This is a genomic window from Corynebacterium sp. HMSC05H05, assembly GCF_001807265.1.
GTDB lineage: Bacteria > Actinomycetota > Actinomycetes > Mycobacteriales > Mycobacteriaceae > Corynebacterium.
The window spans coordinates 56,483-102,257 of sequence record NZ_KV788396.1; the positions used below are offsets into that span (position 1 = coordinate 56,483).

Below are 45,775 nucleotides of genomic sequence, written 5' to 3' on the forward strand. Positions count from 1 at the left end.
ACGCTGATCGCCGCGATCTTTGCGGCCACGAGGCTGCCGGTGCCGCGGGTGGAGGTGAGCATGGTCAGCCAGTTGTGTCCTCGGTGCTCCACGCGCCAGGCGTACGCGGCCAGCACTGCGATGCCGGCGGTGCAAAACAGCAAGCCGTAGAAGAGCATGATCTGGGAGAAGTAGCTGTCCCATCCTGCGGTCAGTGTTTCGGAATTGGCGGAGTAGTTGCCGGCGCCGATGCCGACGGCGATGAGCGGCACGAGGACCACCACCGCCCACATATGGGAGCGCTTGAACTTCAGCAGGTCGTTTGTGATCAGGTGCATGGTTTAGATTTCCTTCCGGTCCAGTGCCTTCGAACCTGCGGTGAACACTGCGGCGGCGAGCACGAGGTATGCGGCCCACAGCCACCAGCTGGGCTGGGTCGGCGCGACGCCCGACTCGGTGAAGCTGAACGGCAGCAGCACGGCGTAGTAGCCGAAGGGGTTGAGCGCCGCGAGCCAAGACGGGGAGAGCAGCGCGGCGACGCCTAAGAACCCGCCGACGATGCCGACGCCCAACACGACGATCTGGGAATCGACCACCGCCGCCAGCAGCAGCATCACGGCCAGCAGCGCAATGCTGGTGCCCACAGCGCCGAGCCCGAAGCGCAGCCACGTGGAACACATCGCCGCGTCAGGGGCGGGTGCGCCCATCGCGACGGGCAGCGCGAGGGTTGCGGCGAATTCGAGCGCGGTGAACACGACCACGATCAGGCTGGCAACGCCGAACTTCCGGGAAAGCAGCGTCCCCGGCCTCGTGCCGGCAATCGCGTTGAGCCGCCACCCGCCGCTCGCGTGCTCCGCGTCGACGATGCGGCTGGCCACCAGCGCCAGCTGCAGGGGAGTGAGAAACGCCAGGGCCATGCCCAGCCCGACGAGGTGGCTGGCCCATTGAGTGTGCGGGTCGGCCTGGAAGTCGGCGATGGGATCGCCCGCGAACAGATTCATGTTGGCAAACAGCACGATGCCGGCGCACATGAGCAGGCACAGCAACACAATCTTGGTGCGCTTGAGCTTTGCAAACTCGACCATCATGCGCCCATCGCCTCCTTGCCCGTCAGGCCGATGAAGACGTCTTCCAGGCTGCGCCGCTTGCGCACCACCTGGTGCAGCGCCACGCCGTGGGAGACGAGGTGGGCGCAGGTCTCGGCGACCTGGGCGTCGCTAAGCCCGGAAAGCTCCAGGCCACCCTCGACGTAGGTGGGGCCAAGCGCTCGCAGTACCTCGGCGGCGGCATCGGGGTGAGGGGTTTGGATGAACACGTCCGGCAGCTGCGCGCTGTAGAGCTCGTCCTGCGAGCCCTGAAAGACCAGTTCGCCGTGGTTGATGATGGTCAAATCCGAGGCCATCTTCTCAATCTCGGACAACAGGTGGCTGGACACCAGCACGGTGCGGCCGTGGTCGCGGGCGAGGCTGATGATTAGCTCGCGGATCTCCTCGATGCCGGCGGGGTCGAGGCCGTTGGTGGGCTCGTCCAGGATCAGCAGCTGCGGGTCGCGCACCAGCGCCATCGCGATGCCGAGGCGCTGCTTCATGCCCAGCGAGTAGTTCTTCACCAGCTTGTCCATGTGGTTCTCCAGGCGCACAAGCTTCACTGCGCGGCGCGCCTGCTCCTTGTCGGCGCCGAGCAGGCGGGTGACTATGCGCATGTTCTCCCCGCCGGTTAAGTGCGGGTAGGCGGCAGGTGCCTCGATGAGCGAACCGACGCCGGAGAGCACCTTCGCTCGGTTGGCGCGGGAGATCGGCTGGCCCAGCATCGTGATCTCGCCGCCGGTCGGCGCGATCAGCCCGAGCAGCATCTTCATGGTGGTGGACTTGCCGGAGCCGTTCGGCCCGAGCAGCCCGTGCACCACGCCCGGCTGGACTTCGAGGTTGAGGTCGTGGACAACGTCTGTGCTTCCGTAGGTCTTGGTCAGACCCCGGGTGTGAATAATCGGTGTTTCCATGCGTTCAAGGTTCGCGCATGGCAGGGGCCTTCCGCGTCGGCGCGGGGCACGATTTTGGGCGTGATACCCAGGTATGACGCGGCTTAGGAATCCAGCAGGTCCGCCCGCGAGACCAACCCGGTGCGGTAGGCGAAAAGCGCCGCGTGCACCCGGTCGCGCGACTGCGTCTTCGCCAGCACCCGGCCCACGTGCGTCTTCACCGTGGGCATGGAGATGAACATCCGCTCCGCAATCTCGCCGTTGCTCCAGCCCCGGGCAATCGCGACGAGCACCTCGCGCTCGCGCTCGGTGAGCTCGCCCAGCGCGAGGCGGTCGGCGGGGGATAAGGCCACCGCATCTTCAGTCGGGGCAGCAAGCTTTGCGACGATCCGGTTCGTCGCCCTCGGCGAAATCACCGCGTCACCGCCTGCAACCGTGCGGATCGCGTCCAGCAGCGCCTCCGGTTCGGCGTCTTTGAGCAAGAACCCGCTCGCGCCCGCGCCAATCCCGCCGAGCACGTAGTCCTCGTCGTCGAACGTGGTCAGCACGATCACCTTCGTGTCCGGGTGGTGCTGGGTGATACGCCGGGTGGCGGCGATGCCGTCGAGGACGGGCATCTGCACGTCCATAAGCACAATGCCCACCGGATCGCTATTGCATGCCTGCACTGCCTCCTCTCCGTTTGCGGCGAGCCAGCGGACCTCCATGTCCGGCTGGGAGTCCAGCACGTTGCGGATGCCGTGGAGAAACAGCGCTTGGTCGTCTGCGAGTCCGAGAGTGATCATGAGTTCAGCGGGATCCTTGCCGTTGTGGTCCAGGTGCCGGTGGGGTTGGCCGATGCGGACACCGTGCCGCCGGAAAGCGCTGCGCGTTGCCGCATCCCCTCCACGCCGTGGCCCGGACGCGTGGCCGCGCCGGGAGCGACCGGATTTGTTGTTTCCACCACGACGTTATCTGCGCCCCAGCGGACCGCGAGCTCGGCGCGGCCGGTGCCGTGCTTCATGGCGTTGGTCAGGGATTCTTGCACGATGCGCTGCACGGTCAACGCGGTTGCCGGGGCCAGGTCCTCGGGAGGGGCGCCCTGGGCGGTGTAATCAACGTCGAGACCGCCTGCGCGGCTGGTGGCGACCAGGCCGTCGATGTCTAGTTCTGTCGCTGGTTCCAGGGGGCGCTGCTCGGCGCTTCGCAACAGCTCCACCACGCCGCGCATCTGGCGCAGCGAGTCGCGGCCGACGCCGCCGATGGTGCGCAGCGCCTCGTCCTTCGCCTCCGGGGTGGCGGCGAAGCGCGCGCCGTCGGCCTGCGCAACAATGACGGTCAGCGAGTGGGTGACAATGTCGTGGATCTCGCGCGCGAGGTGGGCGCGCTGTGCTTGGGCGTCGCGCTCGAACTGCTCGCGCTGTCGGGCCAGGTCCTTCTCCGCGGTCTCCTCGGCCCGGCGGCGTAGCTCGCCGAACAGCAGCGCCACGGTCAGCAGAATGATGCTCCAGAAGACGTAGGGGAGCCGGTCGACAGGCTCGAGCGCGGTGAGCGCGGGAATGATGAACGCGGTGGCTGCGGCGTCGCCAAGCAACAGTGCAGCCGTGGCGAAGTCGCGGTGCGGGGCAGGCAGGTGGCGCCTGGCGACGTACGCGGCGAACGGCGCCACGGCGATTGTGCCGACGGGGAGCGAGTTGCAGAACGCCGCGGGAATGAGCACCGTAAGGATCGCAGCGAACGTTTCCAGGGGCCAGCGCCAGCGGGTAAACGGGGCCACAACGGCGCAGGCGAGAAGCGCGAGTCCGACGACCAACTGCCGCGAATCCGGCAGCAGCCCAACTAGGCAGGGGACCAGCATGAACGCTGCCATGCTCGCATTGCGGATCCGCACTGCGCGGGTAGTGGAAAAGTTCATGGCCGTCCACGCTACTTGCCGGCGCGGGCAGCCGCGTCGTACTGCGGTATGACGCTTAGGACTTCACCAGCCGCGCGATAGCGGCAGACGCCTCTTCGATCTTGGCGTCGGCTTCCTGCCCGTCGCTGATCGCATTGGCAACACAGTGCTTCAAGTGATCGTCCAGCAAGCCCAGTGCTACGCCCTTCAGTGCTGCGTTGACGGCGCTGATCTGGGTGAGGATGTCAATGCAGTAGGCGTTTTCGTCGATCATGCGGTGGATACCGCGGGTTTGCCCCTCGATTCGTTTGAGCCGGGCGAGGTAGCGGTCTTTATCGCTGATGTAGCCGTGGTCGTTCATCATGGGCCTCCTGAGTGGTGTGGACGGTGCCGGGTCACTTGGACCGGTTAAGCATCCGGTCGGTGCTGCTCTGCGGGGTGAGGTCGAGGCGGCGGAGCAGCTGCGCATTGAGGGCGACGACGACGGTCGAGGCCGACATCAGAATTGCGCCGACGCTCATCGGCATCACGAACCCGATTGGGGCGAGGATACCGGCAGCCAGCGGAACGGACAGCAGGTTGTAGCCGGCCGCCCACCACAGGTTCTGCTTCATCTTCCGGTAGGTCGCACGGGAGAGCTCGATGACCGAAAGCACCGATCGCGGGTCGGAGCTTGCCAGGACGACGCCCGCCGAGCCGATCGCCACGTCTGTGCCGGCACCGATCGCGATGCCGACATCGGCCTGGGCCAGCGCGGGGGCGTCGTTGACGCCGTCGCCTACCATGGCGACTCTGTGGCCCTCGCCTTGCAGTTCCTTGACTTTCGCGGCCTTGTGCTCGGGACGCACACCCGCGAAGACCCGGTCAATGCCCAGATCCTTGGCTACGGTGTCCGCGACGGCCTGCGCGTCGCCGGTGATCATGACGACCTGGGCGCCCGCAGAGTGCAATGCGTCGACGGCGTCGCGGGACTCGGGGCGGATCTCGTCGGCAAGCCGGAGTGCTCCGATCACTTCGCCGTCGGCGAGGACGTGGAGAATGATCGCGCCCTCCTTTCGCCACTCGTCTGCGATGGGGAGCTCTTCGGCGGAATGCTTCTCAAGCAGGTAGGGGCCGCCGACCTCGATTACCTCACCGTCAACAGTTGCCTTCACGCCCACGGCTGGCGACGAGGAGATGTCGCTGGCACTCGGCACAGCCACGTCACGGGTCTCCGCCGCACCGGTGATGGCGCGAGCGAGTGGGTGCTCACTGTCCGCCTCGGCGGCCGCTGCCAGCGCGAGCACGTCTGCTTCCTCATATCCGCTGATGGTGTCGATCGCGGTGACGGTGGGTTCGCCTTTGGTGAGGGTGCCGGTCTTGTCGAACAACACGGCGTCGACGGTGCGCATGGATTCGAGAGCGAGCCGATCCTTGATCAGTACCCCACCGCGGGCGGCGCGCTCAGTCGCAATCGAGACGACCAGCGGGATTGCGAGACCTAGGGCGTGAGGGCAGGCGATGACGAGCACCGTAATGGTGCGCACTACGGCGTCGTTTGGCATGCCGACGACGGTCCAGACCACGGCGGTCAGAATGGCGGCGCCGAGGGTGAACCAGAACAACCACGCGGCGGCCTTGTCTGCGAGGCGCTGCGCCCGCGATGACGATTCTTGCGCATCGGTGACGAGCTTTTGAATGCCGGCCAACGCGGTGTCGCCACCCGTGGCTGTGACCTCGATGCGCAGACCCGAGTCTGTCGCGATGGTGCCAGCGACCACGTGCTCGCCTTCACCGCGGCGCACCGTTTTCGACTCACCGGTGACCATCGACTCGTCCATGCTGGCGCTGCCGTCGACGATTATGCCGTCGGCAGGCACGGACGCGCCGGGCCGCACGATCACGACATCGCCGACCTCAAGATCCGCCGGGGTGACCTTCACTACTTCGTCGCCGTCGATCTTCTCGGCCTCGTCGGGCAGAAGTGCGGCGAGCGAATCCAGGGCCGAGGTGGTCTGGGCGAGGGAGCGCATCTCGATCCAGTGCCCCAGCAGCATGATGACCACCAGCAGCGCCAGTTCCCACCAGAAATTCAGCCCACGGTCCAGCAAGTTCAGGCTCGCACCCCAGGAGGAGACGAAAGCGACCGTGATCGCCAGGGCCATCAGCAGCATCATGCCGGGTTTTCGTGAGCGGATCTCGGAGACAGCACCCGTCAAGAACGGGCGACCTCCCCAGAAGTAAATGACCGTGCCCAAGAGCGGCGAGATCCAGCGGGTCCATTCCGCGTCAGGCAGCTGGTAGCCGATGAGGTGGGTGAAGGTTTCGTTAAATCCGACGACCGGGATCGCGAGAACCAGCATGATCCAGAAGAGCCTGCGGAACTGGGCTACGTGATCGCCGTGGCCTGCGTGGCCCGCGTGGCCATGGCCTCCATGTTCTCCGTGGCCCGCGTGCTCTGTGTGGTTGTGGCCGGCATGGCCTCCGTGGTTGCTGTGTTCGTGATGGCTGGCGTGCCCACCGGGTTCGGTGCCGGAGTGGGCGTGTCTGTCGTTCATGGTTCGGTCCTCTCGGTGCAGTTCATCGTTGTGGTCGGTTCGGCCGTGCCGGGCGGCCTAGCACGACGGCCGTCTTCCACCTTAATACCCCAGGGGGGTATATGTCGAGGGGGTGTTTCCACGTGACCAGCCGGACGTTTCACCTTTCGCCTTCACGGGACTACACTGCGCCGACATGCGAGTATTGGCGGCCATGAGCGGGGGAGTCGACTCCTCTGTCGCTGCTGCGCGCCTTGTGGAGGCGGGCCACGACGTCGTCGGTGTGCACCTGGCGCTGAGCAAGGACGCGCAACAGACCCGCGAGTCCGCCCGCGGCTGCTGTTCCCTGGAGGACTCCGCCGACGCGCGCCGCGTGTGCGACCACCTGGGCATCCCGTTTTACGTGTGGGACTTCTCTGACCGCTTCAAAGAAGAGGTCATCGACAACTTCGTGTGGTCCTACGAGCACGGTGAGACCCCCAACCCGTGCCTGCGCTGCAACGAGAAGATCAAGTTCGCGGCACTGTTGGACCGCGCGGTGACCTTGGGCTTCGACGCGATCGCCACCGGGCACTACGCAATTATCGACGACCAGGGCAACCTCCGCCGATCCACCGACCCGAAGAAAGACCAGTCCTACGTGCTCGGCGTGCTCACCCGCGACGATCTGGACCGCTGCATCTTCCCGGTCGGCGACACCGAGAAGCCGCAGATCCGCGAGGAGGCGGCCCGCCACGGGTTCGCCACCGCGTCCAAGCCGGATTCCTACGACATCTGCTTCATCCCGGACGGCAACACCCAGGCGTTTCTGGGCCGATCCATCGGCATGCGCCCAGGCATGATCAAGGACACCGAGGGCCGCGAGCTGAAGGAACACGACGGGGCGTTCCAGTACACGATCGGCCAGCGCAAGGGGCTGAACATCCGCGTGCCTGCCGAAGACGGCAAGCCGCGCTACGTCACCGACGTGGACACCTCCACTGGCACGGTCACCGTCGGCCCGCGGGAGGCGCTGAAGGTCAACGAGATCACCGCCGACCGCCTGAAGGTGCTGCACCCAGCTATGGAGGGCGAGTTCGAGGCCAACGTGCAGATCCGCGCCCACGGCGGAGTCGTGCCCTGCACCGCGCGCGTTGAGGGCGATGCGATGACGCTCACGCTGCACGAGCCGCTTGAAGGCGTGGCGCGCGGCCAGGCGGCGGTGCTCTACCTGCCGGACCCGGACGGTTTGGGGGACATCGTGCTCGGCTCCGGAACCATCTGCGCCACTGCGTAACATCGGCTCCGTGACAACACTTCCTCCCACCGCGTTCGGCCTCGGGCCTCTGCCCGGCACCGACCTCGCGCAAGCCGCGGACGTGGTGCTCTCCGAGACCCCGCTGCCGCACATCCCTCAGTTGCCGGACCGCGGCGTCGGCTCGGACCTGATCGGCCGCACCGCCGCGATGCTGGAAATCCCTGTGGCGCGCGGGCCCCGCGGCTGGCGCGTGGCGGCCCGGGCAAGCAAGGACGCCGACCGCATGGAGCGCGACCTCGACCACCTCGAGGAGCTCTGGCACGGCAAGGCGCACACCGTGAAGGTGCAGCTGGCCGGCCCGTTCACGCTCGCCGCCGAGATCGAGATGGCCAACGGCCACCGCATGATCACCGACCCCGGCGCGCTTCGCGACCTCACGGACGCGCTGTTGGAGGTGTGCGTGGGGCACCGGAGGGACGTCGAGAGGCGATTCGGCGCAAGCGTGCTGCAGCTGGACGAGCCGCGACTGCCCGAGGTCGTCGCCGGCACGCTGCAGGGCACCACCGACTTCGAGACCATCCGCGCGATCCCCGAGCCGGAGGAGACGCTCGCGCGTTTCGGCGGGCACCTGCTGCATTCGCCCAAGCTTCTCGACGTTCCGTGGCTGACCTGCGACCCGCGCCGCGCCGACAAAGACGCGCTGGCCCGGCTGTTGGACGCCGGCACACGCATCGCGATCCCGGTAATGGCCCCACGCGAGCTGTACAACCTCTTCGACGAGCTGCAGATCGACCCGGCCGCCACGACCGTGGACGTTTACGCTGAGCCGGCCGCCACACTGGTGGGCACGGCGGCGAACTACCGGGCGGCCCGGGAGATGGCCGAGGCACTTACAGTGGAAGTATGAGTACGTCGCTGCATTGGGATAAGAAGAAAGCCGATTTCTCGATGGGAATCGTCTTCGGCGTGATGTTCTTCGTCGTCTTCGGCCTCGTGATGGACGACATGTTGTTAGGCACCGGGATCGGCATCGCGTTCTTCGCCGCGTTTGGGCTTTTGTCGGGCAAGCGCGAAGCGGATTTCGACGGGCAGACGCTGCGCCTGGTGGAGAAGAAAGAGACCACAGAGCTCGACGCCGCCAGCATCGCCGACGTGATCATCAGCGAGTCGGGCGCAATGGTGGTGAAGACCAAATCGGGGGAGACGTACTCGGTCGAATCCGAGGGCGACAACCGGGGTCTGCACGACTTCGCCGAGAAGCTGCGCGCGGAGCTTGCTATTAGCTAACCCAGCATCGGCCAACCGGGCAGCACGTTCGAGGCGTCGCGGCCCTGGGACTCGAAGTAGCGCTTCCGGTCCTCCTGCAGGGTGAAGTACTCCACTGCCTGGTACTCCATGAGCTCGCCGGCATCCATCTGGGCAAGATCCGGGTAGAGCTTGCGCACCTGCATCCACGCCACACGCGCGGCGGCGAATGCGTCGGCGGTGGCCTCGTGCGCGTTGTCCAGCCGCACGCCGTAGTGCTCGCACATGGACGTCAGGTTGCGCGGGCCTTTGCGGTAGCGGTCTTTGGCGCGGTCGATGAGCAGGGGGTCGAACACCGGGCCGGTGACCGTGAAGTCCCCGGTGAGCTGGCGCAGCACCGTCAGGTCGTAGGGGGCGTTGAACACCACTAGGGTCAGGCCGTCCTCCCAGCCCTTCTTGATCGCCTCGACGGTCTCGCGCACCACCTCGTCGTGGTCGCGTCCTTCCGCGCGGGCCTTCTCGGTGGTAATGCCGTGCACCTTCGCGGCCTCCTCCGGAATCTCCACCCCGGGGTCCGCGAGGGTTTCGTTGGCGTCGACCTCGGAGCCGTCGATACGCACGAGCGCAGAGGTGACCACACGGGCCTCGCGCGGGTTGGCGGAGGTGGTCTCCAGGTCGAAGGAGAGCATGCGGGAGGCGTCGAAAGTGGCCATGAGCGACATTGTAATGAGCGCGCCGACACGGGCAGCGCGGACGCTAGACTCGGGTGCCGTGAGTGAAATTTCCGCTGATCTGCACCGTGAATGGGACGAACTGGCCGCTGAGGTCCGCAAGCACCGGGACCTGTACTACAACGGCCAGCCGGTGATCACCGACGGCGAGTTCGACGAGCTGTTCCGCCGCCTTCAGAAGCTGGAGGAGGACCACCCGGAGCTGGCCGTGCCGGACTCGCCCACGAAGGAGGTCGGCGCACCCGCCACCGACACCGCGTTCGCGGACGTCACCCACCCCGAACGCATGATGAGCCTGGACAACGTCTTCAACGAAGACGAAATGCGCGAGTGGCTTGCCAAGGCACCCGGACCGTACTTGACGGAGCTGAAGATCGACGGGCTGTCCATCGACCTCGTCTATGAAAACGGCGAGCTGACGCGTGCGGCAACCCGCGGCGACGGCACCACCGGTGAGGACATCACCGCCAACGCCCGGGTGATCGAGGACATCCCGCAGAAGCTCACTGGCGGCGCCCCGGCGTTCCTGGAGGTCCGCGGCGAGGTGTTCATCCGCCCCGAGGACTTCCCGGAGCTCAACGAGCTGCGCCAGAAGGAAGGCGGCAAGCCGTTTGCCAACCCGCGCAACACCGCGGCTGGTGGGCTGAGGCAGAAGAACCCGGAGGACGTCAAGAAGCGAAAGCTCCGCATGATCTGCCACGGCATCGGCGCGCGCGAGGGCTTCACCCCGGAAAGCCAACACGAGGCCTACGAGAAGCTCGCCGAGTGGGGCCTGCCGGTCAGCGAGTACACGCGCCGGGCCGAGACCGCCGATGAGGTCATCGAGGCGGTCAACTACTGGGGCGAGCACCGCAACGACGCCATCCACGAGATGGACGGCCTGGTGGTCAAGGTGGATTCCGTGGCCGAGCAGCGCGCCCTGGGAGCGACCTCGCGCGCGCCGCGGTGGGCGATCGCGTACAAGTACCCGCCACAGGAGGTGACCACGAAGCTGCTTGACATCGAGGTCTCCGTCGGCCGCACGGGACGTGCGACCCCGTTCGCGGTGCTGGAGCCGGTGTTCGTCTCCGGCTCGACTGTGTCCATGGCCACGCTGCACAACCAGCACGAGGTCAAGCGCAAGGGTGTCATGATCGGCGACACGGTGGTGGTGCGCAAGGCCGGCGAGATCATCCCGGAGGTGCTCGGCCCCGTGGCGGATCTTCGCGACGGCACCGAGCGCGAATTCGTCTACCCCGAAAACTGCCCCGCCTGCGGCACGAAGCTCGCCCCCGCGAAGGAGGGCGACGCGGACTGGCGCTGCCCGAACACCCGCTCCTGCCCAGCGCAGCTGTCCACCCGCTTGGAGTACATCGCCTCGCGCGGCGCGTTCGACATCGAGGCGCTGGGGGAGAAGGGCGCGGTCGACCTCATCGCCTCCGGCGTGTTGGAGGACGAGGCGAAACTGTTCGATCTCACCGAGGACGACCTGAAAAAGTCCAGCGTGTACACCCGCAAGGACGGCGAGGTCAACGCGTCGGGCAAAAAGCTGCTTGCCAATCTGGAGACCGCCAAGGGCGCCGACCTCTGGCGCGTCATCGTCGCGCTATCCATCCGCCACGTCGGCCCCACCGCGGCCCGCGCGCTCGCGTCGCGCTTCCACTCGATGCAATCGCTTATCGACGCCCCCGTGGCCGACCTCGCCGAAACCGACGGTGTGGGCGACGTGATCGCCGAGAGCTTCAAAGAGTGGTTCACCGTGGACTGGCACCAAAACATCGTGGACAGCTGGGCCGCGGCCGGCGTGACTATGGAATCCGCCGAGGAGGACCGCGCCCCGCAGACCCTGGAGGGGCTGACCATCGTCGCCACCGGCACGCTGGAGGGCTTCACCCGCGATGAAATCAAGGAAGCCATCTTGTCGCGCGGCGGCAAGGCGGCCGGCTCGGTGTCGAAGAAGACCGACTACGTGGTCGTGGGCGAAAACGCCGGATCGAAGGCCGCGAAGGCGGAGGAGCTGGGCCGGCCGATCCTCACCGAGGCGCAGTTTGTGCAGCTGCTCGAGGGCGGCCCCGACGCGCTTGCGTAAGGCGCGCGGCGCTCAGGCCGATCAGTGCAGCCGCCCAGACGGCGAGGGCCCACCACAGCCAGATGGGGAACTGGCCGTTCCAGTTCACGCCGAATGAGAGCAACCACACCACCGCTGCGGAGATCACAGCGTTGACGAGGGCGTAAGTGGGGCCCTTGGCGTTCCGCACGGCGCTGAACGTCGCGGACGCAAGGAGCAGCAGGATCATGACGAGTGCGATCATCGGGTCTCCTTCATAAGGTCGATGCCGAGCGCGTCCACCCAGGCTTCGGTGTCGCCCGCGACAAACGCGGCGCGGCTGTGGTCGGTGCGCTCGGGGTCCCAGACCAACATGGTGCGGAAGCCGCCGGTGCCGCCGTTGTGGAACGTGATCTCCTGTCCGTCTTCGTCGAGGCTTGCCCAGCCATAGTCGGGCACACCGTGCGAGGACACCCATTCCACGTATTTCGCCATGTCGGCAGCAGTGGAGCGGATCGCGCCGGCCGGGGCCCAGCCGTCCATGTCCCACGGGCCGGCGGGGTGCCCGTTGGCGGCCAGGCCTGTGGGTGCTTCGTCGACGGTGCCCGGTAGCGCCACGTAGGTCGACGTCATGCCGGCGGGCTCGAAGATGCGGGTGCGCAGCAACTCGTCGTAGGGCACGCCGGCATGCTTGGCAAGCAGTTGGCCGAGCAGCGCGTGGCCGTAGTTCGAGTACTGCTCCTCGCCGCGGTTGTTCAGCTCGGCGGAACCGGCGGCGTCGAGAATGTCTTGCGGTGTGTCGCGCCGGTAGGGGTTACCGCCATCGCGGATGTTGGCCGCGAACATGTCCGCGAGGCTGAGGCTTTCGGTGGTGGCGAGCCCGGAGGTGTGGTTGAGCAGCTCCTCGATGGTGACATCGGCAACGGGGGCGGAGGGGACGTCGATAAGCTCCTGCACCTGAGTGTCCAGGCGGAGCTCGCCGGCCTCGATGAACTGGCGGACCAGCTCCGCATTGAATGTCTTGGTGATCGAGCCGATTTCGAACTCGCTGTGCTCGTCGGCGCCGAGGCCGCCGAAGCAGACCTCGCCGTCGTCGTAGGTGAAGGCGGCGAGGTTGTGGTGGCCGTTTTCCGCGAGGTGTTCGAGTGCGGAGGAGATTTCAGTATCGCCGGTGTGTTCAGAGGCCACGGAAATGTCGCGGGGGCCGGTGGAGAGCATCAACGCGGCGGCGAGGACAGCGGAGATTCCTCCGGTGGCAATGTTGGTAGCGCGCATCAGTGGTCCTCCCCGGCGATTACGATCGTCATGAGCGGGATGACGCGGGCCGGGGGAATCTCAAACATCCCGCCCTGCTTGCGCACCCAGCCGGCTGCCTGCAGCTCCTTCAGGTGGTGGTAGGCCGTGCCGGTGGAGGAAACCAGGTCAGATTCGACCAGCTCCGTCACGCTCGCCGGTGCAGTTAAAAGGTGGCGCAGGATGGCGCCGCGGACGGGGTGCGCGAGAGCGGCGATGCGGTCCATCGCGTCGTCCCACGGTTGGTCCGAGATCCACGCCGTTGGGCGGATCCATTCGTAGGAGTAGGTGCCGGTCGGAAGCTCCACGTCGCCTTTGAAGGTGACTGTGCCTTGGTCCGCCTCGTTGCTGGAACTGGGGCGTGAGGTGGACTCGGGCGATGGGGCCTGTTCGAGCGCGGCGACGCGCGCTTCGAGGTCAGAGAGGCGTGCTTCAATCGGTTGCATGCTTTCTAGAATTACAGAAATCTAGAAAACGTGCAACGGTTGAGGCTTTGGCTAGCGCAGCATCGCGCCTGTGATGCAGCCGAGGTCGCCGATCTCGCGGACCTCGGACGCCAGGAAATCCGGCCCGCCCACGCGGCCGACCACCAGCACCATGTCGGTGCCGTGCAGGGGAGTGATGGTGAGCGATGTGCCGAGCTGGAACCAGGACTCCGGTGCCCAGTCGTCGAAGTCGGGCTGGAGGATGCGCGCGGCCTCGACGGGCGGCATCTGCGGGGTAGATCCGTCGTCCTCCGGCGCGGCGGGGGAGGCGGCGGCACGTGTGAGCCCGTCGTCGGAGGAATGCAGCACCACGGCCCAAGAAGAGGTCACAGCACTCGGCATGACGTCGACCAGCTCGCTGAGGCGGTCCTCGACGCTGCCAGACTGCGCCGCAATCTGGGCGAGCATCTGAATCTGCCCGCGGCGGTCCACGCGTCCGGTGAACGGGCGGATGGAATCCACCTCGGCGCCGTCGACGGAGGCCACGGCGGTGATCAGGGTGTCCACCATCACGCCGGTGGGCAGGGTGACCACGATGTCGTCGGTCACGGTGCCGTCGGTGGAGGATTCCACGATGTCAACGGAGTTGATGTCGGCGTCGACCATGCCGAACGCCTCGGCGAGCTGTCCAAGGCTGCCAGGGACGTCCGGGAGGGAAACGCGGATGAGGTACGACATGGCCTTATTTATAGCAATTCGGCATTCCGGCAGCGGGTGTACGGTCGAAATCGCAGCAGTCTTCTAACTAAGGAGGAGCACAATGAGCCGCACCGAAATCACGCAGACCACACTCGCCGGCGCCGAGCCCCGCGCGGTCGGGGACGCGTTGCTTCGCGACGGCGCGAAGTTGGCTCGCGGCGGCAAGGAGGTCGTCGTCACGGGCAACGCTCTCGCCCGCGAAGTGGCGGAGAACCCGGAACAGTTCTCGTCGGGTGTGTCGCGATTTTTGCAGTTGCCCAACGGCCTTGACGGCGAAAAGCACACCGAGATGCGTGCGTTGATCGACCGTTACCTCGCGGCGGAGGAGGTCGATCAGCTCGCTCCGATGTTCCGCAAGATCGCGCGCCAGTTGGCTGAAGAAGCGCTGTCGAACGGCGAGGTCGACGCGGTCGGCGACTTGGGCGCCCAGTATGCGGTCCGCGCGATGACCGCCTGGCTCGGATGGCCAAGTGAGCTCGACGACACCCTCATTGCGTGGGTGGCCGACAACAATGCGGCAACGCGGTCCGGCGAGCTCGAGCGCACAGCGGCGGTCGCCGAGCGTTTCGACGACATCATTCGCTCCGTCGTGCAGCCCCTCCAGAACAGCCCCGACGATTCGGTCACCTCGCGTCTTGTCCACGACGACAGTCTCGGTCGGCGTCTGGAATTCGAGGAAGTGGTCTCCGTGCTACGCAACTGGACTGCGGGAGATCTGAGCTCGATGGCCTACTGCATCGGGGTTGTGCTCGAAGCACTGATCGAACGCCCCGAGCTCCAAGACCGCCTCGCAGGCGGCGTTTCGCAAAAGGAGTTCACTGCGATCGCCGACGAAATCCTGCGCGCCGACTCGCCGTTTGTGAGCAACCGGCGAGTGACCACGTGCCCGGTGTCGCTCGACGGGCACGATCTGCCCGAAGGCCAAAGGGTGCGCATCCACTGGACAGCGGCAAACCGCGACCCGGAAACGTTTGCAGACCCGGACGGCTTCGAACCGGAGACTAACGCCGACGAGAACCTGGTCTGGGGCGCAGGGCCGCACGCTTGCCCTGGCAAGACGTTGTCGATCGTTGAGCTGCAAGCGTTCACCGAAGAACTCCTCGCAGTGGCGGAGCTATCCAGCGCCGGACAAGGCGAGCGGGAGGTTCACCCTGTTGGTGGTTGGGCTTCGCTGCCAGTGCGCCTTACCGCTCGCGGGTGAGCGAATTGCGTTGACGTAAGATAAGGCGCGTCATACGCAACCCACGCGATGTGGAAGGGATTGGACTGTGGCTGAGATTTCACGCGACGAGGTGTCGCGCATCGCACGCCTGGCGCGAATCGCGCTGAAGGACGAGGAGCTGGACGACATCGCCCAGCAGCTGGACACGATCGTGGACGCGGTCTCGAAGGTGCAGAGCGTCGACACGGAGGGTGTCACGCCGATGAGCCACCCGCACTCCATCGACGCTGGTATGCGCGAGGATGTGGAGAAGAAGACGCTGACGCAGGCCGAGGCGCTGGACCAGGCCCCGGCCGTGGAAGATGACCGCTTCGTGGTTCCGCAGATTCTCGGAGAGGGAGACTAGAAGGAAATGACGCAGTACACGATTCCGGCCGAAGGTCTCGTCGCAAAGCCAGCGCACGAGCTCGCCGCAATGATCCAGTCCGGCGACGTCACCTCCCGCGAGGTCACGCAGGCGTTCCTCGACCGCATCGCTGAGGTCGACGGCGAGCTCGGCGCGTTCCTGCACGTCGGTGCCGAGGAGGCGCTCGCGGCCGCGGACAAGGTGGACGAGCAGGTGAAGAACGGCGGGGAGCCGGCCTCCAAGCTTGCGGGTGTGCCGCTGGCGCTGAAGGACTTGCTGGTCACCACCGACGCGCCGACCACCGCCGCGTCCAAGATGCTCGAGGGCTACATGAGCCCGTACGACGCCACCGTGGTGGCCAAGCTGCGCGCGGCGGGCATCCCGATTCTGGGCAAGACCAACTTGGACGAGTTCGCCATGGGGTCGTCCACGGAGAACTCCGCCTACAAGCAGACGAAGAACCCGCACGACCTGGAGCGCGTCCCGGGCGGCTCCGGCGGCGGCACCGCAGCGGCGCTCGCGTCCGGCGAGGCCCCGCTGGGCATTGGCACTGACACTGGCGGCTCGATCCGCCAGCCTGCGTCTTTGACCGGCACCGTGGGCGTGAAGCCGACCTACGGCGGTGTGTCCCGCTACGGCGTGATCGCCTGCGCGTCCTCCCTGGACCAGGTGGGCCCGTGTGCGAACAACGTGCTGGACACCGCGCTGTTGCACGAGATCATCGGCGGCCACGACGAGTTCGACGCCACCTCCGTGGACCGCGAGGTGCCGGCGCTCGCAGACGCCGCCCGCGAGGGCGCGAAGGGCGACCTGAAGGGCGTGAAGATCGGCCGCGTGAAGCAGTTCGAGCGCCCGGGCACGCAGGACGGTGTGAAGGACGCCATCGACAAGGCCTACGCGCAGCTTGAGGCGCAGGGCGCGGAGATCGTCGAGGTGGATTGCCCGAGCTTCGAAGACGTCATGGGCGCGTACTACCTGATCCAGACCTCCGAGGTCAGCTCTAACCTCGCGCGCTTCGACGGTATGCGCTACGGCCAGCGCGTCGGCGACGACGGCACCCGCTCCGCCGAGGAAGTCATGGCCGCCACCCGCGGCGAAGGCTTCGGCGCGGAGGTCAAGCGTCGCATCATCCTGGGCACCTACGCGCTGTCCGTGGGCTACTACGACGCGTACTACCTGCAGGCGCAGCGCGTGCGCACCCTGGTGGCGCAGGACTTTGCCAAGGCATTCGAGTGTTGCGACGTCATCGCCGCCCCGGCCGCTCCCACCACCGCGTTCAAGCTGGGCGACAAGGTGGACGACCCGCTGGCGATGTACAACTTCGACCTGTTCACCCTGCCGCTGAACCTGGCCGGTCTGCCCGGCATGTCGGTGCCGGCGGGCGAGGCCTCCGACACGAACCTGCCGGTGGGCCTGCAGCTGATCGCCCCGGCCTTCGAGGACGCGCGCTTGTACCGCGTGGGTGCCGCTTTTGAAGCCAGCCGTTAATCCCTGGAATACCCTCGCAGCCCTGGCTGCGGGGTATTTTCTTGTCTTGATCGACCAGGGCTTCATGCCCGTGATCACACCACTTTTGCCTTTCGACGTCGGCTCCGCCGTGTGGCTGACCAGCATCTACCTGCTGTGCACGGTGGCCCCCATGCCGGCGACGGGCAAGCTTGGAGACGCCTTCGGGCAACGCCGCGTCTTCCTCATCGGTCTGGCCATCTATGTGGCCGCGCTGGTATTCGCGGGCGCGTCCTGGTCGTTCGGTTCACTGGTAGTGGCCCGCGGCCTGCAGGGTGCGGGCGCCGCGGTGTTCTTGCCTCAGGCGTTCGGCCTGATCCCGCGCGTGTTCGCGGAGGACAAGCAAGGCCGGGCGTTCGCAACCTGGGGCGTGATCGGCTCGGTGGCGTCGTTGATCGGCCCGGTCGTCGGCGGGGCAGTGGCGGACACCTTCGGCTGGCGCGCGGCGTTTTTCGCCCAAGCAGCACTTGGCGCGGTGGCGCTGATCGCCGGACTGGTTGCGCTGCCGCGGCTGCCGCGCAGCGGCGAGCGGGTGACCCTGCTGCCGGTGTTGCTTTCTTTCGGCGGGTTGGGACTGCTCGTGTACGGCATCCAGTTTGGGCAGTGGCCCTCGATCCTCTTCGGTGCACTGCTGATTGGCGTGCTGGTGCTGTCTGCCCGCAACGGCACCGACGACGGGTTCCTGCCCGTGGAGCTCATGCTCAACCGCTCGTTCGCGCTCGGCGCTCTGGGCGTGGCGGCGATGGGCTTTACCGTGGCGTCGATGTTCATCCCGCTGATGTACTGGCTGCAAACGGTCGCCGGTGCCTCGCCGACGGCTTCCGGTGCGATCACTGCGCCGATGTCCGTGTTCGCGCTCGTGCTCACCCCGGTGGCCGGGTACCTGACGGACCGTCGCGACCCAGGCAAGCTCTGCGCCGCGGGCTTCACACTCTCCGCAGTGGGGCTCGCGCTCGCCATAGCGCTGATCCACACCGGGGCCGGCGTGTGGTGGTTTACCGCAGTGACCTCACTGTTGGGCATCGGCGGGGCGTTTGTGTGGGCGCCGAACGCGGCGGTGACCATGCGCGGTGTCCCCGAGCACGAAACCGGCGCGGCTTCCGGGCTGTACAACACCGCCCGCCAGGTCGGGTCCGTCCTCGGCGTGGCGCTGGTGGGCATGGTGCTGGCTTCCGGCGCAATCGAATCCACCGCCGGTTGGGCGCTTGCGCTGCCATGCGTTGCGATGCTGATCGGCGCGGTGTCGTCCCTTCGGCTTCGCGGGTAGCCTGGCAGGTATGCGACTTGCCACTTTGACCTCCGGCGGCGACTGCCCCGGCCTCAACGCCGTCATCCGCGGCATCGTCCGCACCGCCAACACGGAGTACGGCTCCACCGTCGTGGGGTACCGCGACGGCTGGGTGGGGCTGATGGAGGATCGCCGCGTCGACCTTTACGACGACGCCTACATGGACTCCCTCCTGCTTCGTGGCGGCACCGTGCTGGGCACCGGCCGCCTGCACCCGGACAAGTTCAAGGCGGGACTGGACCAGATCAGGGCCAACATCGACGACGCCGGGGTGGACGCTTTAATCGCGATCGGCGGCGAGGGCACGCTCAAGGGTGCCAAGTGGCTCTCCGACAACGGCATCCCGGTCGTCGGCGTGCCTAAGACCATCGACAACGACGTCGCCGCCACCGACTACACGTTCGGCTTCGACACCGCGGTGTCCGTGGCCACCGACGCGATCGACCGGCTGCACACCACCGCCGAGTCCCACAACCGCATCCTCATCGTCGAGGTCATGGGCCGCCACGTCGGCTGGATCGCCCTCCACGCTGGCATGGCCGGCGGCGCGCACTACACCGTGATCCCGGAGGAGCCGTTCGACATCGCCGAGATCTGCAAAGCCATGGAGCGCCGGTTCCAGATGGGGGAGAAGTACGGCATCATCGTCGTCGCCGAGGGCGCAATCCCCAAGGAAGGCACCATGGACGCCGGCCTGGGTGAGGAAGACGAGTTCGGCCACAAGACCTTCAACGGCATGGGCCAGATCATCGGCGACGAGGTGAAAAAGCGCCTCGGCTACGACGTGCGCACCACCGTGCTCGGTCACATCCAGCGCGGCGGCACGCCCACCGCCTACGACCGCGTGCTGGCCACCCGCTACGGCGTCCACGCCGCCCGCGCCGCCCACGAGGGCAACTTCGGCAAGTGCGTCGCGCTGCACGGCGAGGACATCGAACTCGTGGCGCTCGAGGACGCCGTCGCGCAGCTCAAGACCGTGCCGGAGCGCCGCTACACCACCGCGAAGGCCATGTTCACGTAGGCAGGTTTGTAAAAGTCGGCGAGCGTGCCGTCGGCGACCATGGGGGACTTGCATCTAGGGGCCGTGTTCTGCCGACTTTTGCAAAACCGGCGACCCGGGAGGCCGGCCCAGTAGGGTCGGAAGACATGCACGACCGCATCCCCGACCCCTGCCGCTTGCTCATTGTCGGGATCAACCCCGGCCGCCTCACCGAGGAGGTGGACGCACCGTTCGCGTTCCCGGGCAACCGCTTCTGGCCGGCGCTCGAGGCCGCGGGCATCACGCCCTACCGCGTCCACGCCAACGAGGGGCTCTCCGACAAGGACGCCGCCATGCTCGCCGAGCTCGGCATCGGGTTCACCAATCTGGTGAACCGCATGACGCCGAAGGCGTCCGACCTGACGAAGGCGGAGTTGGTTGCAGGAGGCGAGGTCGTGCGCGGAGTCGTCGAAAAGCATCAGCCCACTGCTGTCATGTTCGCAGGCATCGGGGCATACCGCGATGCTTATCGACGACCAAAGGCCACCCGCGGCCTCCAGCCCGAGACCCTCGCCGGAGTGCCGGTGTGGGTCGTGGGCAACCCTAGCGGCCTCAACGCGCACGAGACGGTGGCCACGCTCGCCGAGAGCTACCGCGAGGTGTGGGAGGCGACCGGCTCCTGACGGCCGATGCGGCAGGAGCGGCGATAGAGCCAGATGAGCAGCACCCAGAGCAGGACAGAGACTGCCAACATAGCCACAGTTCCGTAAGGGTCGGGAAGCTCACGGGAGCCGTTAAAGGCACCGTGGAGCGCGGCGGCCAGCACAAACCAGACTGCGAGCCGGGAGAGACGCCAGCCGAGGGGCTGGTCGGTGCGGCACAAAAATACGCCGAGGCCCCACGCGGCCAACCCGGTATAGACCGCGTGAGCAAATGGTCCCAAGACAACCATCACAAGCATAAAAATTGCGCCGTCGCGGTACTCCGAGTGCAGATCCAGCGTCGCTTTAATCGCTGAATTGGTTACGATCTCGGCGACTGAGAAGCCGGCGCCGACCGCCATGCCGACCATCGCCGACTCGACGGGTCGGCGCACCGGCGCGAAAGCGGCGATGACCAGTAACGCAGCCAGCAGTTTGGCAGTCTCCTCCGGAATCGAGGAAAACAGGTACGTAACAGCGTCGGGCAGCTGCTGCGCCGCATCGAGGTAAGCGGAGTTGACGAGTGGAACCACGCCGCACACGCCCACTCCTGCGATTACGCCAACCGGTAGCCACCACGAAGCTTCCGGCCGCCCAGGGTGCCGGCGCGATAGGAGCCACAGCGCCGCAACGGCGATGAGGACGAATGCCGCCGCTGCAGCGCCGAACGCAGGCGTCCACGGCACCTGGGTAAGTGCGTAGACGAACCGTCCCACACCCGCGAGGATTGCCAGGCCGCCGAGGGCTTGGAGTACGACGTTCGTTCGCATCAACGGGCCTCCTCAGCGACGAAGCGGTCGACGATCTCGCGGCCGTAGGTATCAGAAGCCGCGACGTATACCGTCAGGTTGTCGCGTTCGGTGGCGGCGATAGACACGCCGTCGCGGTGTACCGCATAGACACCGGAGGCAGGGTGATCGAGCTCGTCCGGGGTGATTCGTTCGCCATTCGACGCTAGCCAATACAAGCGCGTGACGGCGTTGGCGAGCTCGGCTTCATCGCCTAAAGAGTCTTCGGTGCGCAGCTGGATCCGCGTGTCGCCACAATCCCATTTCACCATGTCGGAGCCGCCGTCAGTTTGGGGGCACTGCAGCACCGAGCCGTCTGCGTTGCGCAGTGTGGCGCCACCCGCAGCCACCTCCGTGACTTCGGGGGCTTCGGGCTCGTCGCTTTGCGTTGCCGCCTGGGCCATGAACGGGGCCGCCAGGAGCAAAGCGCCGGCCGCCACGAGCCCTATGGTGCCGGTGCGGGTATTTCTGTCAGAAAAATCGGGGTATTTCACTCGGAGCCACTATAGGGAACTGCTCTCTCATTCGCAGTGTGCAGCTATATGTACCGCCCCTGCAGTAGCATCGCTGAAATGAGACTGCTTGAACAGATGGCGCGCGCGTACGAGACGTGGATGCCACTTCAGCTTCGCGAGTGGTACTCCGCAGACGAGCGGCGCGAGCTCGCGATGCAGGAGATGCGCCCGCAGGCCGAGCACACAGCAGACGCGGAGTTTGGCGCCGGTTTCCGCGACCATCTGCAACCTCTCGGCGGCCCGGACGTGCCCGACCCGCTGGCGTGGGCGAACCGGCGCGTGGAGTTTGCGGACGGTAACTGGTGCATCGCTGGGATCCGTTTCCTGGGGCTGGACATGCGCAAGCCTTTCGTGCACGTTGTCGCGACCTCCGTGCCACCGCAGCACGACCGACTAGGCACGTATGCCACACAGCTGCACCGCGAGTTCGCGGACTTCGACCCGCTGGCCATCCGTTTCGAGCTGCCGAACCCGCCCGAGGACGCGGACGTTGACCAGTGGATTATCGCCGGGCTCGTCTCCGAGCTGCGGCGGAAACCGCGCCGCCCGCAGCACGAACGCGTCCGGCTCACCCCAGCAGACCCCTCGGAGACGGCACCATATGCCGATGAGGTGCTCGGCAACGTCGCAAAGCAACGGCCCGAAGTGCGCACCTGGACGGAGGCTGCGACCCTGGAGCAGTTGCAAAGCTGCGCGGAGACCGGTGCGCTGTGCGCGATCGAGGTGGACGGGCAGCGCGCGGGCATCATCGCGGCGGCCCGCGACGATGCAAACGGCATGCGCGGTTTCCAGGTCTACGAGTTCCTCCTCGACGACAATGCCCGCGGTCGCGGCCTCGCACCCGTGGCGATGCAGTTGCTTTGCGACGTCCTGCCGGCCCAAACCGGCGACACTTTGTGGGGGACGGTGCACGTGGGCAATGGGCCGTCGATAGGCAATGCGCTCGCTGTCGGCCGCGAGAAGACGGCGGCATTTGTGTGGGTGCAGCGACGGGGCGAGCTGTAGCGCGGGGGCGCGGGGCGGGGCAGTAGACTGTTGCGCATGACTGCGTACGACCTGATGGATTACGACGAAGTACTCGAAAAGTACGACCCCGTGATGGGCCTTGAGGTGCACGTCGAGCTCGCCACCGAGACGAAGATGTTCTCCACCTCATCCGCCCACTTCGGCGCGGAGCCGAACACGAACATCGACCCGGTCTCGCTCGGGCTTCCCGGTGCGCTGCCGGTGGTCAACGCCAAGGGCGTGGAGTGGGCCATCAAGATCGGCCTGGCGCTGAACTGCAAGATCGCCGAGTCCTCGCGGTTTGCGCGCAAGAACTACTTCTACCCGGATCAGCCGAAGAACTACCAGATCTCCCAGTACGACGAGCCGATCGCCTACGACGGCTACCTGGACGTCGTGCTCGAGGACGGCACCGAGTGGCGCGTGGAAATCGAGCGCGCGCACATGGAGGAAGACACCGGCAAGCTCACTCACCTGGGCTCCGCCTCCGGCCGTATTACCGGCGCCACCGCGTCGCTGGTGGACTGCAACCGCGCGGGCATCCCGCTGATCGAGATCGTGACCAAACCGATCATCGGCGCCGGCGAGCGCGCCCCAGAGGTGGCTAAGGCCTACGTCGGCGCACTGCGCGAGCTGGTCAAGGCCCTCGGCGTCTCCGACGCGCGCATGGACCAGGGCAGCATGCGTTGCGACGCCAACGTGTCCCTGCGCCCGGTCGGCCAGGAAAAATTCGGCACCCGCACCGAGACGAAGAACATCAACTCCCTGAAGTCCGTCGAGCAGGCCGTGCGCTTCGAGATGCAGCGCCAAGCCGCGGTCCTGCAGGACGGCGGGGAAGTGGTGCAGGAGACCCGCCACTACCAGGAGAAGGACGGCTCCACCTCCAAGGGCCGCCCGAAGGAAGAGGCGAGCGACTACCGCTACTTCAACGACCCGGACCTGCCGCCGGTGATTGCCAAGCCGGAGTGGGTCGAGGAAATCCGCGCCACCCTGCCGGAGCTGCCGTGGGTGCGCCGCGCGCGCATCCAAGAGGAGTGGCAGCTGCCGGAGAAGGAGTTCCGCGACCTGGTCAACGCAGGCGCGCTCGACCTGATCGTGGACACCGTTGAGGCTGGCGCCACGCCCGATGAGGCCCGCGCATGGTGGGTGTCCTACATCAACGGCAAGGCCAACGAGGCCGGCAAGGACCTCGACGCCCTCGGCGTCACCCCGGCCGATGTCGCCCGCGTGGTGGAGCTGGTCAAGGAAGGCAAGCTGACCACCAAGCTGGGCCGCCAGGCGATCGACGGCGTCATCGCCGGCGAGGGTGACGTGGACAAGGTCGTTGCGGACCGCGGACTGGAGGTCGTGCGCGACGACGGCGCCATCGAGAAGGCCGTCGACGACGCGCTGGCCGCCAACCCGGACATCGTGGAGAAGTACCGCGCCGGCAACAAGAAGGTCACCGGTGCCATCGTCGGCGCCGTGATGAAGGCGACGCAGGGCAAGGCCGACCCGGGCCAGGTCAACCAGCTCATCGCGAAGAAGCTCGCGGAGTAGGGGAGACCCGGCTGCCTCGGCCGTAAAAGGTGAAAGGCAGATGGTGAAAATCCGCAGATCCGCGCGGATTCACCATCTGCCTTTCACCATCTGTAACGCAAAGGGGCACTCCATCACTTTCCGCCCGACCATGTAGGTACGTACCTACATGGAGGTTCGCATGGCAGCTATTTCAGCAAGAGAATTTCACCGGGACATCAGTGCAGCTAAGTGTGTGGCGCTCGAGCAACCGGTCGTGATCACTGATCGTGGCGAGCCTTCGTACGTGGATCTGTGAAGTATTTTTGCCCTGCGCCCCTCGTACCGTGGGGACCGAAAGAGGCCCGGCAACGCAAAACCCCGGCCAACATTGCGTTGGCCGGGGCGAAGCTAGACGTCGTAAAGCGAATTATGCTTACTTGTCCTGAGACTTCTGCTCGGGCTTGACGGCGGGGAACTCGCCGGTCTTGTACATCTCCTCGTACGCCTCCCAGTGGATCTTGTCGCCCTCGTACTCGGGGGCGCCTTCGTACCCCTTGGACTCAGGATCCAAGGCGGGAACGTTCTTGACGTCGAAGTCGCTGGAGGAATCCGAGGTGAGGTCGGCAGCGACCTCCTCTTGGACGGACTGCCACAAATCCTGACCGCCAACGTGGGAATCGGAGGTCAGCGAGTCCACTTCGTCGCGCTCGGCGCGGGACAGCTCGTCCTCATTTGGATCCAGGGCGGTGGAAGCGAGCTCAGCGAGTCGCTCGCGGCGGCCGGTTTCTTCCTGGATGTTCTTGCGGTCGCGGAACCAGGCGACACCCATGACGATGCCCAGCACCAGGCCCAGGTAGCCAAGGACCGGGTACACCCAGCCGACCAGGTCAGCGAAGCCGATGAAGGACAGCGCGAAGCCGACGAGCACGGCAGCGAAGTAGTACGGACGGAACTTCTTCGGGTTGTCGTGGCTGAGGCGGCGGCCGCTGGCGTAAAACATGCCGACAGCGGTGTTGTAAATCATCAGGTAAATGACGATGGCGACGAACACGCCCACGGCCGGGTGCATGTTGTCGAAGACCATGAGCAGCGGCATGTCCGCATCCATGACGTCTTCCATGTTGCAGAACAGGATGAAGGTCAGGATCAGCAGCAGCACGGCGAAGATGATGCCGCCGAGCAGGCCGCCCTTACCCGCCTGCGCCGGGTTCATGTGGGAGCCGGCGAAGACAAGCATCATGGAGACGTCCATGATCATCACCAGGGTGGCGTAGTTCAGCGCGGTGATGAGCCAGTTGCCGAACGTGCCCGATGCGCTCTGGTTTTGTTGCGAGAGCTCGTTGAGGTAGCCAAAGTCCGACGGCATGTCGGTCAGCGTGATCACGAACGCGGCGAGCAAACAGATAATCAGCAGCGGCGTGATGTAGGAGAAGACACTGGTGAGCCTGTCAATGTCCAGCAGGCCGGACAGGAGCAGCAGCACAACCATGATTGTCGAGCCTGCCCAGGTGGGAAGGCCAAACTGCTGCTCGAGGTTCGCACCCGCACCGGCGACCATGACGAAGCCGATGCAGAACAGTGTGAAAACGGTGGTGATGTCCATGTACCTGGACAGCCACGGACGCGAGACACTCCTGAACACGGCGCTGTGGTCCTCCGCCATGTAGTAGGAGCCGAGCTGGTAGACCCAGCCGCTGAAGATGGCGATTGCGCCGCCGGCGATAGCCGCACCGAGGATGCCCCAGTATCCGAAGGAGAGGAAGTACTGGATCACCTCCTGGCCGGACGCGAAGCCCGCGCCGACGGTGAGGCCGACGAGCGCGAGGGCGACTTTCATTGTTTTACCCATAATTTTCCTCAATGAAATCTAGTAAAAGAGCGGAGCCGAGGGTAACACCATTAAGGGCCCATTGCTAACCGACGACCACCGGTCCTCGCTGTCAACCGTGCAGCGCACAGGCTTAGATTTGCTATTCTAACGGCGCGTTACCAAGGATCAGCCAGTGTTTTCGCATACATTGTTTGCATGGCTAACAACCCACGTGATCTCACGCCCAACGAGCAAAATGATCTGACAAACCTGGATTCTCCTGAGGTGCCGGAGTACACGGGCGGCGCGAAGTCTGCCGCCGACGGCCTGTACACCCGCACGGGCAAGGCAGCCCCGACGGAGATTTTCCCGCGCGGCGAGCAAACCGACGGGCCGCTGATCCCGCAGGCGCCCGAGACCACCTCGTTTGAGAGCGCCTCTGAGACGGTCGCCGTGGACCGCGAGCCAACCTATGTCGCGCCGGCCCCCGCGTACGCGACCGACTCCGCCACCGCCACCGGCACCGACCCGGTCTACGCCGAGACCGCCGAGCCGGTTGTGGTGGAGGACGAGACCCGCCGCGGCACCACCGACCTGGGCCTTCTCCTGCAGCGTCTCGCACTCGGCGCGATGCTCATCATCCACTCGGTAGGGACATTCTTCCGCCTCGGCGGCAACGAGGGCATCTCCGGCCTGGAAGCGGCGTACGCCGACTACCCGTACGGCAACGGGCTCGCTGTGGTCGTTCCTACCCTCGAGCTGGCCGCGGGCGTTTTCCTGGTGTTGGGCCTGCTCACCCCGGTGGCAGCGCTGGTTGCCATCGCAGTGACCGGTTTTATGGCGCTGCACGCCTTCCACACTCAGACGGAAGGCTTCGACGTCTTCGCCTGGACCCCGGAGACGTGGGCGCCGGTGATGCTTCTGGCCGCGTCGCTGGTCGTGCAGTTTGCGGGCCCGGGCCGTTACGGCGTCGACGCGTCGCGCGGCTGGGCTAAACGCCCGCTGGTCTCTAGCTGGATCTGCGCGCTGCTCGGCCTGGCGGCAGCCGGGCTGATGTGGTGGTTCGGCACCGGCATCAACCCGGTCGCCTAGCTAGTCCACTCGTTAGTCGACAAGGCGCACCGCGCCCTTGTCGGCGCTGGTGGCCATCTTCGCGTACGCGCGCAGAGCCTTCGACACCTCACGGACGCGGTTCGGCGTCCAGGGGGTGTCGGAGGCTTCCATCGTTTCACGGCGCTGTTGCAGCTCTGCCTCGTCGACATCGAGCTTCAGCTCGCGGTTGGACACGGAGATGGAGATGGTGTCGCCGTTTTCAATCAGGCCGATCAGGCCGCCGGCCGCGGCCTCAGGGGAGATGTGGCCGATGGACAGCCCGGAGGTGCCGCCGGAGAAGCGTCCGTCCGTGATCAGCGCGCACTTCTTGCCCAAGCCTGCGCCCTTGAGGAACGACGTCGGGTGAAGCATCTCCTGCATGCCCGGCCCGCCCGCGGGGCCTTCGTAGCGGATCACCACAACCTCGCCTTCGAGCACTTCGCGGTTGAGGATCATGGAAACGGCCTGCTCTTGCGAGTCCACCACGCGCGCGGGACCGGTGAATTCCCACAGGCCCTCTTCGACGCCGGCGGTCTTCAAAATCGCGCCGTCGGGTGCAAGGTTGCCGCGCAGCACCACCAAGCCGCCGTCGGAGGTGAACGGGTGCTCGACGTCGTGGATGACGCCGTTTGCCGCGTCGGTGTCCAGCTCGGCCCAGCGGGCGCTCTGGGAGAACGCCTTCGTGGTGCGCTCGCCGCCGGGCGCGGCGTGGTACAGCTCCAGCGCCTCCTCGGTCGCATCCCCGCCGCGGATGTCCCAGTCGGAGAGCCATTCGCTTAACGACGGGTACGCGATCGAGTGCACATCCGCATGCAGCAGGCCAGCGCGGTTGAGCTCGCCCAGAATCGCCGGGATGCCGCCGGCGCGGTGGACGTCTTCGACGTGGGCCTCGCCGTTCGGCGCCACCTTGGACAGGCACGGGATCTGGTGGGACAGATCGTCGATGTCGTGCAGGTCGAAGTCGATGCCGCCCTCTTGGGCGGCGGCGAGGATGTGCAGGATGGTGTTGGTGGAGCCGCCCATGGCCATGTCCAGCGCCATGGCGTTGCGGAAGGCGTGCACGTTGGCGACGTTGCGCGGCAGGACGGATTCGTCGCCCTGGCCGTAGTAGCGCTCGCACAGCTCCATGACGGTGCGGCCGGCCTTTTCAAACAGTTCGCGGCGCGCGGTGTGGGTGGCAAGCGTGGTGCCGTTGCCCGGCAGGGACAGGCCGAGCGCCTCGGTGAGGCAGTTCATGGAGTTCGCGGTGAACATGCCGGAGCAAGAGCCGCAGGTGGGGCAGGCGTTGTTGGCGATTGCGTCGAGCTCGTCGTCGGACACGCCGTCGTTGGCGGACAGCGCGATGGCGTCGATGAGGTCGGACTTCGGCTTGGTCACCCCGCCGACAGAGAACGCCTTGCCAGCTTCCATGGGGCCGCCCGAGACGAACACGGCCGGGATGTTCAGACGCATCGCCGCGTTGAGCATGCCCGGGGTGATCTTGTCGCAGTTGGAGATGCACACCATGGCGTCGACAGTGTGCGCGTTAACCATGTACTCGACCGAGTCGGTGATGATCTCGCGGGACGGCAGGGAATACAGCATGCCGGAGTGCCCCATGGCGATGCCGTCGTCGACGGCGATAGTGTTGAACTCCTTGGGCACGCCGCCAGCTGCGCGCACGGCGTCCGCGACAATGTCGCCGACTTCTTTCAGGTGCACGTGCCCCGGCACGAACTGGGTGTAGGAGTTCACAATCGCCACGATCGGCTTACCAAACTCGTTTTCGCCGGTGCCGGTGGCGCGCCACAGAGCGCGGGCGCCTGCGGCCTGGCGGCCGATGGTGGTGACGCGGGAGCGAAGCGGGATCACGGTACTTACTCCTTATTCTCTGGGGTGGAAGCTGGCGCGGAGGGGCGCGGTCCCGGCAGGTCCGGGTGCTCGGCAACGTAGGCGTCGTACTCTTCGCGGGTGAGCAGCACCTTGTGGCCGCCCTTGTCGATGATTTCGTACTTGCCGTCGGCCGCCTCCTGGGCGGCTGTGATCACGTCGGTGATGCGGCCGTTGGATGCCTCAGCCAGGTCGGGAAGGGAATTGAAGGTCACGCCTGGCAGCGGGTGCTCCGTGCCATTGACGGTCACCGCGCTAACGTCAGGGCCCTTGAAAGCGAGGCCCTTCAGGTCGCGCCACGGCAGGGTGACGTTCTTGCGCACCAGGTATTTGGCGGTAATGCCGCGCTCGTCCACGGTGGTGGAGGAGACGAGCACCCACGCCAGCCAAATGGCGGGGAAGATCAGCAGCCAGGCCAGGTACTTCGGTGCCCAGAGGATGCCCATGAGGGCGATGCCGGTGGCGAGCACGATGGCGAGGATGTGCTCGCGCGTCGGCTTGAAAACGTGCTGGGTGTGCTCCGGCGTGTCAGTCATAGTTGGGGATGGTAGTCACCTTTGGTGCGTCGATAGGCAATAGCCCGCAATTTAAATACTTGAATAAAAACCCCCGCGACGTTGCCTGGGCCACTACAGTTCTAAATCGTGATCAACGAGCGACTTGTAATTATTCTCTCCCGACGGCGCTTGCCGTAGCGGGTGCGTTTTACACGCCGCTGACACACCAAGCGCCCTCGAGAGCACGACGCTCGTCGGGGGCTTTTGTTGTATGAGATCGCGATAACAAGCACAGTCGAGCTAACAAGGAGCCTTCACGTGGCAGCTTCAGAGAAAAGAAAGCCCGAACGCATGACGGGTGCGGACGCCGTCGTGCGCAGCCTCGAGGAACTGGGCACCGAGATCGTATTCGGTCTGCCCGGTGGTGCAGTGCTCCCGCTTTACGACGCGCTGTTCCGCGCCGAGAAACTACGCCACGTACTGGTGCGCCACGAGCAAGGCGCAGGCCACGCAGCGGAAGGCTACGCGGTGGCCTCCGGCAACGTGGGCGTGTGCATCGCCACCTCAGGACCGGGTGCGACCAACCTGGTCACCCCGATCGCCGACGCCTACTTGGATTCGGTGCCGATGGTGGCAATCACCGGACAGGTCGGCTCGCCGCTGTTGGGCACCGACGCCTTCCAGGAAGCGGACATCCGCGGTGTGACCATGCCGATTACCAAGCACAACCTCATGGTGACCAAGGCTGAGGAGATCCCCAGCGCAATCGCCACAGCGTTCCATATCGCCTCCACCGGCCGCCCTGGCCCGGTGCTGGTGGACATCCCGAAGGATGTGCAGAACGCGGAGATCGAGTTCGCCTGGCCCCCGAAGGTGGACCTGCCGGGCTATAAGCCGAACACGAAGCCGCACAACCGGCAGATCGCGCAGGCCGCGAAGATGATCTCCAAGGCGAAGCGCCCGGTGCTCTACATCGGAGGCGGCGTGGTCAAGGCGAACGCGCATAAGCAGCTGGCGAAGTTTGTGGAGGCCAGCGGTATCCCGGTGGTGACCACCCTGATGGCGCTCGGGACGTTCCCCCACGACCACCCGCTGTACCTGGGCATGCCGGGCATGCACGGCACTGTGCCGGCGGTGGGCGCGTTCCAGGAGTCCGACCTGCTTATCGCGATCGGCGCGCGTTTCGACGACCGCGTCACCGGCGACACCGAGACCTTTGCCCCGCACGCGAAGGTCATCCACGCCGACATCGACCCGGCCGAGGTGGGCAAGATCCGCCCGGTGGACGTGCCCATCGTCGGCGACGCGAAGCGGGTCCTGTCCGAGCTCACCGACTACTTCGGCGAGAAAGGAAAGGTCAAGGCGCCCAGCATTGAGCCGTGGATCGAGCGCTTGATGGATTTGAAAGAGCGCTTCCCGCGCGGCTATGACACGCACACCGACGGCACGCTGGCGCCGCAGTACGTGCTGGAGACGCTGTCGAAGACCGCCGGGTCTGATGCGATCTACGTCTCCGGTGTGGGCCAGCACCAGATGTGGGCGGCCCAGTTCATCGACTACGACAAGCCGCGGCACTGGATCAACTCAGGCGGCGCAGGAACGATGGGCTTTTCCATCCCGGCCGCGATGGGGGCGAAGGCGGCGATGCCGGACAAAGAGGTCTGGGCCATCGACGGCGACGGCTGTTTCCAGATGACCAACCAGGAGATCACCACCGCCGCCCTCGAGGGATTCCCCATCAAGGTCGCGTTGATCAACAACGGCAACCTGGGCATGGTGCGCCAGTGGCAGACACTGTTCTACGACGGCAACTATTCGCACACCAAGCTCGGCGGCGAGGTCTACGTCCCGGACTTTGTGAAGCTGTCCGAGGCGCTCGGCGCGGTGTCGTTCCGCGTCACCTCCGCCGACGAGGTGGAGGAGGCGATTCAGCGCGCCCGCGAGATCAACGACCGCCCGGTGGTGGTGGAGTTCGTCGTCGGGGAGGACGCGCAGGTGTGGCCGATGATCGCCGCCGGCACTTCCAACTCCGACATCGAGTATGCGCGAGGAATGCGCCCGTTCTTCGGCGAGGACGAGTCTGCGGCGGAGACGCCGGAGGCCATCAACGACACCATCGAAGCGCTCGAGCAGGAGGGAAACTAACCATGACACAGCCCGAACAGATCACCCGCCACACACTGTCGGTGCTCGTCGACGACGTCGACGGCATCATCACCCGCGTCACCGCGCTGTTTACCCGCCGCGGCTACAACCTGGTCTCCCTCGTCTCCGCGAAGACGGCGAAAGACGGCATCAACCGCCTCACCGTCGTCGTGGACGCCACGCCCCATGCGGTCGAGCAGATCACCAAGCAGCTGTACAAGCTCATCCAGGTGCACAAGGTGCTCGAGCTTGACGACGCCACGTCTGTGGGCCGGCAGCTCCTTCTGGTGAAAGTCAACGCGGATAACCTGACCCGTCCGCAGGTGGTGGACGCCGCCAACCTGTTCCGCGCCCGCGTGATCGACGTGGCGGTGGACTCCGTGATCATCGAGGCCACCGGCAATTCCGCCAAGCTCAAGGCATTTCTTGAGGTGATGGATACCTTCGGCATCCGCGAGCTGGCTCGCTCCGGTTCGGTGGCGCTCTCGCGCGGATCTAAGACAATGGCAAAGTCCGAGTAACTCTCAACAACTCGAGGCGGTTGTGTCATAATGTGAAATAACCGTCTCACAGAATGAAGGAAGTGACGCACACATGGCAATCGACGTTCTCTACGACAACGATGCAGACCTGTCCCTGATCCAGGACAAGAAGGTCGCCATCATCGGCTACGGCTCCCAGGGCCACGCCCACGCGCAGAACCTGCGCGAATCCGGCGTCGAGGTGGTTGTGGGCCTCCGCGAAGGCTCCAAGTCCGCCGACAAGGCGCGCGAAGCAGGCTTCGAGGTCAAGACCAACGCGGAGGCCGCAGAGTGGGCCGACGTGATCATGCTGCTGGCCCCGGACACCTCCCAGGCCCAGATCTTCACCGAGGATATCGAGCCGAACCTCAAGGACGGCGACGCACTGTTCTTCGGCCACGGCCTGAACATCCACTTCGACCTGATCAAGCCTGCGGACAACATCACCGTCGCCATGGTCGCGCCGAAGGGCCCGGGCCACCTGGTCCGCCGCACCTTCGCAGACGGCAAGGGCGTGCCGGCGCTGATCGCAGTGGAGCAGGACCCGCAGGGCAACGGTAAGGAACTCGCCCTGTCCTACGCCGCGGCAATCGGCGGCGCACGCGCAGGTGTCATCCCGACCACTTTCGAAGCTGAGACCGTCACCGACCTGTTCGGCGAGCAGGCCGTGCTTTGCGGCGGCCTGGAGGACCTGATCATGTCCGGCTTCGAGGTGCTGACCGAGGCAGGCTACGAACCGGAGATGGCGTACTTCGAGTGCCTGCACGAGATGAAGTTGATCGTGGACCTGATCTACGAAGGCGGCCTGGCCAACATGAACTACTCCATCTCCGACACCGCGGAGTTCGGCGGCTACCTCTCCGGCCCGCGCGTCATCGACGCAGGCGCAAAGGACCGCATGCGCGAGATCCTGAAGGACATCCAGGACGGCACCTTCACCAAGCGCCTCGTTGCCAACGTCGAAGGTGGCAACAAGGAGCTGGAGGACCTGCGCGCGAAGGTCTCCGAGCACCCGATTGAAAAGACCGGCGAAGAGCTACGCGACATGATGAGCTGGGTCAAGAACCCGCTCACCGACACCGCTCGCTAAACAGGCAGCGACCACGCGGCGGAGGCCTGAGGTCTCCGCCGCGTTTTTCGTGTGCGATCCCGCAGCGATCCCGCAGCGGTCCCGCAGCGGTCCCGCACGAGAAAACCCCGCCCTCTCAATTTGGGAGACGCGGGGTAAAGGGTTGTTAGCGACTAGTTGGTCGCCTCAGCCTCAGCGCCCTCCGGTGCGAGGGTCTCGGTGATCTCGTCGACGATGTTGGTCTCGGTGACCGTCTCGTCTGCCGGCTCAGCTGCGGACTCCTCAGCGCCCTCAGCTGCGGACTCCTCCGCGCCACCCTCGACGGTGGTGGTCTCGGAGACAACCTCGGTTGCGGCGGTGGTGGTGGAGGTGACGGTTTCGCCCTCATCGTTGTCGCCGGAGAACAGGGACCACAGCAGCCACAGCAGCAGCAGTGCGACCAGGATGCCCAGCAGCCACTTCCACCAGCCGCCGCCGCTGTTGGACTCCTCAGTCACCGCGGTGGAACCTGCGGTGGAGCGGGCCGGGGTAGCGGCGGTGCGCTCGGTGGTGGTGCGCTCAACGCGGACATCCTTGTCCGGCTCGACGTTGGTGCGGTCGACGTTGACGTCCTTAACGCGGTCGGCGCCCTCGATGTCGCCGCGGCCACGCACGTCGTTCAGCTTGTCCTGGCCGAGGTTCTTCGCGTCCTGGGCCTTGTCCTTGCCGAAGTCCTTAGCGTCGTTGGCGAAGTCCTTCGGGTTGCGCTTCGGGTCGATGGGGTTGTTCATTGTAAATTCCTTTCGTGCTAACACAAGTGCTGGCATAACGTTTCCGTCGGACGCAAGGCTGTGCCAGCATCCGCGGTGAACGACCGCCCACTGTAACAAAACTTTCGCAAGCACCGCGGGAAAATATGTGCTAGACGTCTCATTTCGTCCGGTGTTTTCCGAGGACTCCCGGGGTGGCGGGGTGCAAAAGGAATAGTTTTCAATAAGTTGTCATTAAGCGAAAAGGTGCATACCGTAGGTCGTCGAGAGGCAATGTGAAAGGGACCGAAATGCACGATCACCACAACCACGACCACGCCCACGGCGCTCCGAGACGCGCGCTCGCAGTCGCACTGGCGATCACCGGCACGGTTTTCGTCGCGGAAGTTGTCGGCGGATGGCTCTCTGGGTCGATGGCTCTACTCGCGGACGCGATGCACATGCTTTCCGACGCCGCGGGGCTGATCATCTCCCTTCTTGCCATCATCGTCGGACAAAAGGCCGCTTCCGCAACCGCGACGTACGGCTACCGGCGCGTGGAAGTGCTCGCTGCACTGATCAACGCGGCCACTGTGCTGGCAATTTCCATCTGGATCGTGGTCGAGGCGGTGCGCAGGTTGCGCGACCCGCAACCGGTGGAAACAGGACCGATGATGGTCATCGCGATGATTGGCCTGATCGCGAACGCTGCTTCGGCATGGGTGCTCTCGCGCCACCGGGAGGGCTCGATCAACGTGCAGGGCGCGTACTTACACGTGCTGGTGGATATGTTCGGCTCCGTCGCAGTGCTGGTGGCTGGCGCGGTGATTGCGTGGACCGGGTTTACCGGTGCTGACGTGGTTGCCTCCCTGGTTATTGCGGCACTGGTGCTGCCGCGGGCTTGGCAGCTGATGGTGCGCTCGGCCCGGGTGATGCTCGAACACGTCCCTGCGGGGTTCGATGCGGACGAAGTGGAGCGCGCACTACGGCAGGTCGAAGGGGCGACGGATACGCACGACCTGCACCTGTGGTCGCTGGACGGGGTGAGCGTATTAGCCACGGTGCACGTGGTGGCGGGCCCCGGGGTGGACCGCGACCAGCTGCTGGACCGGGTGCAGGACACGCTGGCGCACCTTGGGGTGGAGCACGCGACGGTGCAGATTGAACCTCCTGAGCACATCGGTCACGAGAAGGTGTGCTGAAACTGCACTACGCTTGGGAGACATGGGTTTCACCACGCCGAGCTACTCACTCAAAGACCTGTTTTCCCGCGCGGGGCGGGGAGAGCTGCAGCTGCCTGACTTTCAGCGGGAGTACCTATGGGACGTCGACAGGGTTCGCACCCTGGTGACTTCCGTGCTGCGCGGCTACCCGGTGGGCTCGTTCCTCGCCCTGGATACGCGCAACACGGAGCAGCGTTTCAAGCCGCGCCCGCTCGAAGGTGTAGTGGTGGAAGGCGTCGCCCCCGGGCTGTTGCTTCTGGACGGACAGCAGCGCCTGACCTCGCTCTACCAGGCGTTCAAGAACGACGGCGAGGTCCACACCGTGGACTACCTGGGCCGGCCGATCCGCCGGCGCTTCATGGTGGACGTGCGCGTAGCAGTGTCCGCAGACCCAATGCCAGTGGAGGCACTATTCGCGGTGGATGAGCAGGGCCAGGTGCGCTCCCACTTCGGGCCGGACGTCGACGGTGCGCTGAATTCGCGCGAGGCCTATATAAATAACGGTGTCATCCCGGTAAGCATGCTGCTGTGGACCGAGGGCAACGACTTGCTTGTGGACATGGCCGCGAGCACCGAAGACGAGCAGCTGCGCGACGCGGTCAAGCACTTTGTCAACCAAGTGATGCGTGGGCTTCCGGCGTACGACGTGCCGGTGATCCGCGTGGACCGCGAAACCACGCAGGCGGGCGTTGGTCAGATCTTCGCGTTCGCCAACTCTGCCGGCGTGCAGATGGACGTCTTCGAGCTGCTCACGGCGGTGTTCGCCTCCGAGGACCCGTCGTTTGTGCTGGCGGAGAACTGGCGGGATACGGAGCACAAGCTGCGCGAGCACCCCGTGCTGGACAGCGTGGGGCGAGTGGAGTTTCTGCGCGCGCTGTCGCTGCTGCTGACCAGCAGGAGGGGCTCCGCGCGGGGCCACCGCGGCGACATCCTGGACATTTCGCTGGAGCAGTACCGGACGCACGCAGGCGAAATGCTGGACGGTTTCCTCGCCGCCGCGAGGTTTTTGGAGGAGCGCCGCGTCGTTTACGCGGACCAGGTGCCGTATCCAGCCCAGCTGATCCCGCTCGCGGTGATCCTGGCGCGCCTGGCTGAGGATTCGGGCGCACTCGAGCGCGAAGGTGCGGCCGACCGGCTCAACCGCTGGTTCTGGTGCGGTGTGTTCGGCGAACTGTACGGTGCTCACGCGCCCACCATCCGGATTGGCTTGGACGTGACTGAGGTGACGCCGTGGGTGCGTGGAGATACAGACGAGCTGCCCCGCACGGTGGCCGAGGCGCGATTTTTTGAGTCCCGCCTGCGCACAGCCGGCCCGGACAGCGGCATCTACCGCGGCCTGTACTCGCTGCTCATGGCCCGCGGCGCACGTGATTGGCGCACCGCGGAACTGTTTACCGCGGAAACGGTGGAGCAGCTGCAGCCCCGCTTCCGCCAGGTGTTCCCGGCGGAATACCTGGCCGTCACCGGTGCGCTGGAGAAGGATCCGCAGCTGGTTGATTCGGTACTGAACCGCACGCCGATGGGCCGGCGCACTGACGTGGTCATTGAGCGCAACGAGCCGAAGCGCTACCTGCCCCGGCTGCAGTCGAAGTCCCTGCTGGAAGACGACGAGTTCGACGCCATGCTTGACGGCCACGAGATGGATCCAGAACTACTTCTGGCCTCTGACTGGGAGGGCTTCGTGGCTGACAGGCGCGAGCGTTTCGTGGGCATAATCGAGTACGCCATGGACCGTGCCGCCGAGCGCGACTGGGAGCCGGGCGAGGCGTAAGTGGCAAAAGCGACAATAATCACGGGGGTGGCAACCGTCGTCGTTGCCTCCGCGATGCTGACGTCCTGTGCTCCCGAGGCGCAGTTGAGTCCGCTCGAGCGTGCCCGCGGCGTGAACCAATCCAAGCACGTGGGGAAGCTGTTCGCGGGCGAGCCGGAGGTCGTCGATGACGTCCTCGGCATCAAAACCACCAAGCTGTTCTTCCCGACGTCTGAGACGCTTGTGCTCAGCGACACCTCCGTCGAAGCGCAGCTGCGCGCGGCGTCCATCGCGGTCACCACGAACGCGCCGATGATGGTGTACGACCCCACCCGTCACGCCGAGTACGTGCAGATGATTGCGGATATGCGCACTGTGAACGTGCTCACTGTGGGAGACGTGGCCATTGCGCCGTCGAAAGGTGCGGTGAGCGTGCAGCGCGACCCTGGCGGGCTGCGGGCATTAGAACAGATGACTGCGCTGCGCTACCGGGAGCACACCGTCGCCACGCCGCAGGAGGCGGTGCGTGAGGTTTCCAGCCTGCACCAGCGCGAGCCGATGTGGCTGCGCGCTCAATGGGCGGACCCGTCGGTGTTGCCCGCGGCGAATCCGGAACCCTTCCCCATTCAGTCCCGCCGCGATGCCAATATGGCACCGCGGGTGGTTGCCACCTGGGAGTCGTCCATCCCGTCAGTGGCAAACGCGCGTAGTTACGGCGCGGATGTGACCGTTGTGCCGTTGGCGGATCCGCGCAAGAGCGAGCAGACCCTGTTCGCCATGGCTGGGCTGGCTGAGCGCCCATTGGTCGCGCTGGGGAGCCAGTTCGGCACCTCCGCTCAGTTGATCGACCGGATCCGGGAGGCGGAAGCGGCGTACTAGCGCTGTGTGAAGTGATACCCTGAGGCTGTTTTCTACTATGTGAGAAGAGGGTTTCAGTATATGAAAATTGCAGTGCTCGCAGGAGACGGTATCGGACCGGAAGTCATGACGGAGGGGCTGAAGGTCCTCCACACCGTGCGCGACGACGTGGAGACCACTGATTTCGACCTCGGCGCCCGCCGCTACCTGCGAAACGGCGAACTGCTCACGGACGCGGACCTGGCTGCGCTGAAAGAGCACGACGCAATCCTGCTCGGCGCCATCGGTGACCCGGAGCGCGTGCCAGCCGGTGTGCTCGAGCGCGGCCTGCTGCTGCCGCTGCGCTTCACACTCGACCACTACGTCAACCTCCGCCCGTCGCGGCTGTACCCGTCGTCGGTCAGCCCGCTGGCCAACCCCGGGGAGATCGACTTCGTGGTGGTGCGCGAGGGCACCGAGGGCCTCTACGCCGGCAATGGCGGCACTCTGCGCCAGGGGACCGGGCACGAGGTGGCCTCCGAGGTCTCCCAGAACACCTACCACGGTGTTTCGCGCGTGGTGCGCTACGCCTTCGAGCTGGCCATGACGCGCCGCAAGAAGCTCACGCTGGTGCACAAGACCAACGTGCTGGTGAACGCCGGCGGGCTGTGGCAGCGCGTCGTCGACGAGATCGCGGCCGAGTTTCCGCAGGTCGAGGTGGACTACAACCACATCGACGCCGCGACGATCTACATGGTGCAGGACCCGCAGCGCTACGACGTCATCGTCACCGACAACCTCTTCGGCGACATCCTCACCGACCTCGCCGGCGCCGTCGCAGGTGGCGTGGGTCTCGCCAGCTCCGGCAACATCAACGCCGCCAAGGAGTTCCCCTCCATGTTCGAGCCCGTCCACGGCTCCGCCCCGGACATCGCCGGCCAGGGCATTGCGGACCCCACCGCGATGATCCTGTCTGTGGCCACGATGCTGCGCTTCCTTGGCGACGAGGGCAACGCCGCGCGCATCGAGGATGCCGTCGAGCGCGATGTCTCGGAGCGTGGCGACGCGAAGGTGCGAACTGCCGAAGTGGGTGACCGGATCGCCGCCGCCCTGAAGTAGGGTTGTGCGCATGCATGTGACCCGCACGATCCCCGCCGTACTGACCGCAACCGCACTGGTGTTGACCAGCTGCAGCAGCACAGAGGGCGGGCTCGGGCAGCCAGCCGCGCTCGAAACCAACGGTGACGAGGTCATCCAGGATGCCGACGGCACCGGTGTCGAGGTCTCGCAGCGCCTCTTCGATTCTTCGGAGACGGTGGTGGTCTCTGCCAAGGAGCGCGACCAGCAGCTCAAGGCCGCAGCTGTTGCGGTTGAGCTCGGGGCGCCGATGCTCGTGCGTCTCGACGGCGCCGATGCCGCCGTCGACGGCGAGATCGAGCGACTGGGAGCGACGCGCGTGATCAACGTGCCGGGCGATGAAGAAGGCGCCGAGGCGGTCGCTTCTGCCGAACCGGCCGACGATGTTGCGGTCATCGCCGAATTGGAAGCTCAGAATCCGAGCGAACTGACCATGCCGCCGGTGTTTGCCACGGCGAAATCCTCGCGCGCGTCTGTGGCCACGGCGCGCGCTGCCGGTGCCGAGGTGCAGGTGCTGGCCGCGCCGGATCCGCGCGCCACGGCGGACAGTATGCGCACCGTCTCCGACCAGGACACCCTCGCACTGGGCCGCCAGTGGGGCGACACGGAAAACTTCCAGGCGCGTGCGGCGCTGGCGGAGGGCGGCGAGCTGCCCGGCGGCGGCGGTCTGGTGTTCCCGGGACGCCGCATGGTGGCGCTCTACGGACACCCGTACGGCCCGGACCTGGGAGTGATGGGTGAGCAGGATCCGGCGGCGGCGGTGGAACTGGCGAAGAAGTACGCCGAGGACTACCAGCCGTTTAGCGACGAGCCGGTCGTCCCCGCGTTCGAGATTATCGCCACGGTTGCCTCCGGAGGCCCGGGCGACGACGGCAACTTCTCCAACGAGACGCCGATGGAGGACCTGGTGCCATACGTCGACGCGATCGTGGACGCTGGCGGCTACGCCGTGATCGACCTGCAGCCCGGTCAGGGCAGCTTCCTCGAGCAGGCCAAGATCTACGAGGAGCTGCTCAAGCGCCCGAACGTCGGCCTGGCGCTGGACGCAGAGTGGAAGCTCAACCCGGGCGAGCAGCCGCTGTCGCGCATCGGCAGTGCCACCTCCGGCGAGATCAACGAGGTGGCGGACTGGCTCGCCCAGCTCGTCCGCGACAACAACCTGCCGCAGAAGGCGATGATCCTGCACCAGTTCAACGTGGCCATGTACCCGGACCGCGAAAACATCGTCACCGGCCAGCCGGAGCTCGCCTGGGTCCTGCACGCCGACGGCCACGGTGGACCGGAGCAGAAGTTCGACACCTGGAACGTCCTGCGCGAAGGCCTAGACCCGAACTTTTTCATGGCGTGGAAGAACTTCTTCGACGAGGACTTCCCGACCTTCAGCCCGGAGCAGACCTACCGCGACGTCAACCCCCGTCCGTGGTTTGTCAGCTACCAGTAGAAACCGCCGGTATCGGGAGCAGCTCCGCGATACTCTTGCTCCATGAGTGTGGAGCTTGAAGAGGTCTACAGTTTCCTCGCCCAGCACGAGCCCTTCTCGACGCTGCCCGAGGCCACCCTGCGCGCCCTTCCCGCGCAGATGGGCATCACCTACGTCCGCCGCGGCCAAACTGTTGTGGAGGTGGGCCAGCCCAACGACACGCTCTACGTCATTCGCTCCGGGGCGGTAGACGTCGTCAGCGAGGACAATTTGCTGCTGGACCGGCGCGAGGCCGGACTGAACTTCGGCTACTCCACGCTGGTGGGCGAGCGCGAGTCCGCGTACCTCATGCAGGCGGTGGAAGACAGCATCCTGCTCATGCTCCCGCGGGAGGCATTTCTCGAGCTGCTGGAACAGTTCCCGGATCTGGGCAGGTTTTTCCAGACCGCCTCGCGCCGCGTGCGCGCCGCCGCTGACGAGGTGCGCGACACCGGCGCCACCGACGTGCTGCGCACCCCGTTGCGCGAGATCTTTTCCGGGCGCGAGCCGGTCACGCGGGACAGGGGCGTGAGCATCGCAGAGGCTGCTCGCGCGATGGGCGAGGAGGGCATCAGCAGCCTGATCATCACCGACGGGCAGGAGGTCGCCGGCATCATCACCGACGCTGACATGCGTTCGCGCGTGGTCGCAGGCGGTGTGGACACGTCCAGGCCCGTGGCGGATGTGATGACCAGCCCGGTGCGCACCATTGCGCCCAACGCGCTCGTGTTTGAGGCGATGCTGACCATGAGCGAGCTGGGCATCCACCACCTGCCGGTCGCCGGCCAGGGCCAGGTGGTGGGCGTGGTCACCGCCGCGGACATCATGCGCCAGTTGCAGGCGGACCCGATCTACCTCGCGGCCGACGTGGCGCGGGCCTCGCTGGAAGAGCTGGACGGCGCGTACCGGGACGCGGCACGGGTCGCGGTGCGGTTTTTCGAGCGCGGCGCCTCGGCTGCCGAGATGCAGAGGTTGCTCACCTCGATCGCGGACGCGGTGGCGAAACGGTTGGGCACTTTAGCCGTCGAGAAGCTTGGGCCCCCGCCTGTGCCCTTCGCGTTCGTTGCGGTCGGGTCGCAGGCGCGCGGGGAGATGGGCCCGGCCAGCGACCAGGACAACGCGCTTGTGCTCGCGGATGCCTACGACGCCGCGCAGCACGGAGAATACTTCGCCGAGCTCAGCACGTTCGTCTGCGAAGGCCTCGCCCGCGCTGGCCAGGCGTTGTGCCCGGGCGACATGATGGCGTCTTCGCCGCAGTGGCGGAAGACGGAAAGCGAGTGGGGCCGCACCTTCCACGGCTGGGTCACCGCGCCGAAGCCGGACGCGTTGCTGCATGCGCAGGTGTTCTTCGATTTCCGCGCCGTTTTCGGTTTCGGCGATGGCTGGCAGGACATGGCGGCGCGGGTGCGCTCTGGCGCGCTGGCGTCCGCGCACGGCTCGCGCCGCCTGCACACGCACCTGGCGGCGCTGGCTACCTTCCGCGAGCCGCCGGTGGGCTTCTTCCGCGGGTTCGTGCTCGAGCGCAGCGGCGAATACGCCCACACGCTGGACATTAAGCGCGGCGGCACCGCGGCGGTGGTGCAGATGGCGCGACTGTACGCCATCGCGGCCGGGGTGGACGAGGTGGACGAGGTGGACACCATCGCACGCCTGCGTGGCGCTGCCGGCGGTCCGGTTTCCGCGAAGGGGGCGGCGGATCTTCTGGACGCCTACGAGTACCTCGCCGACCTGGCCATGCGCCACCAGTCCGCTCAGGTGCGCGCGGGCGAGACGCCGAACTACCGCATCGACCCGAAGCAACTGCCAGGGCGCGACCGCGCGGCGCTGCGGGATGCGTTCGGCGTGATCAAGTCGCTGCAGAACGCGCTGTCCACCGCGTACCCGACCAGGGCGGTGTGAGATGCTGTTCGGTCCGAAGAAGCGCAAGCTTATCGACGGCGCACTGCTCGCCGTGGACGTCGAAACCACGGGGCTTAAGCCTGAGCGGTCGCAGCTGGTGTCCGTGGGGTGGGTGCCGGTCAACGGGCAGGTGATCGACCTGGCCGGCGCGGAATCCTTCGTGCTGCGGGGCGCGGACGTGGGGGACTCCGCCACCCTGCATGGTGTAACGGACGACGAGGTGGCGTCGCTTGGCCGGGAGCCTGCAGAGGTGCTCGACGCGTTGTTGGCTGCGCTTGAGGGGCGGAAACTGCTCGCGCACTTCGCGCAAATGGAAACGGGGTTTCTGGGTAAGTTGCACCAGGATGTGCGCGGGACTAAGTGGCGGCTGCACGACAGCGAGGTGGTGGACACCTTTGCTATGGAGCGGCGTCACATGGAGCGCATGGGCACGTACCCGCGCGGGGAGGACCTGCGTTTGCCCAGGGTGCGGCAGCGTTATAACCTGCCGGCGTACGCGAACCACAACGCGCTGACCGACGCAGTGGCGTGCGCTGAGCTGTATCTCGCGTTGACCGCATCCGGGTAACGCCACTTTTGTAATTAGTTGTATGCTCGGTCACATGCGTTTTGGACGAATTGCAACACCTGAAGGAATGACGTTCGCCGTCATCGACGACGAGGGCAAGATCGCGAAAGCCATCGCTGGCACCCCGTTCACCGACCCCGAGTACACCGGCAAAGAGTACCCGCTTGAGGACGTCCGCCTGCTTGCCCCGACCCTCCCGTCGAAGGTGGTGGCAGTGGGGCGCAACTACGCCGACCACGTGGCGGAAGTGTTCAAACAATCCTCGGAGCACCTGCCGCCGACCATCTTTATCAAGCCATCCACGGCAGTGGTGGGCCCGGGTGCCGCCATCAAGATCCCGGAGTACGCCACGGGCGTGGAGTTCGAGGGCGAGCTCGCGCTCGTTGTCGGCGTGCCCTGCAAGAACGTGAAGGCTGCAGACTGGAAGTCTGTCATCCGCGGTGTGACCATCATCAACGACGTGTCCTCGCGCGACCTGCAGTTCGCCGACGGCCAGTGGGCCCGCGCAAAGGGCATCGACACCTTCGGCCCGATCGGCCCGTGGATTGAAACGGACCTGGAGAAGTTCGACTTTGCCAACCTGCCTATCAAGGCGCACCACACCCACAACGGTGTCACCGAGACCAAGCAGGACTCCAACTCCAACCAGATGATCAAGTCCGTCGGCGAGATGGTGGAGTGGGTTTCCGAGTCCTTCACGCTGCTGCCTGGCGACGTCATCGCCACCGGCTCGCCCGCCGGCACCGCAGAGATGGTCCCGGGCGACTACATCGAGGTGGAGATCCCCGGCATCGGCAAGCTGGGCAACCCGGTCGAGCGGGCGTAACTACAGGCCGAGCGCGCGCATGATTGTGCGCAGCTTGGCCGAAGTCTCGTCGAGCTCGGCCTGCGGGTCCGAGTAGGCGGTGAGACCCCCGCCCGCCCAGGCGCGTGCCCGGGTGCCGTCGCCGTTGACCTCGGCGCAGCGAATGGCCACCATGTACTCGCCGTCGCCGGCGGCGTCCGTGTATCCCACCGCGCCGGCGTAGAATCCGCGGTCCGATTCCGCGGTGGTGATCAACGCTTCCGCCGCCGCCTGCGGGGTGCCGCAGACCGCGGGGGTGGGGTACAGGCTCAGCGCGAGGTCGAGCGCGCTCGGCGCGGGATCTTTCAGCACGCCCTCGATCGGTGTGGCCAGGTGCCACATCTCGCTGGTCTTTTCCAGCCGCGGGCGTTCCGGGACGGAGAGTTCGCTGCACAGCGGCGCGAGGATGCGGCGGATGTGGTCGACCACGAAGCGGTGCTCGTCCAAGTCTTTCGCAGAATCGCGCAGCGAGTTGGCCGCGGCCTGGTCGGCCTCCGGATTGCCGGGCACGCGGGCGGCGGAGCCGGCCAGGGGGAACGACCAGACGCGGTTGCCGCGCCGCCGCACCAGCACCTCTGGTGAAGACCCCACGAGGAAATGCCCGTCGCGTCCCGACGGGGTGAGGTCCGCGATGAACCCGTCGTGCGTGTACGACAGGTCGATCAGTCGTGCTGCGACCAGGCGGGGATCCACCGGAGGGTCGAAGGCGATGTCCACCGCGCGCGCCAGCACCACTTTGTCTAAGGCGGAGCTTTGGATCGTCGAGATGGCGGCTTCGACTCGGCGCAGGTGCTCGGCCGGGGACGGGTCGACGTCGATAAGCATTGCGCGCAGCTTCGAGCCTTCGCCGACGCGGTAGTAGGGGTGCGGCTCGAGCGCACCCGGCTCGCGGATGATCCGCTCGGGGACCGTGAGCGCCGTCGGGCAGTCGTGGTCGAAGGGCAGTGCGCCGACAATCATCTCTTCCTCGCCGCGCGCGATCGCGTCCGCGGCCTCCCACGCGTCGTCGAAGGTGCGGAGTGCACCCTGGGTGCGCACGGAGCCGTCGCCACGCGAGAGCAGAAAGTCTGGGGCGCTATCGGGTCTGGAAGTGGGCATGTGACGATACTTTATCCAACCCCCATCTGTGCACGCACGTCTGTATCGCTTGTTGATACATAAAGGTGGGGTTAATGTGGCCGATGTGAAAATTGTGAAACGCCTTGCGGGTGGTCTCGCTGCCTTGCTCGTCGCAGGTAGTGCGATCGCTCCGGTGCAGGCTGGGGCCCAAGACATGTCCTCGCAAATCAACGGGCAGGTCAACCGCGCGATCAACGACGCCAACCGCGCTGCCGCCGATGCAGTGAACCAGGCCAACGCCGAATGGAACAAGTTCGTCCAGATGGCCAACGACACCATCCCCGGCAGCTCGGCCCTCCCGCGCAACCCTTTGCCCGCTCCGGCGCCGGTGCCTGCCCCCGCGCCCTGGGCGCCCCAGGCCCCCGCGCCGGTGGCAAACGGCACCAACGGCGAGATCCATGCCGCCGGCCGCAGCTACCTCATCTGGGTGCCGCGAGGCTACAACCCGGCGAACCCGACGCCGGTGATGGTGGGCTACTCCGCCTACCAAGATTCCACCGAAAACTTCCGCAACTCCTCCCGCCTGCGCGAATCCTCCGTCGGGCGCGACGCCATCATCGTCTACCCCCGAGCCATCGGCGCATCCTGGGAAGGCTCGCCGACCGCCTCCACCCGGCCCGGCCAGGACATCGCCTACGTGCGCGCCATGATCAACGACGTGCAGCGCTACTACAACATCGACCGCCGACGCATCTACGCCACCGGCATGTCCACCGGCGGCGGCATGGCAGCAGTCTCCGCCTGCCATATGGCGGACCTTTTCGCCGGCGTCGCAGGTGTATCCGGTGCCTACTATGCGCCGGTGAACCGGGGTTGCCAGAACCTGCCCATCGCATTCATGGCGCTCCACGGCATGAACGACACGCTCACCCCGTACTACGGCACCACCCGACGCGGCCAGCGCGTCCTGCCGGTGCCGGAGCTATTCGGCTCCTACGCCGTCCGCAACGGCTGCGGCCCCGGCCTCAACCGCGCCCCGCTGTACAACGCCACCCGCGTCTCCGCGCGCGGCTGCCGCAAAGGCGTCGAAGTGATCCAGGTGCACGGCTCCAACCACTACTGGTGGTACTCGCCGTCCGCCGCCGACGAAATGTGGGCGTTCCTCTCCCGCCACTCCAAGTAGCGCACCACCTAGGCGCCTCCCGGGGCGCGACCCGGGGCGCCTGTCAAGGCGCAGTTTTGTAAAACTCGGCCACAGTGGGGTGGAAGGAGCTGGGGGTATTGGGTTTTGGCCTTTGTTCTAGGCCGAGTTTTACAAAACCATGTTGTGCCGGTTCTGCGGTCGCAGAATGTTGT

The 45,775-nt window shown here is 66.1% G+C and carries 43 protein-coding genes (1 of these 43 only partly in view); 25 read left to right on the forward strand and 18 right to left on the reverse strand.

Annotation, left to right across the window (positions count from 1 at the left end; genetic code table 11):
* From HMPREF3151_RS07120 to HMPREF3151_RS07150, 7 genes are all read right to left on the reverse strand, one after another.
* On the reverse strand, nt 1-317 hold the beginning of the coding sequence (locus tag HMPREF3151_RS07120) for an ABC transporter permease (RefSeq protein WP_070474858.1). It extends 433 nt beyond the left edge of the window; only the first 317 of its 750 coding nucleotides appear in the window; its start codon is at nt 315-317; its stop codon lies beyond the left edge, outside the window.
* A gap of 3 nt (nt 318-320) precedes the next feature.
* Entirely contained in the window at nt 321-1,067 is a 747-nt protein-coding gene (locus tag HMPREF3151_RS07125) for an ABC transporter permease (protein ID WP_070474859.1), read from the reverse strand.
* Nucleotides 1,064-1,978: an ABC transporter ATP-binding protein gene (locus tag HMPREF3151_RS07130; protein ID WP_070474860.1), complete on the reverse strand. Its 915-nt coding sequence runs from the start codon at nt 1,976-1,978 to the stop codon at nt 1,064-1,066. The genes HMPREF3151_RS07125 and HMPREF3151_RS07130 overlap by 4 nt, the downstream gene beginning before the upstream one ends.
* A gap of 83 nt (nt 1,979-2,061) precedes the next feature.
* Nucleotides 2,062-2,742 (reverse strand): response regulator, encoded by a 681-nt coding sequence (locus HMPREF3151_RS07135; protein WP_070474861.1) that lies wholly within the window; start codon nt 2,740-2,742, stop codon nt 2,062-2,064.
* Nucleotides 2,739-3,851, reverse strand: coding sequence for a sensor histidine kinase (locus tag HMPREF3151_RS07140; RefSeq protein WP_070474862.1), 1,113 nt, complete (start codon nt 3,849-3,851; stop codon nt 2,739-2,741). Before HMPREF3151_RS07140 ends, HMPREF3151_RS07135 begins: the two co-directional genes overlap by 4 nt.
* Before the next feature lie 55 nt (nt 3,852-3,906).
* Nucleotides 3,907-4,194: a metal-sensitive transcriptional regulator gene (locus tag HMPREF3151_RS07145; RefSeq protein ID WP_070474863.1), complete on the reverse strand. Its 288-nt coding sequence runs from the start codon at nt 4,192-4,194 to the stop codon at nt 3,907-3,909.
* A gap of 31 nt (nt 4,195-4,225) precedes the next feature.
* Entirely contained in the window at nt 4,226-6,367 is a 2,142-nt protein-coding gene (locus HMPREF3151_RS07150; RefSeq protein ID WP_083290235.1) for a heavy metal translocating P-type ATPase, read from the reverse strand.
* 175 nt (nt 6,368-6,542) lie between these two features.
* On the opposite strand from HMPREF3151_RS07150, the gene mnmA reads away from it, so the two are divergent.
* Genes mnmA through HMPREF3151_RS07165 form a run of 3 tightly spaced genes read left to right on the forward strand, consistent with a single transcriptional unit; the run spans nt 6,543 to nt 8,870 of the window.
* The gene (gene mnmA / locus HMPREF3151_RS07155) at nt 6,543-7,622 is read left to right on the forward strand and encodes a tRNA 2-thiouridine(34) synthase MnmA (protein WP_070474865.1); all 1,080 of its coding nucleotides are present in this window, start codon (nt 6,543-6,545) and stop codon (nt 7,620-7,622) included.
* A gap of 10 nt (nt 7,623-7,632) precedes the next feature.
* The gene (locus HMPREF3151_RS07160) at nt 7,633-8,490 is read left to right on the forward strand and encodes a uroporphyrinogen decarboxylase/cobalamine-independent methonine synthase family protein (protein ID WP_070474866.1); all 858 of its coding nucleotides are present in this window, start codon (nt 7,633-7,635) and stop codon (nt 8,488-8,490) included.
* A complete protein-coding gene (locus HMPREF3151_RS07165) occupies nt 8,487-8,870 on the forward strand; it encodes a hypothetical protein (protein WP_141741361.1) in 384 nt (127 codons plus the stop codon). Before HMPREF3151_RS07160 ends, HMPREF3151_RS07165 begins: the two co-directional genes overlap by 4 nt.
* On the opposite strand, the gene HMPREF3151_RS07170 is transcribed toward HMPREF3151_RS07165, so the two are convergent.
* The gene (locus HMPREF3151_RS07170) at nt 8,867-9,541 is read right to left on the reverse strand and encodes a 3'-5' exonuclease (RefSeq protein ID WP_070474908.1); all 675 of its coding nucleotides are present in this window, start codon (nt 9,539-9,541) and stop codon (nt 8,867-8,869) included. The genes HMPREF3151_RS07165 and HMPREF3151_RS07170 overlap by 4 nt on opposite strands.
* Before the next feature lie 13 nt (nt 9,542-9,554).
* On the opposite strand from HMPREF3151_RS07170, the gene ligA reads away from it, so the two are divergent.
* The gene (gene ligA, locus HMPREF3151_RS07175) at nt 9,555-11,627 is read left to right on the forward strand and encodes an NAD-dependent DNA ligase LigA (protein WP_371441212.1); all 2,073 of its coding nucleotides are present in this window, start codon (nt 9,555-9,557) and stop codon (nt 11,625-11,627) included.
* A gap of 219 nt (nt 11,628-11,846) precedes the next feature.
* On the opposite strand, the gene HMPREF3151_RS07185 is transcribed toward ligA, so the two are convergent.
* From HMPREF3151_RS07185 to HMPREF3151_RS07195, 3 genes are read right to left on the reverse strand one after another with little or no spacing between them, the layout of a single operon-like run.
* Complete coding sequence (locus HMPREF3151_RS07185) at nt 11,847-12,860, reverse strand: serine hydrolase domain-containing protein (RefSeq protein ID WP_070474870.1); 1,014 nt, start codon at nt 12,858-12,860, stop codon at nt 11,847-11,849.
* Nucleotides 12,860-13,324, reverse strand: coding sequence for an ArsR/SmtB family transcription factor (locus HMPREF3151_RS07190; protein ID WP_070474871.1), 465 nt, complete (start codon nt 13,322-13,324; stop codon nt 12,860-12,862). The genes HMPREF3151_RS07185 and HMPREF3151_RS07190 overlap by 1 nt, the downstream gene beginning before the upstream one ends.
* Before the next feature lie 51 nt (nt 13,325-13,375).
* Entirely contained in the window at nt 13,376-14,041 is a 666-nt protein-coding gene (locus tag HMPREF3151_RS07195; RefSeq protein ID WP_070474872.1) for an ACT domain-containing protein, read from the reverse strand.
* An 82-nt stretch (nt 14,042-14,123) separates the two neighbouring features.
* Between HMPREF3151_RS07195 and HMPREF3151_RS07200 the strand changes: the two genes are divergently transcribed.
* From HMPREF3151_RS07200 to HMPREF3151_RS07225, 6 genes are all read left to right on the forward strand, one after another.
* Nucleotides 14,124-15,263 (forward strand): cytochrome P450, encoded by a 1,140-nt coding sequence (locus HMPREF3151_RS07200; protein ID WP_070474873.1) that lies wholly within the window; start codon nt 14,124-14,126, stop codon nt 15,261-15,263.
* A 67-nt stretch (nt 15,264-15,330) separates the two neighbouring features.
* Nucleotides 15,331-15,630 carry an Asp-tRNA(Asn)/Glu-tRNA(Gln) amidotransferase subunit GatC gene (gatC, locus tag HMPREF3151_RS07205; protein WP_070474874.1) on the forward strand — a complete coding sequence of 100 codons (300 nt, stop codon included), beginning with the start codon at nt 15,331-15,333 and terminating at the stop codon, nt 15,628-15,630.
* A gap of 6 nt (nt 15,631-15,636) precedes the next feature.
* On the forward strand, nt 15,637-17,118 hold the full coding sequence (gatA, locus tag HMPREF3151_RS07210; protein ID WP_070474875.1) for an Asp-tRNA(Asn)/Glu-tRNA(Gln) amidotransferase subunit GatA: 1,482 nt from the start codon (nt 15,637-15,639) through the stop codon (nt 17,116-17,118).
* Nucleotides 17,093-18,403 (forward strand): MFS transporter, encoded by a 1,311-nt coding sequence (locus tag HMPREF3151_RS07215; protein ID WP_256365531.1) that lies wholly within the window; start codon nt 17,093-17,095, stop codon nt 18,401-18,403. Before gatA ends, HMPREF3151_RS07215 begins: the two co-directional genes overlap by 26 nt.
* A gap of 10 nt (nt 18,404-18,413) precedes the next feature.
* Nucleotides 18,414-19,445: a 6-phosphofructokinase gene (locus HMPREF3151_RS07220; RefSeq protein ID WP_070474877.1), complete on the forward strand. Its 1,032-nt coding sequence runs from the start codon at nt 18,414-18,416 to the stop codon at nt 19,443-19,445.
* A 125-nt stretch (nt 19,446-19,570) separates the two neighbouring features.
* Nucleotides 19,571-20,086: a mismatch-specific DNA-glycosylase gene (locus tag HMPREF3151_RS07225; RefSeq protein WP_083290236.1), complete on the forward strand. Its 516-nt coding sequence runs from the start codon at nt 19,571-19,573 to the stop codon at nt 20,084-20,086.
* Here HMPREF3151_RS07225 and HMPREF3151_RS07230 read toward each other — a convergent pair.
* Together HMPREF3151_RS07230 and HMPREF3151_RS07235 are read right to left on the reverse strand one after the other, a co-directional pair.
* Nucleotides 20,053-20,874 carry a PrsW family glutamic-type intramembrane protease gene (locus HMPREF3151_RS07230; RefSeq protein ID WP_070474878.1) on the reverse strand — a complete coding sequence of 274 codons (822 nt, stop codon included), beginning with the start codon at nt 20,872-20,874 and terminating at the stop codon, nt 20,053-20,055. The genes HMPREF3151_RS07225 and HMPREF3151_RS07230 overlap by 34 nt on opposite strands.
* A complete protein-coding gene (locus HMPREF3151_RS07235) occupies nt 20,874-21,332 on the reverse strand; it encodes a hypothetical protein (RefSeq protein ID WP_070474879.1) in 459 nt (152 codons plus the stop codon). Before HMPREF3151_RS07235 ends, HMPREF3151_RS07230 begins: the two co-directional genes overlap by 1 nt.
* A gap of 132 nt (nt 21,333-21,464) precedes the next feature.
* Between HMPREF3151_RS07235 and HMPREF3151_RS07240 the strand changes: the two genes are divergently transcribed.
* Together HMPREF3151_RS07240 and gatB are read left to right on the forward strand one after the other, a co-directional pair.
* Nucleotides 21,465-22,412: a GNAT family N-acetyltransferase gene (locus HMPREF3151_RS07240; RefSeq protein ID WP_141741362.1), complete on the forward strand. Its 948-nt coding sequence runs from the start codon at nt 21,465-21,467 to the stop codon at nt 22,410-22,412.
* 36 nt (nt 22,413-22,448) lie between these two features.
* A complete protein-coding gene (gene gatB, locus HMPREF3151_RS07245) occupies nt 22,449-23,951 on the forward strand; it encodes an Asp-tRNA(Asn)/Glu-tRNA(Gln) amidotransferase subunit GatB (RefSeq protein ID WP_070474881.1) in 1,503 nt (500 codons plus the stop codon).
* 394 nt (nt 23,952-24,345) lie between these two features.
* On the opposite strand, the gene HMPREF3151_RS07250 is transcribed toward gatB, so the two are convergent.
* A complete protein-coding gene (locus HMPREF3151_RS07250) occupies nt 24,346-25,761 on the reverse strand; it encodes a YkvI family membrane protein (RefSeq protein WP_070474882.1) in 1,416 nt (471 codons plus the stop codon).
* A gap of 177 nt (nt 25,762-25,938) precedes the next feature.
* Here HMPREF3151_RS07250 and HMPREF3151_RS07255 point away from each other — a divergent pair, with 177 nt between their 5' ends.
* Nucleotides 25,939-26,814 carry a DoxX family protein gene (locus HMPREF3151_RS07255; protein WP_070474883.1) on the forward strand — a complete coding sequence of 292 codons (876 nt, stop codon included), beginning with the start codon at nt 25,939-25,941 and terminating at the stop codon, nt 26,812-26,814.
* A 12-nt stretch (nt 26,815-26,826) separates the two neighbouring features.
* Here HMPREF3151_RS07255 and ilvD read toward each other — a convergent pair whose 3' ends face one another.
* Both ilvD and HMPREF3151_RS07265 read right to left on the reverse strand, forming a co-directional pair.
* A complete protein-coding gene (gene ilvD / locus HMPREF3151_RS07260; protein WP_070474884.1) occupies nt 26,827-28,665 on the reverse strand; it encodes a dihydroxy-acid dehydratase in 1,839 nt (612 codons plus the stop codon).
* 5 nt (nt 28,666-28,670) lie between these two features.
* Nucleotides 28,671-29,219: a PH domain-containing protein gene (locus tag HMPREF3151_RS07265; protein ID WP_070474885.1), complete on the reverse strand. Its 549-nt coding sequence runs from the start codon at nt 29,217-29,219 to the stop codon at nt 28,671-28,673.
* 312 nt (nt 29,220-29,531) lie between these two features.
* Here HMPREF3151_RS07265 and HMPREF3151_RS07270 point away from each other — a divergent pair, with 312 nt between their 5' ends.
* The 3 genes from HMPREF3151_RS07270 (at nt 29,532) to ilvC (ending at nt 32,936) form a co-directional block, all read left to right on the forward strand.
* On the forward strand, nt 29,532-31,325 hold the full coding sequence (locus HMPREF3151_RS07270) for an acetolactate synthase large subunit (RefSeq protein ID WP_070474886.1): 1,794 nt from the start codon (nt 29,532-29,534) through the stop codon (nt 31,323-31,325).
* A gap of 2 nt (nt 31,326-31,327) precedes the next feature.
* Nucleotides 31,328-31,846 carry an acetolactate synthase small subunit gene (ilvN, locus tag HMPREF3151_RS07275; RefSeq protein WP_070474887.1) on the forward strand — a complete coding sequence of 173 codons (519 nt, stop codon included), beginning with the start codon at nt 31,328-31,330 and terminating at the stop codon, nt 31,844-31,846.
* A gap of 73 nt (nt 31,847-31,919) precedes the next feature.
* A complete protein-coding gene (gene ilvC, locus HMPREF3151_RS07280; RefSeq protein WP_070474888.1) occupies nt 31,920-32,936 on the forward strand; it encodes a ketol-acid reductoisomerase in 1,017 nt (338 codons plus the stop codon).
* Nucleotides 32,937-33,088: 152 nt separating this feature from the next.
* Here ilvC and HMPREF3151_RS07285 read toward each other — a convergent pair whose 3' ends face one another.
* A complete protein-coding gene (locus HMPREF3151_RS07285) occupies nt 33,089-33,685 on the reverse strand; it encodes a hypothetical protein (RefSeq protein WP_070474889.1) in 597 nt (198 codons plus the stop codon).
* A 269-nt stretch (nt 33,686-33,954) separates the two neighbouring features.
* On the opposite strand from HMPREF3151_RS07285, the gene HMPREF3151_RS07290 reads away from it, so the two are divergent.
* The 8 genes from HMPREF3151_RS07290 to HMPREF3151_RS07325 are packed head-to-tail and all read left to right on the forward strand — an operon-like array spanning nt 33,955 to nt 43,342.
* Entirely contained in the window at nt 33,955-34,845 is an 891-nt protein-coding gene (locus tag HMPREF3151_RS07290; protein WP_070474890.1) for a cation diffusion facilitator family transporter, read from the forward strand.
* A gap of 22 nt (nt 34,846-34,867) precedes the next feature.
* Complete coding sequence (locus tag HMPREF3151_RS07295) at nt 34,868-36,637, forward strand: DUF262 domain-containing protein (protein WP_070474891.1); 1,770 nt, start codon at nt 34,868-34,870, stop codon at nt 36,635-36,637.
* A 27-nt stretch (nt 36,638-36,664) separates the two neighbouring features.
* Nucleotides 36,665-37,495, forward strand: coding sequence for a hypothetical protein (locus HMPREF3151_RS07300; RefSeq protein WP_246815231.1), 831 nt, complete (start codon nt 36,665-36,667; stop codon nt 37,493-37,495).
* 60 nt (nt 37,496-37,555) lie between these two features.
* A complete protein-coding gene (locus HMPREF3151_RS07305; RefSeq protein WP_070474892.1) occupies nt 37,556-38,572 on the forward strand; it encodes a 3-isopropylmalate dehydrogenase in 1,017 nt (338 codons plus the stop codon).
* A gap of 10 nt (nt 38,573-38,582) precedes the next feature.
* Nucleotides 38,583-40,031: a cell wall-binding repeat 2 family protein gene (locus HMPREF3151_RS07310; protein ID WP_070474911.1), complete on the forward strand. Its 1,449-nt coding sequence runs from the start codon at nt 38,583-38,585 to the stop codon at nt 40,029-40,031.
* A gap of 42 nt (nt 40,032-40,073) precedes the next feature.
* Nucleotides 40,074-41,948: a DUF294 nucleotidyltransferase-like domain-containing protein gene (locus tag HMPREF3151_RS07315; protein WP_070474893.1), complete on the forward strand. Its 1,875-nt coding sequence runs from the start codon at nt 40,074-40,076 to the stop codon at nt 41,946-41,948.
* A 1-nt stretch (nt 41,949) separates the two neighbouring features.
* Nucleotides 41,950-42,516 carry an exonuclease domain-containing protein gene (locus HMPREF3151_RS07320; RefSeq protein ID WP_070474894.1) on the forward strand — a complete coding sequence of 189 codons (567 nt, stop codon included), beginning with the start codon at nt 41,950-41,952 and terminating at the stop codon, nt 42,514-42,516.
* A gap of 34 nt (nt 42,517-42,550) precedes the next feature.
* Nucleotides 42,551-43,342 (forward strand): fumarylacetoacetate hydrolase family protein, encoded by a 792-nt coding sequence (locus HMPREF3151_RS07325; protein ID WP_083290238.1) that lies wholly within the window; start codon nt 42,551-42,553, stop codon nt 43,340-43,342.
* Here the strand turns inward: HMPREF3151_RS07325 and HMPREF3151_RS07330 are convergent, their stop codons facing one another.
* On the reverse strand, nt 43,343-44,458 hold the full coding sequence (locus tag HMPREF3151_RS07330; protein WP_070474896.1) for an isochorismate synthase: 1,116 nt from the start codon (nt 44,456-44,458) through the stop codon (nt 43,343-43,345). It lies immediately after the preceding gene.
* 76 nt (nt 44,459-44,534) lie between these two features.
* Here HMPREF3151_RS07330 and HMPREF3151_RS07335 point away from each other — a divergent pair, with 76 nt between their 5' ends.
* Nucleotides 44,535-45,602, forward strand: coding sequence for a CE1 family esterase (locus tag HMPREF3151_RS07335; RefSeq protein ID WP_070474897.1), 1,068 nt, complete (start codon nt 44,535-44,537; stop codon nt 45,600-45,602).
* Nucleotides 45,603-45,775: the final 173 nt, after the last annotated feature.

Bases quoted from the DNA above. Each gene is read 5' to 3' on its own strand.
- HMPREF3151_RS07125 (WP_070474859.1), bottom strand. From the start codon at position 1,067: ATGATGGTCGAGTTTGCAAAGCTCAAGCGCACCAAGATTGTGTTGCTG.
- HMPREF3151_RS07130 (WP_070474860.1), bottom strand. From the start codon at position 1,978: ATGGAAACACCGATTATTCACACCCGGGGTCTGACCAAGACCTACGGA.
- HMPREF3151_RS07135 (WP_070474861.1), bottom strand. From the start codon at position 2,742: ATGATCACTCTCGGACTCGCAGACGACCAAGCGCTGTTTCTCCACGGC.
- HMPREF3151_RS07140 (WP_070474862.1), bottom strand. From the start codon at position 3,851: ATGAACTTTTCCACTACCCGCGCAGTGCGGATCCGCAATGCGAGCATG.
- HMPREF3151_RS07145 (WP_070474863.1), bottom strand. From the start codon at position 4,194: ATGATGAACGACCACGGCTACATCAGCGATAAAGACCGCTACCTCGCC.
- HMPREF3151_RS07150 (WP_083290235.1), bottom strand. From the start codon at position 6,367: ATGAACGACAGACACGCCCACTCCGGCACCGAACCCGGTGGGCACGCC.
- mnmA (WP_070474865.1), top strand. From the start codon at position 6,543: ATGCGAGTATTGGCGGCCATGAGCGGGGGAGTCGACTCCTCTGTCGCT.
- HMPREF3151_RS07165 (WP_141741361.1), top strand. From the start codon at position 8,487: ATGAGTACGTCGCTGCATTGGGATAAGAAGAAAGCCGATTTCTCGATG.
- HMPREF3151_RS07170 (WP_070474908.1), bottom strand. From the start codon at position 9,541: ATGGCCACTTTCGACGCCTCCCGCATGCTCTCCTTCGACCTGGAGACC.
- ligA (WP_371441212.1), top strand. From the start codon at position 9,555: ATGAGCGCGCCGACACGGGCAGCGCGGACGCTAGACTCGGGTGCCGTG.
- HMPREF3151_RS07185 (WP_070474870.1), bottom strand. From the start codon at position 12,860: ATGCGCGCTACCAACATTGCCACCGGAGGAATCTCCGCTGTCCTCGCC.
- HMPREF3151_RS07190 (WP_070474871.1), bottom strand. From the start codon at position 13,324: ATGCAACCGATTGAAGCACGCCTCTCTGACCTCGAAGCGCGCGTCGCC.
- HMPREF3151_RS07195 (WP_070474872.1), bottom strand. From the start codon at position 14,041: ATGTCGTACCTCATCCGCGTTTCCCTCCCGGACGTCCCTGGCAGCCTT.
- HMPREF3151_RS07200 (WP_070474873.1), top strand. From the start codon at position 14,124: ATGAGCCGCACCGAAATCACGCAGACCACACTCGCCGGCGCCGAGCCC.
- gatA (WP_070474875.1), top strand. From the start codon at position 15,637: ATGACGCAGTACACGATTCCGGCCGAAGGTCTCGTCGCAAAGCCAGCG.
- HMPREF3151_RS07220 (WP_070474877.1), top strand. From the start codon at position 18,414: ATGCGACTTGCCACTTTGACCTCCGGCGGCGACTGCCCCGGCCTCAAC.
- HMPREF3151_RS07225 (WP_083290236.1), top strand. From the start codon at position 19,571: ATGCACGACCGCATCCCCGACCCCTGCCGCTTGCTCATTGTCGGGATC.
- HMPREF3151_RS07230 (WP_070474878.1), bottom strand. From the start codon at position 20,874: ATGCGAACGAACGTCGTACTCCAAGCCCTCGGCGGCCTGGCAATCCTC.
- HMPREF3151_RS07240 (WP_141741362.1), top strand. From the start codon at position 21,465: ATGAGACTGCTTGAACAGATGGCGCGCGCGTACGAGACGTGGATGCCA.
- gatB (WP_070474881.1), top strand. From the start codon at position 22,449: ATGACTGCGTACGACCTGATGGATTACGACGAAGTACTCGAAAAGTAC.
- HMPREF3151_RS07250 (WP_070474882.1), bottom strand. From the start codon at position 25,761: ATGGGTAAAACAATGAAAGTCGCCCTCGCGCTCGTCGGCCTCACCGTC.
- HMPREF3151_RS07255 (WP_070474883.1), top strand. From the start codon at position 25,939: ATGGCTAACAACCCACGTGATCTCACGCCCAACGAGCAAAATGATCTG.
- HMPREF3151_RS07265 (WP_070474885.1), bottom strand. From the start codon at position 29,219: ATGACTGACACGCCGGAGCACACCCAGCACGTTTTCAAGCCGACGCGC.
- HMPREF3151_RS07270 (WP_070474886.1), top strand. From the start codon at position 29,532: ATGACGGGTGCGGACGCCGTCGTGCGCAGCCTCGAGGAACTGGGCACC.
- ilvN (WP_070474887.1), top strand. From the start codon at position 31,328: ATGACACAGCCCGAACAGATCACCCGCCACACACTGTCGGTGCTCGTC.
- ilvC (WP_070474888.1), top strand. From the start codon at position 31,920: ATGGCAATCGACGTTCTCTACGACAACGATGCAGACCTGTCCCTGATC.
- HMPREF3151_RS07285 (WP_070474889.1), bottom strand. From the start codon at position 33,685: ATGAACAACCCCATCGACCCGAAGCGCAACCCGAAGGACTTCGCCAAC.
- HMPREF3151_RS07290 (WP_070474890.1), top strand. From the start codon at position 33,955: ATGCACGATCACCACAACCACGACCACGCCCACGGCGCTCCGAGACGC.
- HMPREF3151_RS07295 (WP_070474891.1), top strand. From the start codon at position 34,868: ATGGGTTTCACCACGCCGAGCTACTCACTCAAAGACCTGTTTTCCCGC.
- HMPREF3151_RS07305 (WP_070474892.1), top strand. From the start codon at position 37,556: ATGAAAATTGCAGTGCTCGCAGGAGACGGTATCGGACCGGAAGTCATG.
- HMPREF3151_RS07310 (WP_070474911.1), top strand. From the start codon at position 38,583: ATGCATGTGACCCGCACGATCCCCGCCGTACTGACCGCAACCGCACTG.
- HMPREF3151_RS07315 (WP_070474893.1), top strand. From the start codon at position 40,074: ATGAGTGTGGAGCTTGAAGAGGTCTACAGTTTCCTCGCCCAGCACGAG.
- HMPREF3151_RS07320 (WP_070474894.1), top strand. From the start codon at position 41,950: ATGCTGTTCGGTCCGAAGAAGCGCAAGCTTATCGACGGCGCACTGCTC.
- HMPREF3151_RS07325 (WP_083290238.1), top strand. From the start codon at position 42,551: ATGCGTTTTGGACGAATTGCAACACCTGAAGGAATGACGTTCGCCGTC.
- HMPREF3151_RS07330 (WP_070474896.1), bottom strand. From the start codon at position 44,458: ATGCCCACTTCCAGACCCGATAGCGCCCCAGACTTTCTGCTCTCGCGT.